The organism is Chthoniobacterales bacterium (assembly GCA_036569045.1).
Taxonomy (GTDB): Bacteria; Verrucomicrobiota; Verrucomicrobiia; order Chthoniobacterales; family JAATET01; genus JAATET01.
Genome location: DATCRI010000077.1, coordinates 1 through 55793, shown reverse-complemented (window position 1 = coordinate 55793; position 55793 = coordinate 1). Strand labels below are relative to the sequence as shown.

Annotated in this window: 56 protein-coding genes (1 of these 56 running past the window's edge); 21 read left to right on the top strand and 35 right to left on the bottom strand. The window is 65.1% G+C overall.

What is annotated here, in order from left to right; translation table 11 throughout:
- The 10 genes from VIM61_14010 to VIM61_13965 form a co-directional block, all read right to left on the bottom strand.
- Window positions 1–56, bottom strand: partial view of a Spx/MgsR family RNA polymerase-binding regulatory protein gene (locus VIM61_14010; protein HEY8901523.1) — the 5' portion only. It extends 298 nt beyond the left edge of the window; 56 of the gene's 354 nt are visible here — the first part of the coding sequence; it begins with the start codon at window positions 54–56; its stop codon lies beyond the left edge, outside the window.
- Window positions 57–58: 2 nt separating this feature from the next.
- Window positions 59–469 (bottom strand): peptidoglycan-binding domain-containing protein, encoded by a 411-nt coding sequence (locus tag VIM61_14005; GenBank protein HEY8901522.1) that lies wholly within the window; start codon window positions 467–469, stop codon window positions 59–61.
- A gap of 74 nt (window positions 470–543) precedes the next feature.
- Window positions 544–2628 (bottom strand): SpoIIE family protein phosphatase, encoded by a 2085-nt coding sequence (locus tag VIM61_14000; GenBank protein HEY8901521.1) that lies wholly within the window; start codon window positions 2626–2628, stop codon window positions 544–546.
- A gap of 60 nt (window positions 2629–2688) precedes the next feature.
- Entirely contained in the window at window positions 2689–3705 is a 1017-nt protein-coding gene (locus VIM61_13995) for a beta-ketoacyl-ACP synthase III (protein HEY8901520.1), read from the bottom strand.
- Window positions 3668–4699, bottom strand: a complete 1032-nt coding sequence (gene plsX, locus VIM61_13990; protein HEY8901519.1) for a phosphate acyltransferase PlsX — start codon at window positions 4697–4699, stop codon at window positions 3668–3670. Before plsX ends, VIM61_13995 begins: the two co-directional genes overlap by 38 nt.
- A gap of 26 nt (window positions 4700–4725) precedes the next feature.
- A complete protein-coding gene (gene rpmF, locus VIM61_13985; protein ID HEY8901518.1) occupies window positions 4726–4908 on the bottom strand; it encodes a 50S ribosomal protein L32 in 183 nt (60 codons plus the stop codon).
- Between the two features lie 18 nt (window positions 4909–4926).
- A complete protein-coding gene (locus VIM61_13980; GenBank protein ID HEY8901517.1) occupies window positions 4927–5385 on the bottom strand; it encodes a hypothetical protein in 459 nt (152 codons plus the stop codon).
- 120 nt (window positions 5386–5505) lie between these two features.
- Window positions 5506–6009 carry a pantetheine-phosphate adenylyltransferase gene (coaD, locus tag VIM61_13975; protein HEY8901516.1) on the bottom strand — a complete coding sequence of 168 codons (504 nt, stop codon included), beginning with the start codon at window positions 6007–6009 and terminating at the stop codon, window positions 5506–5508.
- Window positions 6010–6181: 172 nt separating this feature from the next.
- Window positions 6182–7759 (bottom strand): glutamine-hydrolyzing GMP synthase, encoded by a 1578-nt coding sequence (guaA, locus tag VIM61_13970; protein HEY8901515.1) that lies wholly within the window; start codon window positions 7757–7759, stop codon window positions 6182–6184.
- A gap of 27 nt (window positions 7760–7786) precedes the next feature.
- Window positions 7787–7963, bottom strand: a complete 177-nt coding sequence (locus tag VIM61_13965; GenBank protein HEY8901514.1) for a hypothetical protein — start codon at window positions 7961–7963, stop codon at window positions 7787–7789.
- A 27-nt stretch (window positions 7964–7990) separates the two neighbouring features.
- On the opposite strand from VIM61_13965, the gene aat reads away from it, so the two are divergent.
- Together aat and VIM61_13955 are read left to right on the top strand one after the other, a co-directional pair.
- Complete coding sequence (gene aat, locus VIM61_13960; GenBank protein HEY8901513.1) at window positions 7991–8578, top strand: leucyl/phenylalanyl-tRNA--protein transferase; 588 nt, start codon at window positions 7991–7993, stop codon at window positions 8576–8578.
- Window positions 8579–8639: 61 nt separating this feature from the next.
- A complete protein-coding gene (locus VIM61_13955; GenBank protein HEY8901512.1) occupies window positions 8640–8984 on the top strand; it encodes an Hpt domain-containing protein in 345 nt (114 codons plus the stop codon).
- Between the two features lie 10 nt (window positions 8985–8994).
- Here VIM61_13955 and VIM61_13950 read toward each other — a convergent pair whose 3' ends face one another.
- From VIM61_13950 to VIM61_13930, 5 genes are read right to left on the bottom strand one after another with little or no spacing between them, the layout of a single operon-like run.
- Window positions 8995–9702 carry an SDR family oxidoreductase gene (locus tag VIM61_13950; GenBank protein ID HEY8901511.1) on the bottom strand — a complete coding sequence of 236 codons (708 nt, stop codon included), beginning with the start codon at window positions 9700–9702 and terminating at the stop codon, window positions 8995–8997.
- Window positions 9699–10700 carry a hypothetical protein gene (locus tag VIM61_13945; GenBank protein HEY8901510.1) on the bottom strand — a complete coding sequence of 334 codons (1002 nt, stop codon included), beginning with the start codon at window positions 10698–10700 and terminating at the stop codon, window positions 9699–9701. Before VIM61_13945 ends, VIM61_13950 begins: the two co-directional genes overlap by 4 nt.
- Window positions 10701–10713: 13 nt before the next feature.
- The gene (locus VIM61_13940; GenBank protein ID HEY8901509.1) at window positions 10714–11730 is read right to left on the bottom strand and encodes a GTP-binding protein; all 1017 of its coding nucleotides are present in this window, start codon (window positions 11728–11730) and stop codon (window positions 10714–10716) included.
- Window positions 11730–12731, bottom strand: coding sequence for an ADP-glyceromanno-heptose 6-epimerase (rfaD, locus tag VIM61_13935; protein HEY8901508.1), 1002 nt, complete (start codon window positions 12729–12731; stop codon window positions 11730–11732). The genes VIM61_13940 and rfaD overlap by 1 nt, the downstream gene beginning before the upstream one ends.
- 8 nt (window positions 12732–12739) lie before the next feature.
- Window positions 12740–13453 carry a hypothetical protein gene (locus tag VIM61_13930; GenBank protein ID HEY8901507.1) on the bottom strand — a complete coding sequence of 238 codons (714 nt, stop codon included), beginning with the start codon at window positions 13451–13453 and terminating at the stop codon, window positions 12740–12742.
- 53 nt (window positions 13454–13506) lie between these two features.
- Between VIM61_13930 and VIM61_13925 the strand changes: the two genes are divergently transcribed.
- The 3 genes from VIM61_13925 to VIM61_13915 are packed head-to-tail and all read left to right on the top strand — an operon-like array spanning window position 13507 to window position 16827.
- Window positions 13507–15087, top strand: coding sequence for a 1,4-alpha-glucan branching protein domain-containing protein (locus VIM61_13925; GenBank protein ID HEY8901506.1), 1581 nt, complete (start codon window positions 13507–13509; stop codon window positions 15085–15087).
- A gap of 35 nt (window positions 15088–15122) precedes the next feature.
- Window positions 15123–16247: a hypothetical protein gene (locus tag VIM61_13920; protein HEY8901505.1), complete on the top strand. Its 1125-nt coding sequence runs from the start codon at window positions 15123–15125 to the stop codon at window positions 16245–16247.
- A 46-nt stretch (window positions 16248–16293) separates the two neighbouring features.
- Window positions 16294–16827 carry a hypothetical protein gene (locus tag VIM61_13915; protein ID HEY8901504.1) on the top strand — a complete coding sequence of 178 codons (534 nt, stop codon included), beginning with the start codon at window positions 16294–16296 and terminating at the stop codon, window positions 16825–16827.
- Between the two features lie 75 nt (window positions 16828–16902).
- On the opposite strand, the gene rho is transcribed toward VIM61_13915, so the two are convergent.
- From rho to metE, 3 genes are all read right to left on the bottom strand, one after another.
- Window positions 16903–18345, bottom strand: coding sequence for a transcription termination factor Rho (gene rho, locus VIM61_13910; GenBank protein ID HEY8901503.1), 1443 nt, complete (start codon window positions 18343–18345; stop codon window positions 16903–16905).
- Between the two features lie 51 nt (window positions 18346–18396).
- Entirely contained in the window at window positions 18397–19152 is a 756-nt protein-coding gene (locus VIM61_13905) for a YebC/PmpR family DNA-binding transcriptional regulator (GenBank protein HEY8901502.1), read from the bottom strand.
- 231 nt (window positions 19153–19383) lie between these two features.
- On the bottom strand, window positions 19384–21669 hold the full coding sequence (gene metE, locus VIM61_13900) for a 5-methyltetrahydropteroyltriglutamate--homocysteine S-methyltransferase (protein ID HEY8901501.1): 2286 nt from the start codon (window positions 21667–21669) through the stop codon (window positions 19384–19386).
- A 90-nt stretch (window positions 21670–21759) separates the two neighbouring features.
- Here metE and VIM61_13895 point away from each other — a divergent pair, with 90 nt between their 5' ends.
- A complete protein-coding gene (locus VIM61_13895; protein ID HEY8901500.1) occupies window positions 21760–22677 on the top strand; it encodes a LysR family transcriptional regulator in 918 nt (305 codons plus the stop codon).
- Here the strand turns inward: VIM61_13895 and VIM61_13890 are convergent.
- The 6 genes from VIM61_13890 to VIM61_13865 all read right to left on the bottom strand — a co-directional run bounded on the left by VIM61_13890 (window position 22674) and on the right by VIM61_13865 (window position 28659).
- The gene (locus VIM61_13890; GenBank protein ID HEY8901499.1) at window positions 22674–22970 is read right to left on the bottom strand and encodes a DUF1844 domain-containing protein; all 297 of its coding nucleotides are present in this window, start codon (window positions 22968–22970) and stop codon (window positions 22674–22676) included. The two genes, VIM61_13895 and VIM61_13890, sit on opposite strands and share 4 nt — an antisense overlap.
- Before the next feature lie 21 nt (window positions 22971–22991).
- Window positions 22992–25583, bottom strand: a complete 2592-nt coding sequence (locus VIM61_13885) for a pitrilysin family protein (protein HEY8901498.1) — start codon at window positions 25581–25583, stop codon at window positions 22992–22994.
- A 38-nt stretch (window positions 25584–25621) separates the two neighbouring features.
- Entirely contained in the window at window positions 25622–26053 is a 432-nt protein-coding gene (locus VIM61_13880) for a Minf_1886 family protein (GenBank protein HEY8901497.1), read from the bottom strand.
- A 179-nt stretch (window positions 26054–26232) separates the two neighbouring features.
- Window positions 26233–27534 carry a hypothetical protein gene (locus tag VIM61_13875; protein ID HEY8901496.1) on the bottom strand — a complete coding sequence of 434 codons (1302 nt, stop codon included), beginning with the start codon at window positions 27532–27534 and terminating at the stop codon, window positions 26233–26235.
- On the bottom strand, window positions 27531–28349 hold the full coding sequence (locus tag VIM61_13870; GenBank protein ID HEY8901495.1) for a zinc ribbon domain-containing protein: 819 nt from the start codon (window positions 28347–28349) through the stop codon (window positions 27531–27533). The genes VIM61_13875 and VIM61_13870 overlap by 4 nt, the downstream gene beginning before the upstream one ends.
- On the bottom strand, window positions 28342–28659 hold the full coding sequence (locus tag VIM61_13865; protein ID HEY8901494.1) for an FmdB family zinc ribbon protein: 318 nt from the start codon (window positions 28657–28659) through the stop codon (window positions 28342–28344). Before VIM61_13865 ends, VIM61_13870 begins: the two co-directional genes overlap by 8 nt.
- A gap of 125 nt (window positions 28660–28784) precedes the next feature.
- Here VIM61_13865 and VIM61_13860 point away from each other — a divergent pair, with 125 nt between their 5' ends.
- Together VIM61_13860 and VIM61_13855 are read left to right on the top strand one after the other, a co-directional pair.
- The gene (locus VIM61_13860; protein HEY8901493.1) at window positions 28785–29399 is read left to right on the top strand and encodes a L,D-transpeptidase family protein; all 615 of its coding nucleotides are present in this window, start codon (window positions 28785–28787) and stop codon (window positions 29397–29399) included.
- Complete coding sequence (locus VIM61_13855; GenBank protein ID HEY8901492.1) at window positions 29396–30046, top strand: L,D-transpeptidase family protein; 651 nt, start codon at window positions 29396–29398, stop codon at window positions 30044–30046. Before VIM61_13860 ends, VIM61_13855 begins: the two co-directional genes overlap by 4 nt.
- Here the strand turns inward: VIM61_13855 and VIM61_13850 are convergent.
- Entirely contained in the window at window positions 30043–32469 is a 2427-nt protein-coding gene (locus tag VIM61_13850; GenBank protein ID HEY8901491.1) for a DEAD/DEAH box helicase, read from the bottom strand. The two genes, VIM61_13855 and VIM61_13850, sit on opposite strands and share 4 nt — an antisense overlap.
- Window positions 32470–32553: 84 nt before the next feature.
- On the opposite strand from VIM61_13850, the gene VIM61_13845 reads away from it, so the two are divergent.
- Window positions 32554–33582: an aldo/keto reductase gene (locus VIM61_13845; GenBank protein ID HEY8901490.1), complete on the top strand. Its 1029-nt coding sequence runs from the start codon at window positions 32554–32556 to the stop codon at window positions 33580–33582.
- A 7-nt stretch (window positions 33583–33589) separates the two neighbouring features.
- Here the strand turns inward: VIM61_13845 and VIM61_13840 are convergent, their stop codons facing one another.
- The 3 genes from VIM61_13840 to VIM61_13830 form a co-directional block, all read right to left on the bottom strand.
- Window positions 33590–34423: a metallophosphoesterase gene (locus tag VIM61_13840; GenBank protein ID HEY8901489.1), complete on the bottom strand. Its 834-nt coding sequence runs from the start codon at window positions 34421–34423 to the stop codon at window positions 33590–33592.
- Window positions 34424–34638: 215 nt separating this feature from the next.
- A complete protein-coding gene (locus VIM61_13835; protein ID HEY8901488.1) occupies window positions 34639–35163 on the bottom strand; it encodes a hypothetical protein in 525 nt (174 codons plus the stop codon).
- 103 nt (window positions 35164–35266) lie between these two features.
- Window positions 35267–36487: an argininosuccinate synthase gene (locus VIM61_13830; protein HEY8901487.1), complete on the bottom strand. Its 1221-nt coding sequence runs from the start codon at window positions 36485–36487 to the stop codon at window positions 35267–35269.
- 86 nt (window positions 36488–36573) lie between these two features.
- Between VIM61_13830 and VIM61_13825 the strand changes: the two genes are divergently transcribed.
- Window positions 36574–37323 (top strand): sulfite exporter TauE/SafE family protein, encoded by a 750-nt coding sequence (locus tag VIM61_13825; GenBank protein HEY8901486.1) that lies wholly within the window; start codon window positions 36574–36576, stop codon window positions 37321–37323.
- Here the strand turns inward: VIM61_13825 and VIM61_13820 are convergent.
- Complete coding sequence (locus VIM61_13820; GenBank protein ID HEY8901485.1) at window positions 37320–38678, bottom strand: NfeD family protein; 1359 nt, start codon at window positions 38676–38678, stop codon at window positions 37320–37322. The two genes, VIM61_13825 and VIM61_13820, sit on opposite strands and share 4 nt — an antisense overlap.
- A 61-nt stretch (window positions 38679–38739) precedes the next feature.
- Here VIM61_13820 and dnaG point away from each other — a divergent pair, with 61 nt between their 5' ends.
- The 4 genes from dnaG (at window position 38740) to VIM61_13800 (ending at window position 43664) form a co-directional block, all read left to right on the top strand.
- On the top strand, window positions 38740–40506 hold the full coding sequence (gene dnaG, locus VIM61_13815; GenBank protein ID HEY8901484.1) for a DNA primase: 1767 nt from the start codon (window positions 38740–38742) through the stop codon (window positions 40504–40506).
- Between the two features lie 122 nt (window positions 40507–40628).
- Window positions 40629–42713: an RNA polymerase sigma factor RpoD gene (gene rpoD, locus VIM61_13810; protein ID HEY8901483.1), complete on the top strand. Its 2085-nt coding sequence runs from the start codon at window positions 40629–40631 to the stop codon at window positions 42711–42713.
- A 70-nt stretch (window positions 42714–42783) separates the two neighbouring features.
- Window positions 42784–43134 (top strand): hypothetical protein, encoded by a 351-nt coding sequence (locus VIM61_13805; GenBank protein HEY8901482.1) that lies wholly within the window; start codon window positions 42784–42786, stop codon window positions 43132–43134.
- A complete protein-coding gene (locus VIM61_13800) occupies window positions 43107–43664 on the top strand; it encodes a hypothetical protein (protein HEY8901481.1) in 558 nt (185 codons plus the stop codon). Before VIM61_13805 ends, VIM61_13800 begins: the two co-directional genes overlap by 28 nt.
- A gap of 33 nt (window positions 43665–43697) precedes the next feature.
- On the opposite strand, the gene VIM61_13795 is transcribed toward VIM61_13800, so the two are convergent.
- Window positions 43698–44327 (bottom strand): L,D-transpeptidase family protein, encoded by a 630-nt coding sequence (locus VIM61_13795; protein HEY8901480.1) that lies wholly within the window; start codon window positions 44325–44327, stop codon window positions 43698–43700.
- An 82-nt stretch (window positions 44328–44409) separates the two neighbouring features.
- On the opposite strand from VIM61_13795, the gene VIM61_13790 reads away from it, so the two are divergent.
- The 3 genes from VIM61_13790 (at window position 44410) to VIM61_13780 (ending at window position 47777) form a co-directional block, all read left to right on the top strand.
- Window positions 44410–46173, top strand: a complete 1764-nt coding sequence (locus tag VIM61_13790; GenBank protein ID HEY8901479.1) for a hypothetical protein — start codon at window positions 44410–44412, stop codon at window positions 46171–46173.
- A 100-nt stretch (window positions 46174–46273) separates the two neighbouring features.
- The gene (gnd, locus tag VIM61_13785) at window positions 46274–47284 is read left to right on the top strand and encodes a decarboxylating 6-phosphogluconate dehydrogenase (GenBank protein ID HEY8901478.1); all 1011 of its coding nucleotides are present in this window, start codon (window positions 46274–46276) and stop codon (window positions 47282–47284) included.
- Window position 47285: 1 nt separating this feature from the next.
- Entirely contained in the window at window positions 47286–47777 is a 492-nt protein-coding gene (locus VIM61_13780) for a hypothetical protein (GenBank protein ID HEY8901477.1), read from the top strand.
- Here the strand turns inward: VIM61_13780 and VIM61_13775 are convergent.
- A complete protein-coding gene (locus VIM61_13775; GenBank protein ID HEY8901476.1) occupies window positions 47749–48849 on the bottom strand; it encodes a lysylphosphatidylglycerol synthase transmembrane domain-containing protein in 1101 nt (366 codons plus the stop codon). The genes VIM61_13780 and VIM61_13775 overlap by 29 nt on opposite strands.
- 22 nt (window positions 48850–48871) lie before the next feature.
- On the opposite strand from VIM61_13775, the gene VIM61_13770 reads away from it, so the two are divergent.
- Complete coding sequence (locus VIM61_13770) at window positions 48872–49636, top strand: glycosyltransferase family 2 protein (GenBank protein HEY8901475.1); 765 nt, start codon at window positions 48872–48874, stop codon at window positions 49634–49636.
- Window positions 49633–50385, top strand: coding sequence for a nucleotidyltransferase family protein (locus VIM61_13765; GenBank protein ID HEY8901474.1), 753 nt, complete (start codon window positions 49633–49635; stop codon window positions 50383–50385). Before VIM61_13770 ends, VIM61_13765 begins: the two co-directional genes overlap by 4 nt.
- A gap of 3 nt (window positions 50386–50388) precedes the next feature.
- Here the strand turns inward: VIM61_13765 and VIM61_13760 are convergent, their stop codons facing one another.
- From VIM61_13760 to VIM61_13745, 4 genes are read right to left on the bottom strand one after another with little or no spacing between them, the layout of a single operon-like run.
- Window positions 50389–50766 carry an ApaG domain gene (locus VIM61_13760; GenBank protein HEY8901473.1) on the bottom strand — a complete coding sequence of 126 codons (378 nt, stop codon included), beginning with the start codon at window positions 50764–50766 and terminating at the stop codon, window positions 50389–50391.
- Between the two features lie 4 nt (window positions 50767–50770).
- On the bottom strand, window positions 50771–52555 hold the full coding sequence (aspS, locus tag VIM61_13755; protein HEY8901472.1) for an aspartate--tRNA ligase: 1785 nt from the start codon (window positions 52553–52555) through the stop codon (window positions 50771–50773).
- A gap of 12 nt (window positions 52556–52567) precedes the next feature.
- Window positions 52568–53815 carry a histidine--tRNA ligase gene (hisS, locus tag VIM61_13750; protein ID HEY8901471.1) on the bottom strand — a complete coding sequence of 416 codons (1248 nt, stop codon included), beginning with the start codon at window positions 53813–53815 and terminating at the stop codon, window positions 52568–52570.
- A gap of 50 nt (window positions 53816–53865) precedes the next feature.
- Window positions 53866–54204 (bottom strand): metalloregulator ArsR/SmtB family transcription factor, encoded by a 339-nt coding sequence (locus tag VIM61_13745; GenBank protein ID HEY8901470.1) that lies wholly within the window; start codon window positions 54202–54204, stop codon window positions 53866–53868.
- 50 nt (window positions 54205–54254) lie between these two features.
- On the opposite strand from VIM61_13745, the gene VIM61_13740 reads away from it, so the two are divergent.
- A complete protein-coding gene (locus VIM61_13740; GenBank protein HEY8901469.1) occupies window positions 54255–54779 on the top strand; it encodes a rhodanese-like domain-containing protein in 525 nt (174 codons plus the stop codon).
- Window positions 54776–55793: FAD-dependent oxidoreductase (locus tag VIM61_13735; protein HEY8901468.1), on the top strand; the 1018-nt coding region annotated here is incomplete at its 3' end. The genes VIM61_13740 and VIM61_13735, both read left to right, overlap by 4 nt.

Here is a 55793-nt window from a genome sequence, read left to right as displayed (position 1 = left end):
AACTTCAGCGCCTTTCGGCAGGTGTCGCACTTCGCGTAGGCGTAGAACTTGAGCATGTTCAGGCGCCCAGCGTGTCGAGCGTCGCGCGGTCGAGTCGACCGGTGATGGGGAGGCCGTAGTCGGCCTGATAGCGGCGCAGGGCGCTGCTCGTGAGCGGGCCGAAGGAGCCGTCGACCTCGCCGCGGTAATAGCCGAGGCGGGAAAGTTGCGCCTGGGCCCGGACGAGTGAGGCCTGACTGGCGACGTAGACGGGCGCGGCGTAGTAGTAGACCGGAGCGGGTCGGTAAACGACGACGGGCGCCGCAAAGGCGACGCCGAACGCCGGGCCGCAGTAGCCACCGCCCCAGCCCCAACCGCCGTAAAATCGAGGGCCGCCGCCCCAGCCGGGACCGCAGCGTCCGCCCGCCTGCGAGGCGGTGATGGAGACAAGAAGGAGCGCGGCAGCGAAGAGAAGCACCCGGGTTTTCATGGAGTGGTGATGTCCGTCACGTTATCCCGCCCTCTGTCCGCAGCAAATGCAAATCCTTGGGCGGAAGCGGCGAACTAGCGGGAATCCGGTGACGGGGTGCGCACCCGCACCGAGGCGACAGCCTCGGCGGCGAGCAGGCAAATGTCGTCGGTGGGGGGCTGGGTGTCGGTGAAGGCGAGCACGCGGTCGAGCAGGGACTTCGTGAGAGAGGGGAGGTCGGCGTCGAGATTCTCGCGCACGGCCGCTTCCAGTCGGGTAATTCCGAAATCTTCGTCGGAGGGGTTCATGGCCTCGATGACGCCGTCGGTGAAAAGCAGCAGGACGTCGCCGTCGCGCAGCGGCCGGGCGAAGACCTCGTATTGGCTGTCGGAATAGAGGCCGAGGGCGGGATTGTGGCGGAGGATTTCGAACAGCGCGGTGAGCTCACGGGTGCCGCGATTGGCGACGAGCGGACTCGGATGACCGGCGGAGGCGCAACGCACGGTCTGCGCCTGCGTGTCGAGGATGACGTAGCAGACGGAAACGAAGATGAGCTCGTCGGTTTCCTTGAGGATGTCGTGGAAGCGCTGGTTGAGCAGGCCGAGGAACTGGGCGGGATCTTCGGTGCGGGTCGCGAGGCCGTGAAGGATCGTGCGGAGGATGGCGGTGACAAGAGCGGAGCGGGTGCCGTGTCCCATGACGTCGGCGATGAGGACGCCGGCGCAATGGTCGTTGAGCTGAACCACATCGAGGAAGTCGCCGCCCACGGTGGAGGCTGCCTGGTAGATGTGGCAGAAGTTCAGCGAAAGAGCGCCCGGTGCACTGACGGCGGGCACGCGGGGATAGGCGTGCGGAAGGAAGGCCTGCTGGAAGTCGCGGGCAAGATCGAGATCGCGCTGAATTTCCGCCGTCTTCGTGCCGATCTCGCGCCGGAGATCACTTTGGTAATTGAGTAACCGCCCGGCCATGGTGGAGAAGTCCTGCGCGAGTTCCTGCATTTCGTCGCGGGTGCGGATGGTGGAAATGCGACGGAAGGAATCCTGAAGGATCGGCGTGGATTGCACGGCGGGGCGGCTGGCTGTGGTCGTGATCGCCGCAGCGGCGGTGCGAAGAATTTCAATGGGCGTGAGCAGGTTGCGCTGGATGAGCCAGACGCCCGTGAGCACGCAACCAATGATAAAGATGGAACCCACGCCGAGAGTGATGAGGGTGCGCTGCAGAACGGGTCTGAGCAGAGCGCGGGCGGGCTCTTCGATGACGAGATAGATGGCGGGTCCCTGGGCGGCGCCCTCGGCGTTGACGATGCCGGAGAGATGCACCGAGGCAAAGCCGACCATTTTGGTGACGTTATCGCGAAGGGGGCCAACGAACCAGCCGGAGGATGCGGACTGGAGCTGCTCCATGGCCTTTGGAAGAATCCGATCGCCGGAGGGTTGGGGAGCGTGCTCGGAAGCGCGCAGGAGAATGTCGCCGTCGGGGCGCACCACGGAGCTGGTGACGCCGGATTGCGGGGAAAACACCGGAATGCTCGCGAAAATGGGCGAGATATTCAGAACGGCCTTCATCACCCCGGACGGGCTGCCTGCGTTGGCGGAGGGAATCGGGATCGAGATATCGAGGGAGAAAACGCCCGCGCTTTCATCGTAATCGAGCCCCGTGAGAAGCGCCCGCCCGGCGCGGAGCGCCATGGCCTGCCGCCACCAGTCTTCGTCGGACTGGTCGTAGTCGCTCGCCTTTCCCGTCGCGGCGATCAGCCGGCCGTGCTCGTCGGTGACAAGGATCTCGGCGAAGGAGGGATTGGTGCTTTGAAACCGGCGCAGGGCCACCGAGAGATCGTTCTGAAGGACGGTGGAGATCTCGGGAGCGGACAGCGGCAGGTTCGCCCACGCCTTGTCGAGCCTGGCGACATCGACGCCGGCATTGGAGCCCGGGGCGATGCGGGAGAGGTCGCCGGCGATGTTGCCGAGGACGAGCAGTTCTTCGAGGCTGCTGATTTCCTGGTCGACGAGGAGGTGCAGCGTGTTGGCCACGTGGCCGGCCTCGCTTTGGAACCGGGAACCCTGCTCGACGACTCGCTGACGATAGCCGATCGACCAGATGACGACGACCGCGGCGAGCAGCGACAGCACGCCGGCGAGCGCGGCAAGGCTGAGAATCTTGGCTCGCAGGCTGAATCTCATGGCGGGGCCATGATCTTCGGACAACGCCGGCAAAATTGCAATGGCCCCGTCAGCCGGGGCCTACCACTGGATGACGCTGCTTGCGTAAGTGAGGCCGCCTCCGAAAACGACGAGAAGGATGTAGTCGCCTTCCACGAAGCGGCCTCCGCGATTGGCTTCATCGAGGGCGATGGCCACGGCGGCCGCGGAGGTGTTGCCGTAACGGTCGAGATTCACGTGGAATTTCTCGAGCGGAAGTTTCATCCGGTCGGCGAGCGCTTCGATGATGCGCATGTTCGCCTGGTGGGGAATGATGCAGGTGAGGTCGTCCGGCGTGAGGCCGGATTGTTCGAGCGCCTTCGTCGCCGCGGCGCCCATCGAGAGGACGGCCTGCTTGAATGTCTCGCGGCCGTTCATCTTGAGAGTGCTCAGCTTCTGGCTGGCGTTTTCCGGCGTGGTCGGGATGGCGCAGCCGCCGCCCGGAACATGCAGGATGTCGCCGTAGTTGCCGTCGCTGGCCATGTAGGTCGTGATGACGCCGTGCGACCCCGCTCGATAGCGAAGAACCGCGGCGCCGGCGCCGTCGCCAAAGAGCACGCAGGTGTTGCGATCCTGCCAGTCCATGATCGTGCTCAGCTTGTCGGCACCGATCACGAGAACGGTGTTGCAGGTGTGATTCGCGATGAACTGCTGGGCGATCTCCACGGCGTAGAGAAAGCCGGAGCAGGCGGCCGAGATGTCGAAACAGGCGGCGTTTTTCGCGCCAAGGATGCGCTGCACGTGGCAGGCGGTGGCGGGTGTAAAGGTGTCCGGCGTGATCGTGCCGATGATGATGAGATCGATCTCCTCGGCGGTGACGCCGGCCTGCTCCATCGCCCGCTCGGCGGCCTTTGCCGCCATGTGGCTGGTGTGCTCCTGCGCGGCGGCGATGCGACGCTCCTTGATGCCGGTCCGGCTGGTGATCCATTCATCGCTCGTTTCGACGAGCTTCTCGAGGTCGGCGTTGGTGACGACGCGCTCGGGCACGTAACTGCCCGTGCCGATGATGGAGACGGTGCGGTTAGGCTGCTGGGACCGCGTCCGCGGAGACTTTTTCATTAAACTGCTGGATGGCCTCGACGATGCGGGGGTTGATCTTTTTCTCGATGAGTTCGCAGGCGACGCGAATCGCGTTCTTCATCGCGAGCGGGCTGCTGGCGCCGTGGGCAATGATGGCGATGCCGTCGACGCCGACGAGCGGACTGCCGCCGTAGGTCTCGTAGTTCGTCTTGTTGCGAATCGCGCGAAACGCGTTCTGCGCCAGCATGGCGCCGGCCTTGCGCTTGGGATTTGCCATCAGCTCACGCTTGAGCCAGCTGAAAACCGCGCTGGCGGTCGCCTCGCAGGTCTTCAGCACGACGTTGCCGACGAACCCATCGCAGAGGACGACCTCGACGGGGCGCTCGAACAGATCGTGGCCTTCGACGTTGCCGCGAAAGTTCAGCTTGCTCGCCTTGAGCAGCTTGAAGATTTCCTTCGTGAATTCGTTGCCCTTCTGGTCCTCGCCGCCGATCGACATGAGGCCGACGGAGGGATTCTTCTGCCCGAGCACCAGTTCCGAAACGACGGTGCCCATGATCGCATACTGGAGCATGTGGATCGGGCGGGCGTCCACGTTCGCGCCGGCGTCGATGAGGACGCAGACGTTGTGCTCGGTGGGCAGGTAACTGGCAATACCGGGCCGCTCCACGCCCTTGAGGGTGCGGAGTTTGATCGTGCACGAGGCGACCATCGCCCCTGTGTGCCCGGCGCTCACGACGGCGTCAGCATCGCCCCTCTTGACGATGTCGACGGCGCGATTGACCGAAGAGTCCTTCTTTTTCCGGACGGCCTCGACGGCGTGATCGGTCATCTCCACGACCTGCGTCGTATGGACGATCTCAATGCGCCGGTCGTTGCACTTGTTCGCCTTCAGCTCACGAGTGAGCTGTGCTTCATCTCCGGTCAGATAAAGCTTTTTGAGGTCCTTGAGCTCGCGGAGCGCCATGGCCGCACCGGCAATGGCATTCTTGGGGGCGAAATCTCCCCCCATGGCGTCGAGGGCCACCCTCATAGACTTGGGAACAGCGGGAAAAAATGTTAGTGAGCCTCGATCGTGAGGACCTGACGGCCTTTGTAGTAGCCGCAGGACGGGCAGGCGATGTGGCTGAGCACAGCGGCGCTGCATTGCGGGCACTTGGCAAGCTTGGGAGCATGCCAGCGGTTCGCCGCCTTGCGGGTGCGCAGGCGCATTTTCGAGGTTTTACGTTTCGGAACTCCCATGACTGGAAAGCGTTTAGGTTATTTCTTCGGTTTGATTTGGTCCAGCGCACTCCAGGTGGAGGGTTCCACTTCTTCGGTCAAGGGCGCGGCGGGCGCGCTCCGGAACGTGGCGGGACATTTGGTCCTGCCGTCCGCATCGCATCGCGGATGGGTAGGCAAGACGAGGAGAATATCTTCGCGAATCTCCGGGGTCAAGTCCACGGATTCACGACCGTCGAGTTCCACCTGGGCTGCGAAATCGGGCACGACGAAGGTCGTATCGAACTCGTTCAGGCATTTCACGCACGTCAGCCGGATGCCGACGGTGATGCGGCCGGTGGCGAATAATCCGCCGCCGGATACGCCGACATCGAGGGCGCAATGCACCGGCGTGATCGCAGTGGCTTCCTCGGGATCGAGCTCGAGGAAGGCGGGATCGAGCTCGTCGGTGAGGTGGACGGTGGTGTCCTGCGGAATCTGGCGAAGATGAATTTTCATTGCGGCGGAAGGGCTGAGGCGAGAACGCAGCGGACTTCGGGAGTTTCCGCTACAAATTGGAATCTGGAAAACAGGAAATCCGGAAAATTCCGGGAGCTTTCGTTTTTTTGGCCGTCCGACTCAACCTTTCGCGAACTTCTCTTTCAGAGAACTGGCGACGTGCGCGGGCACGAAGGGCGTGACGTCGCCGCCGAGTCGGGCGACTTCCTTCACGATGCGCGAACTCAGGAAGGTGAACTCCTCCTGTGGCGTGAGGAAGACCGTTTCCAGCCGCGGCTCGAGCCGGCGGTTCATGAGCGCCATCTGAAACTCGAATTCGAAATCCGAAACGGCGCGCAGGCCGCGAATGACGACGAAGGTATCCTGCTGCTGCGCGAACTCGACGAGCAGCTGATCGAAGGTTTCCACGCGCACGCCGGAGTCGGCGGGCAGGGATTTCCGGATGAGGCGGGCGCGCTCTTCCGCGGAAAAGAGCGGGCCCTTGGGCTCGTTGCGGGCGACGGCGACGATGAGCTGCGGGAACATGGCTCGCGCTCGCTGAATGACGTCGAGGTGGCCGCGGGTGACTGGATCGAAGCTGCCCGGATAAATGGCCCTTCCACTATGCATGGTGGCGTCACGCATAGCGACTGCGCGCGGCGCCGACAAGGAATTGCCGGAGATCAGTTTCCTCCCGGGGCGGGGTCGCCCCGCATGTCGACCGCGACCGTTTCACCATTGGACGTCTCCACGGCACCGATGGTCTCGGCGCGGCCATGTTCCTTTCTCTCCGCGGAGAGGGATTGATCGCGAGAAACTATTCCCACTCGATCGTGGCGGGCGGTTTGCTCGAGACGTCGTAGACGACGCGGTTCACGCCCTTCACCTCGTTGATGATGCGGCTCGAGATCCGCGCGAGCAGCTCGTAGGGAACGCGCACCCAGTTCGCGGTCATGCCGTCCTGGCTCTCCACGATGCGCAGGGCAATCGTGAAGTCATAGGTGCGTTCGTCGCCCATCACGCCGACGCTGCGGCAGGGCAGGAGCACGGCGAAGGATTGCCAGACCTTGTAATACCAGTCCGCGGCCTTCATCTCCTCGATGACGATCACGTCGGCGTCGCGCACGATGCGGAGTTTCTCGGCGGTGAGGTCGCCGAGCACGCGCACGGCGAGACCGGGCCCGGGAAACGGCTGGCGGCCGACGACTTCGCGGGGCAGGCCGAGTTCAACGCCCACCTCGCGGACCTCGTCCTTGAAAAGCTGGCGCAGGGGCTCGACGAGTTGGAACTTCATGCGCTCGGGCAGGCCGCCGACGTTGTGGTGGCTCTTGATGAGCGCCGCGGGGTTGCCGCCGATGGCGACGGACTCGATGACGTCGGGATACAGCGTGCCCTGCGCGAGGAACTTGTAGCCGTGGCTGCCCTTGACGGAGGCCTTCAGCTCCCGGGCGGCCTGCTCGAAGACCTTGATGAACTCGTTGCCGATGATCTTGCGCTTCTTCTCGGGATCGGTGACGCCCTTGAGCTTCGTGAGGAAGCGCTTCGAGGCGTCGACGACCTGAAGCTTGATGTGGAAGTGGTCGCCGAAAAGCTTCTCGACCGCCTCGCGCTCGCCTTTGCGAATGAGGCCGTTGTCCACGAAGATGCACGTGAGCTGGTCGCCGATCGCCTTGTGCAGCAGCGCCGCCGCGACGGAGGAATCCACGCCGCCGCTCAGGCCGAGGATGACCCGGTCTTCGCCCACCTGGGCGCGAATCGCCTCGCAGGTTTGCTCGATGAAGGAGCCCATCGTCCAGTCGTCGCCGCAGCCGCAGATGCGGTGCACGAAGTTCGCGACGATTTCCTTGCCGCGAGGCGTGTGGACGACTTCGGGGTGGAATTGCATGCCGTAGATGCCGCGGGTCGGGTCGCCGATCACCGCGTGCGGCGAATTTTCGGTCGTGCCCATTGGCGTGAAGCCCGTGGGCAGCTTCGTGATCTTGTCGCCGTGGCTGTTCCAAACCTCGATTCTGGCCGGCATCTTCGCGAAGAGAGGGCAGCCTTTCGACGCCGTGAGCATGCCGGCGCCGTATTCGCGGTGCGTCGAGCGCTCGACCTTGCCGCCGAGATTGTGCGCGATGAGCTGCATGCCGTAGCAGATGCCGAGCACGGGAATGCCGAGCGCGAAAATCTTCCTGTCCACCTTCGGCGCGCCCTTGGCGTAAACGCTGGCCGGGCCGCCGGAGAGAATCACGCCATTCGCGCCGAGCTTTCTGATCTCCGCGGCGGTGGTGGTGTGTGGAAGGATTTCCGAATAGACGCGGCACTCGCGCACGCGGCGGGCGATGACCTGAGTGTATTGGGAGCCGAAGTCGAGAATGACGATCTTCGACGCGGGCGTGAGGGCGTCGGGCATGGGCAGGATGAGAGTGAGGACGGTGAGCTAGCGGTAGTCGGAGCCGAAGGAGTCGCTGGTCGCGTTGTTGGGCACGATCTGTCCCTGGCCCTGGATGCCGCGTTGAAATTGTGTGCCGACTTCACTGCCGTCGCTCTCCGCCACGGCACAGCCGGCGAGGAGGGCGCTTATGCAGATTCCGCAAAGAATGAAGGCGATTTTCACCGCGGCAGCATAGAAAATCGGCCTGTCATGGCAATCCTCATTCCGCCCGAACTCCTGCTGAGTGCGTATCGACAGGGCGCCTTCCCGATGGCGGTCGCGCCGGGGGACATCCAGTGGTTCAGTCCCCAGCGTCGCGGCGTGATCCCGCTCGAGAGCTTCCATGTTCCCCACGGCACGCGCCAGGCGATGCGCGACCCGGAATGGGAGGTTCGGGTGAACACGGAGTTCGAGGCGGTGATGCGCGCCTGCGCGGAGCGGGCGGAGACGTGGATCGACGACATCATCGTTGCGAGCTTCGTGCGCCTGCACCAGCTGGGCCACGCGCACTCCGTCGAGGTCTGGCGCGATGGCGAGCTGGCGGGCGGGCTTTATGGCGTGGCGATCGGCGGCGCGTTCTTCGGCGAGTCGATGTTCCACCGGCGCACGCATGCCTCGAAGGTCGCCCTGGTCTGGCTGTCGCGCATTCTCTTGGCCGGCGGCTTTTCGTTGCTCGACACGCAATGGACTACGCCGCACCTCGCGCAATTCGGCGCCATCGAGATTCCCCGGCTCCGCTACCTGCGTCTGCTGGCGGCAGCGATCGAGCAGCCTGCGGTGCTGCGCTGGCCGATTTGATCGTTCGACTCCGAGCATTCGGCGTTGCGAAATTTTCGGTCCGACGGCACACTCGCCGCCTATGACTTCCCCCGCCATAGATTGGGAGCAGCTCGACATGATTGCCGACGGCTTCACGCCGGACTTCGTCGAGATCTACCGGGAGTTCGAGATCGATCTGCCCCGGATTTTGAAGGAAGCCGCGAATGCGGCGGCGGCTGGCGATGCGGTGCAGCTCGCCCGGGCGGCCCACCAGGCCAAAGGCAGCGCGGCGAATTTTGGCTTCACCGGGTTTAGCGGCGTGATGGCCCGCATCGAGACGCAGGCAAAGGCTGGCAGCGTCGCGGCGCTGGCGTCGGAGGTGGAAACGGCGGGTGGAGTTTTTCGCGAATCCATCGCGCTGGTGAAGCGCGAGCGCGGGATATGACCCTCGCCATCTACCAGGTGTAATCGCTGCTCTGGCCGTCTCGGCCGAGGAAGCGGCCGGAATCTGCGAGCGTGAGCCGGCCGATCGTCGTGTAGAGGCTGCGGGCGGATTGCTCGGCCGTGAGGGGCGCATTCGGACCGCCCATTTCGGTTTTCACCCAGCCGGGGCTGAGCGCGGTGACGGCGATTCCGGACGGCCGAAATTCCGCGGCCATCGCGCGGGTGAGCATGTTCAGCGCGGCCTTCGAAACCGAATAGGGATAGTAGTTGAAGTCCTCCTTGTCGGCGATGGAGCCGGCGCCGGAGGAGATGTTGATGATTCGGGGGTGGATGCCCCGGCGGAGCCATGGCAGGAAAGCGCGGGTGACGCGGGCAACGCCGGTGACATTGGTCTCGATGGCTTCGGCGAACCATTCGAGATCGAGATCCTCGAGGCGCTCGTTGCCTTCGCCCGGAAACACGGCGGCGTTGTTGACGAGCACGTCGAGCGAGTCGGTCTCGCGAGCGAGCGCGGCGGCGGCTTCGCCGACCGAGATGTCGTCCGTGACATTGAGCGGAAAGGGGTGGAGGTTCGGAAATTCCTGGGATGCGTTCCAGAGCAGCGGCGTGCGGGGACGCCGGGCGCCCGCGAAGACCGTCCATTCGGCTTTTGCGAACGCGATGCTGAGGGCGAGGCCGATGCCGCGGCTGGCGCCGGTGATGAGAATGGATCCGGTCATTTGGTGGCAACGTGAACGAGCACGACATCACCATTTTCCGTGCCGGCCGCGAGAATGGGATCGGCCGGGTGCCAGGCGATGGTCGTTACGGCGGAATCGAGGGACAGGCTGGCCCGCGGCTGGCCAGAGCTCTCGGGCTCGAAAAGGATGAGGCGTCCATCCGTGCCACCCGAGGCGAGCCAGTCGCTGCCGCGGCGGTAGGCAAGGGCGATGCTGTCGCCGGTGTGGCCGGGAAGTTGCTTTGGCACGGCGCCCTCGGGGCCGTGCTTTCCCGTGCAGGGCCAGACGGTCACGAGCTGGCCGCCGCCGGTCGCAAGCTTGCGCGACGCGCTGTTGAAGGCGAGCGCCTTGACCTTGGTCTCGTAGCCCTGGATGTGCAGCGGGTAGTCCCGCGTGAAGTCGTAGACGTGGACGCTCGTGGTCTGGTCGCCCGTGGCGAGCCAGCGGCCGTCCGGGCTCCAGTCGGCCAGCAGGCTGGCGCCGCCCCAGTCGAAGCGGGCAAACGGCTCCTCCTCGCCGAGACGCCACATCGTCGCGCCGCCGTCGGCGACGCTCGCAATCTCGTGCGGCTCCCGGGGATTCCACGCGAAGTCGGCGACGGTGCTCTTGTGCGCGGCGAATTCCTGAGCCGGCGCTCCGGTCTGGTCGAGAATGACAAGGCGTTTGCCGTGGCCGGTGGCGAGATGGGCGCCGTCGGGGCTCCAGGCGAGGCGCTCGATCCAGCCCTTGCCGAGCGCAATTTCGCGGGGCGGGGCCGCGAAATCGTGCAGGCGAATGCGTCCGTCGGTGCCGGCCGTGGCGAGAAGGGCCTCGGAGGGATGAAAAACCGCCGCGCCGTTGCCGAGGCCGTGGTCGGGGAGTTCACGCACGTCGCTTTCGCGGCGCACCAGGATCGGCCCGCTTGCGGGCGTGACCGCGAGGCTTTCGCCGTCCGCGGCCCACGATAATCCGAGGATGTGATCGCCGGCGGAAAGTCGGGCGTGTTCAGCGAGCTTCATGGCGACGCGTCGGTTAAACGAGGCAGGCGCGGAAGCCCGCATTCAGCGCGGCCCGGTCGAGATTGCGACCGATGAAGACGAGCCTGTTCGTGCGCGGGCGCGCGCCCCACGGGCCGCCATTCGCGCCATCGATGAGCATGTGCACGCCCTGGAAAACGATGCGATCCGGATTTCCCGCGACGGCGAACACGCCCTTCATGCGGAAAATGTCCTGCCCCTGCACGCGCACGAGTTCGGAGAGCCAGCCGTTCAGCTTGCGTCCGTCGCAATCACCCGCCGCCTCGATGCCGACGCTGGTGACGTCATCATCGTGATGATGATGATGGTGGTGATGCTCGTGCTCGCAATCTTCGCCGCATTCGTGGTCGTGCTCGTCATGCGCGGGTGCCGCGTCCTCGAGGAAATGGGGATCGACCTCCATGGCGTGGTCGAGGGTGAAGGCGCCGATGCCCAGCACCTTCTCGATCGCGATGTCGCTGCTGACGGTGCGATGAATCGTCGCGAGAGCGTTGATGCCCCGCAGGCGACGATCGAGGGCGTCGAGATCGGCGGGAGTGACGAGATCGCCCTTGTTGAGAAGCAGCACGTCGGCGAAGGCCACCTGCTCGCGGGCCTCGGAGCTGTCGTCGAGATGGAGCAGGATGTGCTTCGCGTCGACCACGGTCACGATCGCGTCGACGACGAAGTGTTCCTTCATGTCGTCGTCCATGAAGAACGTCTGAACGACAGGGCCGGGATCCGCGAGGCCGGTGGTCTCGATGAGGACGCGGTCGAACTTGTCGCGCCGCTTCATTAGGCGGCCGAGGATGCGGATGAGGTCGCCGCGCACGGTGCAGCAGATGCAGCCGTTGTTCATCTCGAAAATCTCCTCGTCGCTCTGCACGACGAGCTCGTGGTCGATGCCGATCTCGCCAAATTCGTTTTCGATGACGGCGATGCGCTGGCCGTGATTCTCGGTGAGGATGCGATTCAGCAGCGTGGTTTTTCCCGCGCCGAGGAAGCCGGTGAGGATGGTGACGGGCGTGCGCATCAGGCTTCGTCGCCGAGGTGGCGGTTGGGGACGAGGTAATTCGTGACGTAGTCGTGCACCGCGTCCTCGAGCGAGGCCGTCTCGGCATCGTAACCGGTGTCGCGCACCTTCGAGACGTCGGCGCAGGTGTAATACTGGTATTGCTCGCGAATGCTCTCGGGCATTTCGATGAACTCGATATTCGGCTCGCGGCCGAGCGCGGTGAAGATGGCGCGACCGAGGTCCACCCACGTGCGGGCGACGCCGGAGCCGACGTTGTAGAGCCCGCCCGCCTTTTTCGACTCGGCGAGATGGAGGGTCATCGCAACGGCGTCCTTCACGTAGACGAAGTCGCGCATCTGCTCGCCGTCGCGGTATTCCGGTTTGTAGCTCTTGAAAAGACGGATCTTCCCGGTCTCGACGATCTGCTGGTAGGCCTTGCAGACGAGGCTGCGCATCTCGCCCTTGTGCCACTCGTTCGGCCCGTAGACGTTGAAATACTTGATGCCGACGATGTCGTCGAGATAGCCGCGACGTTGCGCGTGCAGGTCGAAGAGGTGCTTCGAGTAGCCGTAAAGATTGAGTGGACGCAGGCGCGAGAGCTGCGGATCGCGGTCGTCCATGCCCTGGGCGCCGTCGCCGTAGGTGGCGGCGGAGGAGGCGTAGACGAAGCGCGCGCCGTTCGCGAGAGCCCATTCCGCCAGGCGCTGGGTGTAGCGGTAGTTATTCTCGATGAGGTAATCGCCATCCTTCTCGGTGGTCGCGGAGCAGGCGCCGAGATGGAAGATCGTGTCGATCGGGCCGAGCGTTTCGAAAGTGACGGCCTCGAGCAATTCGTCGGACTGGAGGTAATCGTCGAAGCGGAGGGCGTTCAGGTTTCGCCATTTCTCGTCGGTCCCGAGGATGTCGGTGACGAGAATGTTTTCCTGGCCGCGCTGATTGAGGGCGTGGACGAGTGCGCTGCCGATGAACCCGGCGGCACCGGTCACGAGCACGCGTTTTTTCTTCTTCTTGGATGGCATGGAAATTTTTACGGGAGCAGGCCGGCGTCGCGCAGGCTGTCGCGATAGTTTTCGAGATCGTCGGAGTGGATGGCCTCGGCGGCGGAGATCAGCCGGCGCCCTTCTTTCCTGTTGCCGGACTGAATCTGGTCCACGGCGTGAGCGTAATACCAGGCTGCGCCGTCGGCGGGGTAGCGCATCGCGAGCAGGGCATCCTCCGCGAGGTCTTTCTGCCCCTGAAGCGCGTAGCAGAGGTAGATCTCGTATTTGAGGAGCGGGAGGTCGCCGAAACGGGATCTCAGCACGGCAAACTGCACCGCGGCGTCGGAGTATTTTTTTTGGGAAGTGAACATTTCGCCCTTGTTGAATTGCGGAGCGAAGGCGTTCGGGTCGAGTTCCGTCGCCACATCGAAGGCCTTCCCGGCTTCGGAAAAGCGCTTCAGTTCCAGGAGCGCGGCGCCCTTCGTATTGAGAATCGCCGGGTCGTTGGGGCGGATCGCCTCGGCGGCTTCGGACTTCTTCAAGGCCGCCTCGTAATGGCCGACCTTGATGTCCGCGGCGGCCTGGTCGATCAGCTTCGTCGCGAGGGCTTCGTTGCTCAGGCGCTCGAACGCGGCCTGCCGGTCCTTGTCGCCAGGAACATCCGCGGCGAGGGCCGAGGTGGCGAAAATCAGGCTGAAGAGGATGCGGCGGAGCATGACGACGGGATAGGGAACGTAACGGCGGCTTTTGCGGGCGGGCAACTCAATCTTGCTGGCGCCTGCGGAGTGGGCGGCCTATTTTTGGGACTCTCCTGATGTCGAAAGGTTCCCTGGCTCTCATTCTTCACGCTCACTTGCCGTTCGTCCGCCATCCGGAGCATGAAGACTTCCTGGAGGAAGACTGGCTCTACGAGGCGATCGCGGAAACCTACATCCCGTTGCTGCGGATGCTGCGGCAGCTCGTCGCCGAGCGTGTGCCGACGCGGCTGACGTTCACGATGACGCCGTCGCTCTGCGAAATGCTGCGGGATCCGCTGCTGCAAAGCCGCGCGGAGCGCTACCTCGCCCGCGGCGTTGCGCTTTCCGAGGCAGAGGTCGTGCGAACGGAGGCGGATGCGGCGCAGAACGACCTCGCGCGTTTTTACCTCCGGCGGTTTTCCGAGGCGCTGTCGTTCTACACGAAAGACCTCAATCGCGATATCGTCGGCGCGTTTGCCCAGCTGCAGAAGGACGGCGTCGTCGAGATCATCACCTGTGCGGCCACTCACGGTTTCCTTCCCCTCATGGAGGAATACCCCGAGGCGATGCGCGCGCAGGTTCTCATCGGGCGCGACTCCTACGTGGAGTGCTTCGGCCGCCAGCCGGCCGGCATCTGGCTGCCGGAATGCGCCTATGTGCCCGCCGTCGGCCGCATCCTCCAGGAGGCGAACATTCGGTGGTTCGTCGTGGACGCCCACGGCCTGATGTTTGGCCAGCCGAAGCCGCGTTTTGCGATCTACGCGCCGTATTTCACGCCCGCGGGGCCGGCGGTCTTTGGCCGCGATCGGGATTCCAGCCGGCAGGTCTGGAGTCAGCGCGAAGGCTACCCCGGCGATTCTGCCTATCGTGATTTTTACCGCGATATCGGACAGGATCTGCCGCTCGATTATCTCGGGAAATTCATGCCGACGGATCACCGTCGCTACACGGGTGTGAAATACCACCGCATCACCGGGCAGGGGAAAGAGAAGGAACTCTACAACCTCGGCTGGGCCGCCGCCGCGGCGGATTCTCACGCGGGGCATTTCCTCGACAGTCGCGTGAAGCAGATCGAGCACCTCAGCGGGGTGCTGCCCGTCGAGCCGATTGTGATGAGCCCGTTCGACGCGGAGCTCTTCGGCCATTGGTGGTTCGAGGGGCCGGAGTTTCTGAATCTTTTCCTGCGCAAGGCGGCTTTCGACCAGTCGACGTTCCAATTGGTCTCGCCGAGCGATTATCTGCGGCGTCACCCGACGCAGCAGATCGTGACCCCGTCCGCCTCGAGCTGGGGCAACAAGGGCTACTGGGAGGTCTGGCTCGATCAGTGCAACTCGTGGATCTATCCGCACCTGCACGCCGCCGCCCGCCGCATGTCGGAGTGCGCCCGGCTTTTTGCGGTGAATCCCGCGCCGATGGTCGAGCGCATCCTGCGACAGATGGCGCGCGAACTCCTGCTCGCGCAGTCGAGCGATTGGGCCTTCCTCATGAAGACCGGCACCGCCCGCGAATACGCCACCCAGCGCACGAAGGAGCACCTCCTGCGATTCACCCGGCTTTATGAAAAGCTCGTCGCCGGCGAGGGGGACGAGGAATTCGTTGAATTTTGCGAGTCCCGCGACAGTCTCTTTGCGGACATCCAATGGCGCTACTACGCATAGACACCCTTTCGCGGTTCGGTCTTTTTCTCGCTCTCGTGGCCGCGCCGCTCTGGGCGCAGGAGGAGGAAGTCGTCCCTGCGGAGAAGGTGGCCGCCCCGCCAATCGCGATCACGTTCACGCCGCCCGATCTCATGGGCTCGATCGTGCTCGGGATTTTCGATGCGCAGGGAAAACTCGTGCGCACGCTGCCCTACGAGTGGGGCGATCCCGATCTGCAGGTCGATACGAATGGCTACATCGCGAGCTGGGATGGCCTCGACGAGTCGGGGAAACCCTGCCCCGGCGGACGTTACGCCGCGCGTGGCTATGTCGTGGGGCAGCGAGTCGATGTCTCCGGCGAGGCGTTTCATTTCAACGACTGGGTCGCCCAGGACAAGATTCCCGCCACCGGCGTGAAACTCCGTCGTTGGCCGGATGCGCTGGGCGTCGAGCTGACGACGGCCGCCGGCGCCGTTTTCGGGAAGATTCGCCCCGACGGGGCCCTCGACCAGACGACCGAGCCGCCGGCGTTCGCGGACGAAAAGGCGCGCTGGGTGATTGTCGATGACGAAGGGCAGAAAGTCGTCGTTCAGCTCGGCAAGGAAGAGGAATCCGAGCGGGCGTTGCGTGTGCCGAAGGATGAGCCGCAGCCGGAGGCGGTGCTCGCCGCAGAGGGTGACAATCAGATCCTCCTGCTCGAGAGCGCGCCCGGTGGCGTCGAGCGGGTGCGGTTGCTCGTTCGCGGCGACAAGGCCGAGCAAAAGGATGGCAAGGTCGTTGCGGACTGGGAGGTCGCGTTCGAGCGCACGCTCCAGCCCTGCGCGAATTTCGGGGTCGTCGAGGGCAGGCTGGTTGCCGATGTTGGAACCGCGAAGCCGGAGAATACGTTCGCGGTCACGCTCGCGGAGAATTCGCTCGAGCCCGGCAAGAGAGTTCGGCTGGAGCTTTCCCCGGCCGCGACGCATCCCGGCACCGCCCTGGTGACGTCGACCGGCCTGAAACTTTTCGAGATTTCCAGCGACGGAAACTGGGACCGCTTCGCGCTGGGAACGGCGACCGATTCGAAAGTTGTGCTCTACCAGGGCGACGGGATCGTGGTGGAGGAGTTTGCGATCACGGGTCTCGACCAGATCGCGGCGTTCGATGCGGGGACGTTCCTGCTCGCGGCGCCGGCGCAATGAGCGCGTGCGCGCTCCGCTTTTTGTGCTATCGAATGCTGCTCTCCTGATGACGACCTTCCGCCGATTTCTGCTTCTCGCCGCGCTTGCCGGATTCTGCGCGCCGATGGGTTCCGTCCGGGCGGCCGAGGAGATCAAGGTGCCCTTCAACTTCCGCTGGGGTGACGGCGCTCAGCTCGTCGAGAATACGATCGAGCGGGCGCAGGCCCGAGTGGTCGATCGCAAGGTGTTGAACGGCCGCAAGGTGCTGATCGTCGAGGGGCATCCCGACCCGCGGCTCAAGCGCTCGCTATTCACCTTCGACAGCGATTCTCTCGTCGAGGTGGAACTCGAATACAGCGACAACTCCTGGGACGGCGAGAAATTCAATTCCATCTTCGAGCAGACGCGCCGGAATCTGGATCGCAAATACGGCTCCAGTCGCAACATTGCGCGGCAGACCTCGAAGGAGGGCGACGTCGTGCAGACGATCGTTGGCTACCAGTGGACGCAATCGTATACGTCGCTGCGGCTGATTCTTTACACTGCCGAGAAGGGCTCGGACACCTTCCGCATGCTCAGCTACCATTATCGCGGGTTCTGATCGCGGGCTCGAAAAGCAAAACGCGGAAACGGGCGAACCCATCTCCGCGTTCCGAATCTTCGATCTCCTCCGTGCCTAGCCCGGGATGCCCTTGAGCATTTCCGCGTTCGTCGGGTATTTCCGGATGAAGAAGAGCAGGCGCTCCATGGCTTCGATCGGCTTGTGGCCAGCGAGGCCTCGGCGGATGACGTTGATCTTGTGAAGGTCGTCGGGCGGCAGGAGCAGCTCCTCGCGGCGCGTGCCGGACTGGAAAATGTCCACCGCCGGATAGATGCGCTGCTCGGCGATCAGGCGGCCGAGAACGAGCTCCATGTTGCCCGTGCCCTTGAACTCCTGGAAGATGAGATCGTCCATGCGGCTGTTCGTCTCGATGAGCGCGGTCGCCACGATCGTGAGCGAGCCGGCCTCCTCGGTGTTGCGAGCCGCGGCGAAAAGTTTGCGCGGAATTTCCAGTGCGCGGGAATCGACGCCGCCGCTCATCGTGCGGCCGCCGCCGCCCTGGGCGTTGTTGAACGCGCGGCCCATGCGGGTGAGCGAGTCCATGAGAACGAAGACGTCCTTGCCCATTTCGACGAGGCGCTTGGCGCGCTCGATGGCGAGCTGGGAGATGCGGGTGTGCGTCTTCGTGTCGCTGTCGTTCGAGCTGGCCATGATCTCGGCCGTGGGAACGGTGCGCCGAATCTCGGTGACCTCCTCGGGCCGCTCGTCGACGAGCAGGATGATGAGCTTGATCTCTGGATAGTTCTTCACTACCGCGGCGGCGATGTGCTGAAGCAGCGTGGTCTTGCCCGTGCGGGGCGGCGCGACGATGAGGCCGCGGGTGCCGCGCCCGATGGGCGCGACGAGGTCGATCACGCGCGTCGTATAGAGCGTGGGCTCGGTCTCGAGCTGGATGCGCTTGTCGGGGCTGACCGTCGTAAGTTCCTCGAAGACGGGGAACGTGCTGAAGTTCGCGGGATCTTCGTGCTCGAGTTCCGTGCACTTGAAGAGCTGCGGGCCGCGCGGGCCGCGCCGGGTCTCACCCTTGATCCACATGCCGTCGCGGAGGTTGTGCTTCCGGATGACCTCGGGCGTGACGAAGACGTCGTTGTTCGACTGGGTGAAATTGCGCTTGGGCTCGCGAAGGAAGCCAAAGCCCTTGCCGGAGACTTCCACGATGCCTTCGGCGTAAACCGGCGGAGGCGGCGGTTGCGGGGCCTGGCGGGGCGGCTCGGGAGCAGGAGTCGGGGCCGGAGCGGCGGCCTGCGGCGCACCGTCGGCGAAAGGCTCCGTCACGGACTCGGGGGCTGTGTTCTGGGCGACCACGGCATTTTCCGTGGCGACGGGCTCGGGCGTGGGCGCGATCTCCGCGGAAACCAGTTCCGGCGCCTCGGCGGTCTCGTTGACCGGGGCTTTGGACTTGGCCTCCCGGGGTTGGCGGCGCGGCGGACGACCCCGGCGGGAGCGCTGTGGCTTGCGGGCGGGTTCATCCACGGTCTGCCCGGTGGCGGGGGACTGGGTTTCGGTTTCCTCGGTCATGATAAAATTGAAGTGGGTTCTGGGATGGACGTCGGGCGAACTCGGGCGGCGTCAGGCGGCCTGCAGTTTCGCGAGCGTGGTTTCGGGAATGTCAAAATTGGCGTGGACGTTCATCACGTCATCGAGATCGTCGAGCGCGTCGCACAGCTTGAGAACTTGTGCGGCAGTGTGCTCGTCCGTGACGGCGACAGTGGTCTGCGCAATGAAGGTGAGTTTCGGCGACGCGGGCTCGATGCCGGCGGTTTTGAGCGCCTCCGCGACGGAATACAACTGGTCCGGCGGCGTGGTGATCACAAACTGATCCTCCTCGCGTGTCAACTCCTCAGCGCCGGCATCGAGAATGACTTCGAGCAGGGCATCCTCATCGGTGGCCGCGGCGGGCACGACCATCTGTCCCTTTCGGTGAAACAGGAAGGAAACGCTGCCGGGGCCGCCAAGATTGCCGTTGTTTTTGGACATCGCGTTGCGGAGATCGGCGGCGGTGCGATTCTTGTTATCGGTCGCGGTTTCGATCACGAGAGCGACGCCGCCGGGGGCATAGCCTTCGTAAACGAGCTCTTCGACTGCCGTGGTCTCGAGCTCGCCGCTGCCTTTCTTGATGGCGCGGTCGATGTTGTCATTTGGCATCGATTCGGCTCTGGCGGCGGAGATGGCCGCTCGCAGCCGGGGATTAAAGGCGGGATTGCCTCCTCCGAGCCGCACGGCGACGGTGATTTCCTTGGAAAGTCGGGAGAATATCTTCCCTCGCTTTACATCCAGAGCACCCTTGGTGCGTTTGATCTTCGACCATTTATTGTGGCCGGCCATTAATAATAAATTCCTGATTCTGCGGTGGCGCGAGTGCTCGCAATCTGTGCGGGGACCGATGCGCCGTGAGAGTGTCGAACCTGACTTGCGCCCGCTGGGAATAATTCGACGGGCGCCGTCCGAGCGATGCCGGACTGGGGTGAAGTTCTACGCTGACGTAAAAGAGCGCGAGGGCGCTTCGTTGTCAAACGGGAATTTTCCGGGGGCAACGCCCCCGGTGGCGAGGGGAAGTCAGCTCTGGGCGCGAAGAGTCGCCGCCGCCTGCACCATGTGGCGGAGTGCCGCGAGCGTCTCGTCCCATCCGCGGGTTTTCAGTCCGCAGTCGGGATTCACCCACAGATTTTCCCGGGGGAGCACGGCAGACGCCTTGCGGAGAAGGTCGACCATCTCTCCGGTCGCGGGCACGCGGGGCGAGTGGATGTCGTAGACACCAGGCCCGATTTCGTTCGGGTATCTGAAGTCGGTGAATGCGCTGAGCAGTTCCATGTTCGACCGCGAAGTCTCGATGGAAATCACATCCGCATCGAGCGCCGCGATCGGGCCCATGATGTCGTTGAATTCGCAGTAGCACATGTGCGTGTGGATTTGCGTGTCGTTGCGCACGCCGGCGGCGCTCAGGCGGAAAGCCTCCACCGCCCAGGCAAGGTAGGCTGCGCGGTCCGCCCGGCGCAAAGGCAGGCCTTCGCGGAGTGCTGGTTCATCGATCTGGATCACGCTCAGGCCGGCCGCTTCGAGATCGAGCACCTCGTCGCGGAGCGCGAGCGCGATCTGCCGGGCGGTGGCGGAGCGGGGCTGGTCGTCGCGCACGAAGCTCCATTGCAGCATCGTGATCGGGCCGGTGAGCATCGCCTTCATCGGGCGATCGGTGAGGGACTGCGCGTAGCGGGACCAGCGCACCGTCATGGGATGCGGACGGGATACGTCGCCGAAGATGATCGGCGGTTTCACGCAGCGCGTGCCGTAGCTCTGCACCCAGCCGTTCTTCGTGAAGGCATAGCCCTCGAGCTGCTCTCCGAAATACTCGACCATGTCGTTGCGCTCGGATTCGCCGTGCACGAGCACATCGATGTCCAGTTCCTCCTGCGCCCGCACGGTGCGGGCAATCTCGCCCTCGAGGAATTTCTCGTAGTCCGCGGTCGACAGGCTGCCTTTTTTCCAGCGCGCCCGGGCGGCGCGGACTTCCTCCGTCTGAGGGAACGAGCCGATCGTCGTCGTGGGAAAGAGCGGGAGCTGCAATCTCGCGCGCTGCGCGGCCTGTCGCTCCGGAAAGGGCGCGCGGCGTTTCGTGGCGGCGGCGGTGACGGCCTCGCAGCGTGCCTTTACGGCCGGCCGGTGAATGCGCGTGCTGGCCCGGCGCGATTGAATGGCCACGCGGCTGCGATAGGCGAGGACGGGATCGCCTTCGCTCGTCGCGATGCGGGAGAGCGCGGCGACTTCGGCGAGCTTCTCCTCCGCAAAGGCGAGCCATCCGCGGAATTCCTCGTCGAGCGTCGTCTCGGCGCGAAGCGTCACCGGCACATGGAGCAGCGAGCAGGACGGCGCGAGGAGGATGTCGCGCCCTCTGGCGCGTGCGCGCTCGATGAGTTTGCGAGAGGCGTCGAGGTCGTTGCGCCAGATGTTGCGGCCATCCACCACGCCGAGCGAGAGCGCCATGGCGGGAGGCAACGCGGCGAGCGCGGCGTCGAGGTCGTTGCCGCGCGTGAGATCGATGTGCAGGGCGTCGATCGGCAGGGCGGCGGCGAGCGGGAGGTTGTCGCGCAGTTCGCCGAAATACGTCGCAACGAGAATTTTCAGGGATGGCGCTGCAGCGCGCAGGGAGCGGTAGGTGGCGGCGAAGGCGTCGCGCCAGGCGGGCTCGAGATCGAGTGTCAGGATGGGCTCGTCGATCTGCACCCATTCGGCGCCCTGCTCCGCGAGGCGGCGGAGAATCTCGGCGTAGACGCCGGTCAGGCTTTCCAGGAGGGAAAGTTTGTCGATGCCGGCGGCCTTGCCGAGATGCAGATAGGTGAGCGGGCCGACGAGGACGGGCTTCGTGCGGATGCCCAGGGCAAGCGCCTCGGCGAACTCCTCGAAGGGCTTCGCGCCGCTCAGCCGGAAGGTCGTCCGCGCGTCGAATTCCGGGACGATGTAGTGGTAGTTCGTGTCGAACCACTTCGTCATCTCGCTCGCGGCGGCCGGGCAGCAGGCATCGTCATTCGCGCGCGCGCCGCGGGCGATCCGGAAATAGAGATTCAGGCCGATCGGGCCGCCATCCCAGTGGAAGCGGGCGGGAATGTTTCCCAGCAAGCAGCTCAGATCGAGAATCTGGTCGTAGAAGCTGAAGTCGTTAGACGGGATGAGATCGATGCTGGCGTCGCGTTGCGCCAGCCAGTTTGCGCGACGCAGTTCCCGGCCGACCTGGAGCAGTTCGCTCGCCCCGCGCCGACCCGCCCAGAAGGCCTCGGTCGTTTTCTTCAGTTCGCGGTCGGCGCCGATGCGGGGATAACCAAGGGAGTGAGCGAGAGGACGGGATTCCATGGAGGCGATTATTCCTCCGTGGGGTTCATTCGCCTAACGCGTTGTTTTTTGGATGATCATTCGCTGCATTTATGATGGGTTCGGCGCGGCATGCTGGAATTTCGTCATTTCAAAACGCTCATCGCCCTCGCGGAGACGGGCAATCTCTCGAAGGCCGCGCGGCGCGTGCATCTCTCGCAGCCGGCGGTGTCGCACCAGGTGCGCGCGATCGAGGCGGCGCACGACGTGGAGCTCTTCGAGCGCAAGAGCGCCCCTCTGCGCCTGACGGCGGCGGGGCAGTTGCTCGTCGAGCTGGCCTACGATGTCGTGCGGCGCGTGCAGAACGGTGAGCGGGATCTCGCGCGCATCGCGCAGGGGCAGGCGGGGCAGCTTCGCATCGCGGTCGAGTGCCACTCGTGCTTCGACTGGCTGATGCCGTCGATGGATTCGTTCCGGGAGCACTGGCCGCAGGTGGAGCAGGATCTGGTCTCGGGATTTCACGCCGATCCGATCGGGCTGCTTGCCGAGAATCGGGCGGATCTCGTGATCGTCTCGCACGCGCAGAAGCGGGCCGGGGTGACTTTCCATCCGCTCTTTGCCTACGAGGTGCACGGATTGCTCTCGCGCCATCATCCGCTCACGCGGAAGGCGTATCTGACGGCGCGGGACTTTGCGGCGGAGACCCTCGTGACCTACCCGATTCCCGACGAGCGGCTCGATCTGGTGCGTGATGTGTTGCGACCGGCGAAGGTGAATCCGGCTCGCCGCACCACCGAACTCACGGTCGCCATTCTGCAGCTTGTCGCGAGCGGTCGGGGCGTGGCGGCATTGCCTGGCTGGACGGTGCAGCCGTTCCTCGATCGGGACTACGTGGTGGCGAAACCGATCGGGAAGGCGGGGCTGCGCAGTCGCCTGTATGCGGCCACAACGACCTCGGCCGCGACGCTCGCCTACATGGGCGAGTTCATTCGCACGATGCGTTCGGTGAGCGAGACAACGCTCGAAGGGATCGAGCCGTTGGGCGGCTAGGCGCCGGGGGCCTTCTGCGTGGCCTGCACGTATTGCACCTGCAGGTCGGAGAGGATGGTGCCGAGGATTTCGCTTTCCTCGTGGTTGAGGTTGCCGCGGGTTTTCTCCCGGATCATTTCGAGCTGATCGATGAGCATGCGGGCGACCTCGAGATTGACCTCGGGCTTGCCGGTCTGCGGATTTGGCAGACGGCCGAGAAAAAGGGCCGTCTGCTGCGATTGCATCATGATGAAGGCGATGAACCGCTGGGTGGTTTCGCCGCTCGTCTGGGTATTGCGCTGGACTTCAGCCATGGAGGTGGAAGCGGTGGGAGGTTATTGTGTGGGCGGAGTGACGATAACTTCGACGCTGCCGGGCTGGCTGAAATACTTGTTTGCGACGCGCCTGGTGTCCTCCAGCGTGACGGCTTCGATCTCGGCCTTTCGCTTCGAGGTGTGATCGGCGCCGAGGCCGAAAAGTTCGTCGAGCGCGGTGGCGAGGGCCATCGAGGAATCGCTTTCGTTGCGCATGGCTTCCGCGCCGAGGAGCTTCTTCTTGCCGCGGGCGAGCTCCTCGGGGCTGAGGCCGGCGGAGGCGAGTTTGGCAATCTCGTCGCGGAACTCGGTATCGACCTTCTCGACCTTTGCGGGATCGGTGCCGAGGTAGAAAACGAAGGCGCCGGGCGTGGGGCCAAGCAGTTGAGTGGTGCCGGTGAAATAGGCGAGGCCGAGCTGCTCGCGGATGCGATCGAAGAAGCGAGATCCAAGGTCGCTGCAGACGGTGTCGATGACCTCGAGCGCGGGCCGATCGGGGCTGAGCAAGTCGGCGCCGGGGTAGCCGACCATGACGATCGCCTGGTTCTTGGGGCGGTTCTCGGTGAAGGACTCGGCTTTCGCCAGTTTCTCCGCGGCGGGAGGGTTCGGGAGCGGGGCGTCGCCGGCGGGGAGGTCGCCGAAGGCCTTTTTGGCGAGTTCGTAGACCTTCTTTGCGTTCACGTCGCCGAAGACGGCAAGCACGCCGTTCTTCGCAACGGCGAGGCGATCGTGGAGTTTCTCGAGGTCCGCGGGGGTGAGCTTCGCAACGCTGTCGGGAGAGCCGCTCCCACGCAGGGCGTAGGGGTGGGTGCCGAAAAGTTTCTGCCGCAGGACGGTGCGGGCAGTGTTCACCGGGTCGTCGTCCTCGGCCTTGATGCCGGCGAGCTGGGAAGCCTGCTCGGTCTTCACCTCGCGCTCGGGGAAGGTCGGGTGTCCGAGAACGTCGGCGAGAACGTCGAGACCGAGCTCGAGGTCGGGCTTCATGACGCTCGCGGTGAGGTAGAAGCTGTTGTTGCCGGAGTCCGCGGCGATGCTGCCGCCGGCAGACTCGACCTGTTCGGCGATTTCGCGGGCGCTTCGGCTCGTGGTGCCCTTCAGCATCGAGCGGGCCATCAGGCGGGTGGCGCCGTTGTTTGCGGGTGTCTCGGCGAGGAGGCCGCCCTTGAAAACGGCGACCATCGAAACGAGCGGAACCTTGTGGTTCTCGCGAACGAGCAGGCGCAGGCCGTTCGGCAGCGTGAACTTCTGGATCTCGGCTTCGTGGGCGGCGGACTCGGCCGCGGCGATCTTTGCGAGCGAGCCGGTGGGATTGAGCGAGGTGACGTTGAGGTGCTCGTCGATGAGATAACGATTCACCACGCGCTTGAGGTCGTCGGAGGTGACGCGGTTGATGGCGTCGAGGTAGTCGCGGCTGAAATCCAGGTTCCGGGTGGCCATCCAGTTCGAGCCGAGGTCGGCGGCGCGGCCCCGCACGGTGGTAAGGGCACCGAGCTGGGTGGAGAGGAGCGACTTGCGGGCCTTGTCGAGCTCGGCGGCGGTGACGCCTTCCCGGCGGACGCGGTCGAGGATCGCGAGGGATGCCTTTTCCACGGCGACGCGGTTTTCCGGCGCGCAGACGGCCTGGATGGCGAAGACGCCGCCGTTGGCCAGCGCGTAGGAGCCGGCGTCGATGCTGTAGGCCAGGTGTTTTTCCTCGCGAATTTCCTGATTGAGCGGGCTGCTGGAGCCGCCGCCGAGCACCGTGCCGAGCACGTCGATGGCGGGAGTGTCGGCATCCGTCACGGACGGGACGGGCCATGCCAGTGAGAGGCGGGTGAGCTCGGTGGGGAACTCTTCGTGCGCGTCGCGGCGACCGGCCTGGGGCGGTTCCTGGGCGACGAAAACGGGCTGGAGGGCCTGACGCGGGTATTTCTCGAAGTATTCCTCGAGCTGGGCCCTGATCTTCTGGCCGTCCACGTCGCCGACGATGACGAAGAACATGTTGTTCGGGACGTAGCGGCGCTTGTAGTAAGCGAAGACGTCGTCGCGGGTGAGCTTGTTGTAGATGTCGAGGTAGCCGATGACGGGGTGGCGAAGCGGGCTCTGCGAGAAGACGGTGCGGAACATCAGCCGCGAGCTGACGCGGTCGGGATCGTCGAAGCCCATGGCGAACTCCCGCCGGATGACCTCCTGCTCCTTCGTATATTCCTGGGGGGGCAGCGAGGCGTTCATCATGGCGTCGGCCAGGATGTCCACGGCCTCGGAGGCGCCTTCGGCCGGAGTGTCGATGTAGTAAACGGTGCGGTCGAAGGACGTGTAGGCGTTGATGTAGCCGCCGCGATCCTGCACCTGGCGGGAAATGACGCCGGGCGCGCGCGTGGCCGTGCCCTTGAAGAGCATGTGCTCGAGAATGTGTGAAAGGCCGGCGCCCATCCATTTGTCCTCGTCGATGCTGCCCGTCTCGCACCAAGCCTGGACGCTTGCCACCGGGGCGTGGTGATCTTCGTCGATGATGACGGTGAGGCCGTTCGGCAGGGTGAAGGCCTGCGCGGTGGTGGCGGGGATGGAGATGGGAGCGGCGGCCGGGGGAGGCGTCTGGGTTTCGGAATATGCGGTGGTTACGAGCAGCGGCATGTGGGCTAAGAGCAGGCAGGGCAGAAACGACGACGACCTCATGAGCCGCGTTCGACAGCGCGAGAGGGGGAAGCGCTCAAATTTTTTCTCTGGGGACGGAAGGGAACCAGAAAGGCCTCCTCGAAATCGAAGCCAGCGCGGAATTCGTCGAGGGTGTCGCGGTCGGTTTTACTGAAGACGTTGGCCTGAACGAGGTTGAAGACGAGATTTCCGATGTCTTCGCAGGAGCGCACGCCCCAGTATTCGAGGACGAGGTGCGCCATGGGGCCGCATTCCTTGAGGGCGTAGAGGCGGAAGCCGTCGAGGAGCTCGGAGGCGGGCACGTCGGACGGGGCGTCCTTGCTGGCCTTGCGACGCTTCTTGAGGGTGAACTCGAGGGCGTCGCGCAGGAAGACGTAGGCCTCCCGATCATAGCGGGAGTCGCGCTCGACGATGCCGTCGAGTGCTTCGGAAAAACTAACGCTTTGCATCCCTGGTGTCCTTTTTGGTGGTTGGGCCGATCGAGTCCCCCTGGCGGTAATGTTGAACGGCGAGACCGGTGAGGAAAGCGAGCAGGACGCCCGCGATCAACACCCGCTCCCGCCGCGTGAGGTGAAACATGGCTTTGAAAGGATAGGCGGCCGGGCGCGGGGCGCAATGGGGAAAGCCGCTACTGCCCGCGCTCGGAGAGGGTATCGAGGTAGTTCGAGATGGCGTCGTTGCGCGCCGGGGGCTCCTCGATCTCGTCGATGTCCTGAATGGTGGTGTTCAACTCGGGGCTCTCGGTCTTGATCTTGGTGGTCTCGACCCAGTCGAGGTAATCGCGGGATTCCGACGTGCGGCGGGCGAGGCCGGCGCGCATCTCCTCGGCGGTGGCGATGCGTTTTTCCAGCCTGCGCTTGGGCTTCGCGATGAGGTCGCGGGTGATGCTGAGGTATTCGTCGACGAGGGATTTGTAGAGCGGGTGGGCGCGCAGGGAGAGCTGGAGCAGGGAGCTCTCGGTCTGCGAGAGGATGAAGCGGCCATTCTGACTGCGGGCGATGGTCGGAATGGCGTAGGGGCCCGACATGGAGGCGACCTCCGGATGCCTGGGGTCGGGAAGAGCCTTCACGAGAAGAATGTCGTCGAGCTGCTTTGCGGTGTCGCGTTCGCCGAGCAGGTTCACGCGATTTGCGGCGGAGGCGCGGGCGATGGCGAGCACCCATTTGCGGCCGAGGGCCTCGGCATTCCCGCCAAGGCTGGGGAGGGCGGCGACGAGCTCGGAAAGTTGCGACGGCGTGCGGTGGGGCACGGAGAGGTAGTCGCACAGTCCCTTGCGGCCGTCGGGCAGGGCGAAGACGGCTTCCACGAGCGCGCTGGCCTGGGCCCGGTAGATTGCCTTGGAGGTGGAGTCGAGCCGATCGAACGGCGTGTCGAGGAAATCGGCGAGCCGGGGCGGCTCGCCGGTCGCAAGCAGGCTGGCGTAGAGACTGGTTTTCGAGCCTTCCTGGAGGGAGCGAATGCGCTCGGCGAGGCCCTGCTGCAGCCAGGCGGGCGGGCGCTCGAAGGAGCGGCCGGCCTTGAGGGCGGTGCTGCGATAGGCGCATTCGATGAGGATGGCGCCGAGGATCTGGGTGTCGAACTCGGGTTCCTTGAGGACGCCGGTGTCGAAGACGTCGATCTGGATCTTGCTCTGGCCGTTGTCGCCCTCGTAAACGCCGAGCAGGGTGCGCGGCGGACGCTTCATCGTGGGCGGCGGGACGCCGATGTTCAGAATGATGGGGGTTTTCCAGACGTCCTTGGCGTGAAGCGCCTCGAGGAAGGCGGTCTTGAGATCCTCGGCCCGGATGGCGACCTCCGAACGGATGTTCGGGTCGTTCGTGTAAACGATGAACTGCCCGGAGGAGCTGGTGGAACGCCTGGCCAGCTCGATCGCGGCCTCCGCGCGAATGCCCGCGAGGAGCAGCAGGGCAATCAAAACCCGCGCGATCATGGGCGGGGCCGGCCGAAATCGATGGCGACGGCGTCGGGGGAGAGGCGCACCATGCGGGCGCTTTTCAGGAAGCTCGTTTCGAGCGCAAGGGCGCCAGTGAGGTCGCCGCCGATTCGCTGGACGATCGGAGCGGCTTCAGCCGGGAGGGGCAGGCGTCCCAGCGCGGCGCCGGTGGCCTGCAGATCGAGATGACCGGCGCGCACGACGAGCTTGTAGATCACCGTCGAGTAGATCGGCACGCCGAGCACGCGCTTCTCGGTGGTAAGGGCAAAGCCGCCGGGCTTCGGCATCAAGACGGCCCGCACGAATTTCGTGGCGCCTGCGCTGGTGGGAACGAGCACCGTGGCGAGATAGGCATTCACGCGCGACCACGGGGCGCTGGCGGTGCTGCCGTTCTGGGAGACTTTTTCCAGGCCGGAGCGGATCTCGCCAACGGTGGTGGCATCCATCGGCGCCTCGGCCGGAGGCAGGTTCGCCGGGGCGCGGATGATGAGAACCGTCAGTGCGATGAGCGCGGCGTAAATGGCCAGGCGGAGCAGGGAAAAGGCGAAGGCAAAATTCGGCCGCTCCCGGTTCATGCTCAGGATGCGAGGCGGCTTCGTCTTCGGGGGGGACGTTTTCGACGAGGAAAGGGGGGCGGCTTCCGCCGTGGTCGCTGGCGTGGGCACGGGAGGCGGAGGCTGCAGGTAGCTGGGAGGGGCGATCGTCAGCTTCGCCCCGCAATCCTGGCAATACAGGACGGCCGGCGGATTCTCGAATCCGCAGACGGGGCACCGCGAGAGGGATGGCGTGGGGGGAACGGGCGTGTCAGCCATCGGCTTTCTTCTTCGATTTCGCGGCGGGCTTTTCGGCGGCCGGTTTCGACTCTGTCTTCGGAGTCGAGGTAGTGGAGTCCTTCTTCGCGGCGACCTTGTAACCCTCGCTGCGGTAGTCGGTGATGTAAAACCCGGATCCCTTGAAAATCAGGCCCGCGCCGGTGCCCAGCAGGCGCTTGACCGGCCCCTTGCCCCACGCCTTCATGCGGCACTGTTCCTTCGGGCAGGTCTTGAGTGCGTCGTCCTTCATCGACTGGAACAATTCGAAGGTCTTGCGGCACTTGGAGCACTCGTATTCGTAGGTCGGCATGGTAAGTCGCGCGGAACGTAGCAAATCCTTCCTGCCGTCCGCAACCGGTCCTTGCTGAAGATGGCGAACGTAGGCGGACTTGACGCGGCGGCCGAATCCTCTATTACGTGCCGGTTCCGCAAGGCATGAAAAAATCCCTGTTCCTTCTCGCGTTGGCGGCCGCCGTAGTGCTGGGGAGCACCGGTTGCGCCAACTACGACACTCGCCTGACCAGCACGAAGACCATGTATCTGGGGGCCGGTCAGGACAGCATCAGTCGCGGGAAGGCATCGACGCTGGCGGAGGCGAATTCCTACTGGGATGGCGACGGCGTGCCCGGCGCGCCGGCAGTCGTCATCAGCCTGAGCCAGCAGACTGCGTCATTCTACAAGGGCGGCAAGCTCGTCGGCGTTTCGGCGATCTCCAGCGGCCGCGAGGGGCATGATTCCCCGGTGGGGAACTTCAAGATCATCGACAAGGACCTCGATCACGCCTCGAATCTCTACGGTGACTATGTCGATGCGCAGGGCAAGGTCGTGCAGGCGAACGTGGACGTGAAGAAAGATCCGGTCCCCCCGGGCGCTCATTTCGAAGGCGCGAAGATGCCTTATTTCATGCATTTCGCTCCCGCGGTGGGCATGCACCAGGGCTTCCTTCCGGGCGTGCCGGACTCCCACGGCTGCATCCGCATGCCTGAGCACATGGCCAAGATTTATTTCGAGAACGTTCAGAAAGGGACTCCCGTCACCGTCGTGCGATGAACGCGCTGTCGGCCCCCCGGTTCGCAGCGCTCGCGGCGCTTGGCGTCTTGCTGGCAGCCTGCGCGACGACGGGCTCCACCGGTTCGCGGCGCACCGCCATGCGGACCTACAGCGAGGATACGCAGTTTCTCGGGGCCAACGGCGAGATCGTCTCGGTTGCTTCCGCCCGGCCCAAGGCCCGCGCAGCCGAGGCGGCAGCCTACTGGCACGGCGATGGAGTCAGCGGATCGCCCTCCATCACGGTCGATCTCGGCCAGCAGAAGGCCTTTTTCTACAAGGGCGGCAAGCTCGTCGGCGAGACACCGATTTCCAGCGGCAACGCGCAGCACCCCACGCCGCGAGGCAGCTTCTCCGTGACGCAGAAGGACAAGGACCACCGTTCGAATCTCTACGGGGCCTTCGTCGACGATGCCGGCATCATCGTCGTGCAGAATGTGGACGTCACGTCGGACCGCGCCCCGGCCGGCACGCACTTCAAGGGCGCGCCGATGCCGTATTTTATGCGCTTCTCGGGTGGCTCGGGTCTTCACGCCGGCTATCTGCCGGGCTTTCCGGATTCTCACGGCTGCGTGCGCCTGCCGGACGAAATGGCGCGCATTTTCTTCGAGAACGCGTCGCATGGCACGCCCGTGCGCGTCGTGAATTAATCCGCCAGCGCGGCGAGCCGGATCGGCTGCTCGACGGCGCGCCGGTTGAGGCCGGCGGGAAGCTCCGGCTCGAAATCCGGCGGCGGTGCGGTGTCGTGCGCCGCCAGACAGGCCTGGGCGGCGGCCTGGAGTTCCGTCCAGCGCGGCGCCTCGGGATCGGGTGCGTGGATGATGTGGCGGAGCAGACTTTTCCATTCCAGCACGGCGCGCTCGACATCTCCGCGGCGTAGTCCGCCCTCGGCGGCGTCGATCGGCTTCCCGGCAAGATGCCGCTCGATGATTTCCCAGGCGCCTTCTCCGTAGCCTTCACAGAGACCGGTGCGCAAATATCCCGCGTAGTCCTCGTGGCCGTAGGCGGCGCGCGAGGTCATGGCCAGGCGCTCGCTCGCGCCGGCACGATCCTCGCGGCCGAATCGATAACCGCCCCGCAGGTTCGCGAGATGGCGGACAATTTCGGCCGGATCGTAGCTCGAGTCCTCCAGAGCGGCGGCGATCATGAGGCCCTCGCCGGCCTGGAAGCGGCTGAACACGCGGCCGCGCGCGGTCGGGCTCCCTTCGGAATCGACGAGGCCGAGTTTGCGCCAGGCGTGGGCGGGAGTGCCAGGCCGCGGGCGGAAATTGCCATAGAGCGTCTCCGGGGCAAGGGCGACGCGGCGACGGGGAGGATCGATCAACGCCCGTTGCTGCGCATCGAAGGTGGCGGGGACGCTGATGGCGTCGAGCTCGAGGCGGAGCGCCGCCATCGGGCCGCGGCTGACGATCTCCAGCGGGCGCGCTCCGCCGAGATCGAGCAGGGGCGCGACGACCGCAAGAAATTCCGGATCGGTGAAGCGGTCCTCCTCCCGAAGATGAAGGGTTTTCCGAATTCCTTCCTGCGGGCGAATGCGGCCGTCGGCGTCGCGTCTGCCGACGATGAGTTCCTTGCCATAGGCGAATCCTCGCTCGCGCGGGAGTTTGCAGAGGCGGCCGGGACCGAACTTCTCGGCGAGGGCCGCGACGCGAAGGGCGGGGAGCCAGCGCTCGTCGCGGCGAGCGAGGCAGTTGCCAAGCGCGGCGGGGCGTTCGGGGGCGTCGCGCGCCGGCTGCCAGGTGTTCGTGGAGTCGAGAAATTCTTCTCGGGTCGGGCCGAAGCGCCCGGGCGCGTCCGGAGCGTCGCCGGCGTGGTCGAACCCGAGGCTGACCTTCTGTCGACTGAAAAGGCGCTCGCCCACCGCGGCGGCGGCCGCGAGCGGAGGTTCGTGGTGTGCGACGGCCTCCTCCATCACGCGGAGCAGGGTCGGCCAGTCGAGTTCGTTGACGCGACGAAGCTGGCGCGGCGCGGCGTTGCCGAGGCGAGGACTGTCCCGCGCAACGAGGACGACGCCTTTCGGATCGAGGCCGCGGCGTCCGGCCCGGCCGAACATTTGCAGCAGCTCGTCGGGCCGCAGCTCCCGTTGGAAAGGGCCGTCATGATACGTCGTGTCGGCGACAAGCACCGATCGCACGGAGAAATTGATGCCCGCGGCGAGGCCCGTCGTGGCGACGACCACGCGCAGATGGCCATTCTTTGCGAGGGTCTCGACCCAGCCGGCGCGCGCCGCGTAGGACAGGCCGCTGTGGTGGAAGGCGACGCGCTTCGGGATCAACCGGGAGAGATCGCGACCGAGCGTGCGCTCGTCCTCGGGACGGAGCGAGATCGGGTTGTCGAGCGGCAGGGCGTCCGCGATCTTGCGAGCGATCTTTTCCGCTTCCGCGCGACGCGGCGCAAAGATGAGGAGCGGGGTGAGACCGGCCAGCCAGGCGCCGGCGGCGAGGCGGGGCCAGAACCCGGTGATGCCGTCGGGCACGCGGGGGAGATTCTCGACAGGCAGCTCCTCGAGCGGGACGGGCCGCACCCGCTCGCGAATGAGGTGGACGGCGCGCCCGAGGCGCTGCAGCCAGGCGGCGATGTCGTCGGGATTGCGCACGCTGCCGCTCAGGAGCAGGAGCTGCGTGGTCGGCGGGCAGAGCGCGAGGGCGAGTTCGTAGTTCAGGCCGCGCCGGGGATCGGCGAGCATCTGGTATTCGTCGATCACGAGAAACGCGGGCGCGCGTCGGGCAAGGATGCGCTCGCGCTGGGTCTCAAGCGTGGCGACGAGCACGGGGGCGTGGATGTTCACGGCGAGGTCGCCGGTGGCGATGCCGACGTTCCAGCCGCGGCGGCGCCACTCGCGCCATTTGTCGTTCGCAAGGGCGCGGGTCGGCACGGTGTAGACGGCCTGCCCCCGGCGCGCGGCCTCGCCCGATTCGACGAAGATCTCGAAGACGCGCGTCTTTCCCGCGCCGGTGGGCGCGTCGACAAGGACATCCTCGCCGGCCTTGAGAGCGCGGACGGCCTCCTGCTGCCAGAGGTCGGGAACATCGAGGGCGATCTGGAGCATCTGCGCGGACGTTACGCGCTGCACGCTGCACGCGAAAGGCCGCCCGCGCAATTCCGCACTTGCAAGAACGAGCGCTCGGTGGCTTTGTGCGAGGAACCCGAGATTCTCATGGATAATCGAGCCACCCCCTTTGAACGCCGCGAGTTTTTGAAGCGCCTCGGCCTGGTCGGAGCCGGCCTGATGCTGGGCGGACCGCTCTCGCGATCCTTCGCGGCGGAAATCACCAAATCGGACGGACGCGTGCCGCAGCGCAAATTTGGGCGACATGATTTCACGGTGCCGATGCTCGCGCTCGGCGGGCACGCGTTGCGGATCGCGAGTGATGACGAGGCCGCGAAGATGATCGAGGCTGCGATCGAGGTCGGCGCCACGTTCCTCGACAATTCGTGGGACTACCACCGGGGCACGGCCGAGGAGCTGATGGGGCGCGTGATCATTGGAAAGCGCGACCAGTTTTTCCTGATGTCGAAGGTCTGCACGCACGACAAGGCGGGCGACTATGCGCTGGCAATGCGAATGCTCGACGAGTCGCTCAAGCGCCTGAAGACCGATCACCTCGACCTGTGGCAATGGCACGCCGTCGCGACGCCGGAGCAGGTGAAGCTCGGGTTCTCGGAGAATGGCGTGGTGAAGGCGCTGACCGATGCGAAGAAGCAGGGCAAGGTGCGCTTCGTCGGCTTCACCGGCCACACCGATCCCGATGTGCACCTCGCGGTGCTCGCGCACGAGTATCCTTTCGACACCTGCCAGTTTCCGGTCTCCGCGATCGAGGCGAACTCGAATGCCTTCGTGCGGCGCGTGCTGCCGGAGGTCGTGCGCCAGGGCATTGCGCCGCTGGCGATGAAGACGCTCGGCGGAAACGCCGCGCCGGTGCGCGACAAGGTCGTGACCGTGGCCGAGGGGCTGAATTACGCATGGTCGCAGCCGATCACGACGATCGTGAGCGGGGTGACCTCGGCCGCGCAGTTGCGGGAGAATGCGAAGCTCGCCGCGGCCTTCCACGCGATGTCGCCGGAGCAGCTCGCCGCGCTCGAGGAGAGGGTGAAGCCGGCCACCGAGGCGAAGAAATACCAGCCTTACCGGCACTGGATGAGCTACCGCGACGGCGATTCGCTGCGCGTTGCCGGCCTCGTCTGAGGGCGCATCAGGTCAGCTCGAGGATCGTGATTTCCGGGCTGCAGTTTACGCGGCAGGGAATGTTCACCGTGCCGATGCCGCGGCTGACGTAGAGATGCCGCCCGCCCCGGGAAAAGAGGCCGGCATCGTATTTGCGGCCCCATGTGGGCAGGCGGAGGGCCCCGTAGAAGGGGGCTCGCACCTGTCCGCCATGCGTGTGACCGGAGACCTGCAGACGAATGCGAGGATCGACGAGCACGTCCCAGGCGTCCGGCTCGTGCACGAGGCTGATGAATTGCGTGTCGGCTGGCGCGTGGGTCAGGAGTTTGCGATTCGGATGGCCGGCCCAGAAGCTCTCGAAGCCGGCGAGAGCCCAGCCGGGATTGTGCGGCAGCGGCACGACGGCGTTCCGAAGAAGCTGGATGCCGTTGGCCGCGAAGACCGATCGAATTTTTTCGGAGCCCTCACCGCGCCGGCTCCAGCGATCGGTCCAATGGTCGTGGTTTCCGAGGGAGGCGCAGGCGCCGAGCGGGGCCCGATAACTTCCGACAATGCGGCCGAATTCCTCGAAGCGGGCGGTGGTTTTCGTGACGTAGTCGCCGGCGTAAAGAATCAGGTCCGGCCGGGCGTCGGCGACGAGCGCGAAGACATGGCGCAGCCACCCGGTTTCGTAGAGGGGATCGAAATGAATGTCGGTGAGCAGGGCCGCGCGAAGCGGGGTGGAGAGGCCGAGGCGAAGGGGCTGGCGGACGACCTGCACGCCGTGGCGCTCGTAACCGCCGGCGTAGGCGACCGAGCCGACGCCGAAGAAGGCGCCGGCGGCGAAGGTGCGTTTGAGAAAGGCTCGGCGCGTGATCGACACGGGGACGAGTGTCCGCGCGATCGGCGAAAGGACAAATGAAGTGCCGGTGAAATCCGCGTGAAGCCGCGCGGAATCAGGCGAGAGCTTTGGTGCTCGGCATCAGCGCGGCGGAGGCCAGGCCGGCGCCGATCACGCCGAGAAAATGACGTCAAGGATCTGAACGAGGTGCCTCAGGCAGCCCTGAAGGCACCGTGTCCGGGCGTGGGAAGGGCGTTTTACCTGGTGCCTTTGAAGGCGTATTTGCCGCTGCCGGAACCGAAGATGCTGCTGGCGGTGCCGGTGCTGGAGATCGTCATCTTCTTGCCGGCGACCTTGATGGTGCCTTTGGCTTCGATGGAGCCGACCGGGGTGCTGGCCGAGAAGGTGAACTTGATTTTGTTTCCGGCGAGCTTCCAGGTGCCGGTGCCGGCGAGGTCCACGAGGCCCGGAACGATGGCCGTCGTTGTGGCGGTGCCGTCCGACTTGAAGGTGAGAGTCGCGCTGTAGGTTGCGCCGCCGTTCTTGGTATCCACGCCGTTGAGGGTGAGCTTGCCGGCTTTGTTGCCGGAAGTGGCCTTGAACTTCGCGGTCGTGGTGCCGGCGGAATCGCCGGAGTAGGGAGGAATGCTGCCGGCGGCGGTGTAGTCGCCCTCGAACGTGCCGGCGAGCTTCGCCGTGCTGCCGGCGAAAGCCTGGCCGGTGAAGGCGAGGGCGACGACTAATCCCAGAATGCGAACGGAGGAGAGAACGGTGGTTTTCATGGCAATGAGGATTTACCCAAAATCATGAGAATGTCCCTGATGTTCAGCGAGCGAAATCTTTGGGGTGTTTCGCCCTATTTCGGGTGAGGAGACGCCAGGGTGCCTAGCTGCTGGCGACCTGGGCCTCGACCTTGAGTCGCAGGGCGTTCAGGCGGATGAAGCCGGTGGCGTCGCCCTGATCGTAGGCCTGCGTCGGGTCGGCCTCCATCGTCGCGATGTGCGGATTGTAGAGGCTGACCGGGCTGCGACGGCCGGCGGCGATGATGTTGCCCTTGTAGAGCTTCACGCGCACGTCGCCGGTGACCGTCTTCTGCGACTCGGTGACAAGCGCCTGCAGCGCCTCGCGCTCGGGGGCGAACCAGAAGCCGTTGTAGACGAGCGTGGCGTATTTCGGGATGAGCGAGTCGCGCAGGTGCATGACCTCGCGGTCCATCGTGAGGGATTCCATCTGCCGGTGCGCGAAGTGCAGGATGGCGCCGCCGGGCGTCTCGTAAACGCCGCGCGACTTCATGCCGACGAAGCGGTTTTCCACCATGTCGACGCGGCCGACGCCGTGTTTGCCGCCGAGGGCATTGAGCTTTTTCATGACCGCGAGCGGGTCGAGGGCTTCGCCATTGATCGCGACGCAGTTGCCGGCGAGGAAGCCGAGTTCGACGTATTCCGCCTCGTCGGGGGCGTCCGCGGGATCGACCGAGAGCTTGAACATGCCCTTGTTCTCGGGCGAGCTGGCGTCGAACCAGGGGTCCTCCAGAATGCCGCTCTCATACGAGATGTGCAGGAGGTTGCGGTCCATCGAATAGGGCTTGCTGGCGCTGGCCTGGATGTTGATGCCGTGCTCGGCGCAGTAGGCGATCATCTCGGCGCGGCCGGGGAATTGCGCGCGGAAGCGCTCCTGCCGCCACGGGGCGATGACCTGCAACGATGGCGCGAGGGCTGCGGCGGTGAGCTCGAAGCGGATCTGGTCGTTGCCCTTGCCGGTGGCGCCGTGGGCAATGGCGTCGGCGCCTTCGGCCTGGGCAATCTCGACCATGCGCTTCGCGATGAGCGGGCGGGCGATCGAGGTTCCGAGAAAATACTGGCCCTCGTAGATCGCGCCGGCGGCCATCATCGGGTAGATGAAATCGCTCGCGAACTCGGCCTGGAGATTGTCGACGTAGCATTTGCTGGCGCCAGTCTTGAGTGCCTTTTCCTCGAGGCCGTCGAGTTCCTCTTCCTGTCCGATGTCCGCGCAGAACGCGACGACTTCGGCCGAATAGGTGTCCTTGAGCCAGGTGAGGAGCACGGACGTATCCAGCCCGCCCGAGTATGCGACAACGATCTTCATGGGGATGGATTAACCACAGCGATCGCGGAGGGCACAGAGGAAAAGTTGGGAAAATTCCGTCACAAGGCCGATGCTGCGCCCGCCCGATGGATCTTGCTCACTTCACTCTCACCCAATGGCTGCTTTGCGCGGCGGTTGCGCTGAGTGCGGGCATGGCGAAGACGGGATTCAGCGGCATGGGCACGGTGGGGCTGGTGCTGATGGCGCTCGTGATGCCGGCGCGCGAGTCGACCGGGGCGTTGCTGACGATCCTGATCGTCGCAGACGTGGTTGCGGTGCTGGCCTTCAGCCGGCACGCGAACTGGCGGGTGATCCTGCGCCTGCTGCCGACAGCGCTTCTCGGAATCGTCGTCGGCTGGCTGATCATGCCCCTCGTGCCGGAGACGCGGTTTCGCCCGCTGCTGGGCGGGATCACGCTCGCCCTGATCGCGCTCCTCCTCGTGCAGCGGGCGCGCCCCGCGCTCGCCACGGCGGCGAGCGGGCATCCGACAATGGCGTGGCTGGCGGGATTTACCGGCGGCGTGACCACGATGGTGGCGAATGCCGCCGGGCCGATCATGGCGATCTACCTGCTCGCGTGCCGACTTCCCAAGATGGAACTCGTTGGCACGAGCGCGTGGTTCTTCTGCGTGATCAATCTCTCGAAGGTGCCCTTCAGTGTGGCGCTTGGGCTGATCAACGGCCCGTCGCTGCTGCTCACGCTTGCGCTCGCTCCGCTCGTCGCCGCCGGGGCCTTCTTCGGGAAGTGGCTGCTTGCGCGGATCAATCAGCAGCTCTTCGAGGCATTGCTGATCGCGTTCACCATGCTCGCGGCCGTGCGGTTGCTCTTCGGCTAGGCCCTGCCGACCATCACGCGGCCACCCTCGACCGCGAGCACCCGCAGCGGCGAGCCGGCCTCGAGGAATTCGCCCTCGGTCACGACATCCACGAGCGCGCCGGCGATTTCCGCCTTGCCGGCCGGCCGGAGGATCGACCGGGCGACGCCGAGGTCGCCCACCGTGGCGACGGCTGGGGCCGCGATCGAGGGGCCGGTGGCCACGGCGGCGGGCAGGATCACGCGGCGGAACCCGGGCATGCTGGGGAAAAAACGCGCGAGCATGGCGATAACGAAGGTCGAGACGACGAGCGCGATGGTGAGATTGAGCGCCGGCCGGAGCAGGAGTTCGGGGCTGGGAATCACGGGGTCGCCGGGGAAGTAGTCGATCATTGCGAACAGGGCCGAGCCGAGCATCAGGGCCACGCCGAGCGCTGCGACGATCGTCACGCCGGGGAAAAACAGCAGTTCGACGAGCACGAGCCCAACGCCGAGGGCAAACACGACGATCACCTCCAGCCCGGTGAGGCCGGCGATGTAGTGCCCGAGGAAAAAGATCGCGAAGCAGGCGAGGGAAAGGAAGCCGGCCACGCCGAAGCCCGGCGCCTTGAACTCCATGTAGGCCGCGGCGATGCCGGCGATGAGAAAGAGCGGCGCAAGCACGGTGATCCATTGGGCGATTCGCTCGAAGCCGCTCGGCTCCAGCTTGGAGGTCGGCCCGGTGAGCTTCGCTTCCGACTTGAGCTGATCGATGGAGCCCGCGATGCCGTCGGCGAGGAGCGGCTTGCCATCGAATTTCCGCGTCGCCTCCTGCGCGCTGAGCGTGAGCAGGGAGCCTTTCGTCTTCAGCACGTCGTTGCCGATCTTGAACTCCTTGTCCTTGTCGATGAACGCCTCGGCGAGGCCGGGATTTCGTCCCTTCGCTTCGGCGGCGCTGCGAAAGTAGCCGGAAAAATACGAGACGATCTTCAGGTTCAGCGTCTCGGGAATGTCCGCCCCTTCGCCGGAAACCGGGGCCGCCGCGCCAATGGCGCTCACCGGCGCCATGTAGATATGGTCCGTGCCGAGCGCGATGAGCGCGCCCGCGCTGCCGGCATTCGAGTTCACCCACGTGTAGGTCGGGATGCGGGCCTTGAGGAGGAGTTGAAGGATGTCCACCGCGGCCTGGAGTTCGCCGCCGGGGGTGTTCATCTCGATCACGTAGGCGGAGGCACCGTCGGTCTCGGCCTGCTTGAGCGTGCGGCGGATGAAGGCGGTCTGCGCGGAGGAGATGGCGCCTTCCATTGGCACGACGACGACTTCGCCGGTGGCGGCGTGGGACGGGACGATGCCGCCCGCGAGAAGCGCAAAGGCAAACAGGATGGAGAGGAATTTCATAAGTCTTCGCGTCGTTTGCCTCCTGCTGTAAATAGTCCTTCCGCTCCCGCAATTCAACGTCATGCCCCGCATTTCCGAAGACACCATCCAGCGCGTCGCCGCGGCGAGCGACGTGGTGGACGTGATCGGAAGCTACCTGCAGCTCAAGCGAGCCGGAGCGAACTGGAAAGGGCTGTGCCCCTTCCACAACGAAAAGACGCCGTCCCTGCACGTAAACCCCGCCCGGCAGACATTCAAATGCTTCGGTTGCGGCGAAGGCGGCAGCGTCTTTCGGTTCATCACGCAATACGAGAACGTCGACTTCCCGACCGCCGTTCGCCGGCTTGCCGCGCGCGCGGGCATCCCGATTGCCGAGGAATCCGAGGGGGATCAGGCCCGCCGAGGCGAGAAGGATCGCCTGCTCGCGCTGCACCGGGACGCGGCGGCCTGGTTCCACGGGAATCTCATGCGGCAGAAATTTGCGGCGCCGGCGCGAGAGTATCTGAAGGGACGCGGCTTCAGCTCCGAAGTCGCCGGTCGCTGGCGGCTCGGCTACGCGCCCGAGTCGTGGGACGCGCTGATCGGTCTGCTGCGATCGAAGAAGTATTCCAACGAGGAGATCGTGCGCAGCGGTCTCGTGAGCGTAAAGGACGAGGCGGGCGCGCGTCCCTACGATCGCTTTCGCAACCGCGTGATGTTTCCGATCTGCAACGATTTCGGGGAGGTCATCGGCTTCAGCGGACGCACGCTCGGCGACGATCCCGCCAAATACGTGAACTCGCCGGAGACGCCGATCTTCACGAAAGGTCGCGTGCTGTTCGGCCTCGAAAAGAGCAAGCGTGCGATCATCAACGCGAACGAGGCGGTGGTTTGCGAGGGGCAGCTCGACATGATTGCGGCCTTCGAGGCGGGGGTGCAAAACGTCACCGCGCCGCAGGGCACGGCCTTCACGCCCCAGCAGGCGCGATTGCTCCGGCGTTTCGCGGAATCCGTCGTGCTGTGCTTCGACTCGGATGCCGCCGGCCGCAAGGCGGTGGAGCGCTCGCTGCCGGCGTTGCTCTCGGTGGGGCTGTCGGTGCGCGTCGCCCGGGTGCCGGCCGGCGAGGATCCCGACTCGCTCGTGCGCAAACATGGCGCGGACGCCCTGCGCGCCGTGATCGCCGAGGCGCGGGATTATTTCGAAGACGCGATGGCGGAGGAACTCGTGCCGGGAGCGACTCCCCGCCAGCGCGCCAATCTCGCCCGCAAACTGGCGGGATTCGTGCGGCTCATCGACGATCTCGCGCTTCGAGAGGCGGTCACCGCCCGGGTCCGGGCGCGTCTTTCGCTCACCGATGCCGCCTTCGCCGAACTCGTGAAGTCCGCGCCGACGCCGACTCTCGAAGTGGAGCCGGAATTCGTGCGCGGAGGGGCGGACGAACCCGACGAGGTCCTCGAGCTGTCGGAGTCGGCGCGCCTGCTCTGCCGGCTGGCCATTCTCTCACCGGAAGCCCGGGAATGGATGCGGAGTCGACCCGACCCGGTCGCCAGCTTTGGCGGGGAGTTTGCAATGGTCGATCGGCTGATCCAGGCCGATGTCCCGCTCGAGGACGCGGCCGCTTTCAGTTCCTTCGTCGCCACACTGCCACCTTCGATGGAGCGGGTTCTCGCCGGATTGCATCTCGGAAAACTGCCGGGCAGTCCCGTCCAGGTGGCGACCGATGCCTGGAGCGGACTCCTTCGGCATCAGCTCGCGAAAGAAATGGCTGCCCTTCAGGCGCGAATGCGGCATCCTGACACTCCCCTCGAGGAGGTGGGATTGATTCATAAACAAATCCTTGACCTCCAAAAAAGGCTGGGTCAGGTTTGAAGGCCTTTTTTCTTGCCGAAGCTGCCGCCCAACCCTTCTTGAAATCCACAAACAAAGTCTCCAAGAGCAAGCCCGCGCCTGCCCGTCGTCCTTCGTCCCCCCCCAAAGCCAAAGCCGCTCCAGTGCGGCCCGTGGCCAAGGCGAAGTCTGTCGCGAAAGCGAAGCCTGCCGTGGTGGCCAAGGCCAAGCGCCCCGCGCCCGCCTCGAAGCGGGTGGCTGCAAAGGCCGTTGTTTCCAAACGCCCGGTCGCGAAGACCGCGCGTCCCGTGGTGAAGGCGGCTCCGCTTGCGGCCCGGGCCAAAAAGCCGGCCCGCGCTGCGACTGGCCCGAAATCCAAGACGGCTGCGCCCGCGCGCAAGCCCGCCACCAGCGCGAAGTCTCCCGCGAAAAAGGCCGCGGCCACCGCAAAGACTCCGGCCCCGAAGGCCGCCGCGCCGGCGAAATCCGCAAAGAAAGAGGGAACCACCCCGGGTGTGAACGCAGCTGCCCCCAAGGCCGCCGCGCCCAAAACCAAAGAAACCTCTTCCGTGAACGGCACTCATTTGAACGGCGAACCCGCCAAAACTCCCTCCGACGTCCAGAAGGCGATCCAGGAAAAAGTCCGCGAGCTCATCAAACTCGCCAAGGAACAGGGCTACGTCACCTTTGACGACCTCGAGGAAGCTCTGCCCGAGGGCGTGAGCGATCCCGAGACGCTCGACGCGGTCATGGCCCAGTTGAAGAGCGTCGAGATCGAGATCATCGACGCCTCCGACGTGGACCGCGTCAGCTCCAAGAAGTCCGACGAAGACGAGGAGAAGGACGAAAAAGCCGACTCGAAGCTCGACATCCTCGACGACCCCGTCCGCATGTATCTGCGCCAGATGGGCCAGGTGCCGCTCCTCACCCGTGAGCAGGAGGTCGAGATCTCCAAGCGCATCGAGGACGCCGAAATCAAGGTGCAGGAGACGCTTTACGGCTTCGGCTTCGTCGCCCGGGCCCACCTCGACCTTGCTCAGAAGCTCGTCGACATGCGCGAGCGCTTCGATCGCGTCATTCAGGACAAGAAGATCGAGAGCCGCGAGCGCTACATGAAGGTGCTCCCGCGCCTTTGCCAGCAGGTCAAGAAGCAGACCGAGCTTGTCACCGCGGCCTACCGCGAGATCGCCGAGTCGAAGGATGGCAAGGGCTCCGAAGCGAGCCGCAAGACGTTCGAGAAGAACATCGTCCTCCTCCGCAAGCTCTACCCCAAATTTTTCTTCAAGCAGAAGGTCATCGAGGATTTTGTCGCGCTCGCCGATGACAACCTTCGTCTGATTCAGAACCTTCAGCACGAGTCCGACCGCGCGAAAAAGAGCGGCAAGACTGCCGACGCCACGAAGGCCAAGCGCAACGTCGAGTCCCAGCTCCGCGAAATGCAGGTGCGCCTTTGGCTCACCCCTTCCGATTACGCGAAGGGCCATCGCGATCTGAAGGACTGGCACCGCAAGGCGCTCCGCGCGAAGACCGAGATGGTCGAGGCGAACCTGCGCCTCGTGATCTCGATCGCCAAGAAATACACGAACCGCGGTCTCTCCTTCCTCGACCTCATTCAGGAAGGCAACATGGGCCTGATGAAGGCGGTCGAGAAATTCGAATACCGCCGCGGCTACAAGTTCTCGACCTACGCGACGTGGTGGATCCGCCAGGCGATCACCCGCTCGATCGCCGACCAGGCGCGCACGATCCGCATCCCGGTCCACATGATCGAGACGATCAACAAGCTGATTCGCGTGCAGAAGCAGCTCGTCCAGGAATACGGCCGCGAGCCGAATCCGGAGGAAGTTGCCGAGGAAATCCAGCTGCCCGTCGAGCGCGTGCGCGCCGTCCTCAAGATGGCCCAGCAGCCGATCTCGCTGCAGGCGCCCGTCGGCGACAGCGACGACACGAGCTTTGGGGATTTCATCGAGGACAAGAGCGCCGAGAATCCCGCCGACCAGGCGGCCATCGTGCTGCTCAAGGACAAGATCAAGGACGTGCTCGACACGCTCACCGAGCGCGAGCGCCAGGTGCTCGAGCAGCGTTTTGGCCTCGTGGACGGCTACAGCCGCACGCTCGAAGAGGTCGGTCGCCAGTTCAAGGTCACGCGCGAACGCATCCGACAGATCGAGGCCAAGGCCCTCCGCAAGATGCGTCACCCGACCCGTATCCGGCAGCTCGAGGGCTTCCTCGAACCGCAGGACCTGTAGCGGCTTCCGCCCAGGTGCGGCGAAATTTCTCTGGAACTTCGTCGCGGAATCGGGGTTTCTCTGTCTGACCATGAGTGCTTTCGATCCCGACGACTCCGATTTGCGAGACGACGCGTTGTGGCGCTTGCTCGGGCAGGTCCGCGATGTCGAGCCGTCGCCGTTTTTCGCGCGCAAGGTCTTGAGGGCCATCGAGGCCGAGGAATCTGCTCCGCCGTTCTGGTGGGAAGGTTTTGTTCGGCTGTTTGCTCCGCTGGGCGTGTGCGCGGCGCTTGGGATCATTGCGATGGTGGGCGCACAACGGGGAGATCAGCCGTCGACCGTGGCGAGTTCCGAGATCGAATTCGAAACGATCCAGAATCTCGATCTGCTGGTCTCGAATTACGAATCTTCGTTATGGCTCGATTCCTCCTCCTCGTATTAATGGCGGCCCTGCCGCTGGGGACGGCGAAGTCCGAACCCTCGGCCACTCCGGCTGCGACGCCTTCCGATTCGCCTCGCCGAGATGATGCGTGTCCCCAATGGGACGGGCCTAAAAAGGGCGACGAATCGTGCAAGGGGGATGACGACGACAGCCCGATGAAGCGCTTCCGCAAGAGACTCGAGCAGATGGATCCGAAGGAGCGGGAACATTTTCGAGAGAATCTGGAGCGCTGGAAAGCCATGGGCGACAAGGAGCGCATGGATTGGAAACGCCGGGCGGCGGCGGAGCAGGATCGCCTGCGCAAATCCGTCGATGACGCCATCGAAAAGACCGGCCTGACCCTGACGCCGGATCAACGAGAGGTGTTTACCCTTCGTTACCGGCAGGAACGTCGCAAGATCGAGGAGCAGCTCTGCAAGGAGATAGACGTCAAGCGGAAGGCGAAGGTCGCGGAAATGCTCACGCAGCTGAAGGCGGAGTTCACGAAGCCGGCTCCGGTGGCGACTCCATCGCCATCGCCCACGCCCTGAGGTTGCGCTCGCGGGCTATTTCGCCACGTTGCCTTAGTCGCCGATGACGGCGGGCGTTCCGATCTTCACCCGCTCGTAGAAGAGGGGCGCGATATCTTCGGGCATGCGCACGCAGCCGTGCGACGCGGGATATCCGGGAAGAATGCCGACGTGCATGCCGACGCCTTCCCAGGTGAGGCGCATGAACCATTTCATCGGTGCGCCGACGTAGCGGGTGCCGCTCGGAGCGGAATCGATGCGGGTGCTCACGCCGGCGCGAACCACCTGCCCGCGACTGTTGACGAAGGATCCGTAGACGCTCGAGCGATGGTCCTTGTCCTTTTCGAGCACGGTGAAGCTGCCCTTGGGCGTCATTCCCGCGCGTTTGCCGGAGGAAATCGGGGTGTCGATGGCGACCTCGTCGCCGACGAGCAGGTAGGCGCGCTGTTTACCAAGCGAAACATAGATCCGGGTATTCGAGGGATTCGCCGTCTCGAGAACGCGAGGCACGACCTTTGGTTTCGCCTGCTTGGAAATGAGTTCGCTGGCCGGCTTTTGCTTGGTTTTCGGCGGAGCCGGCTGCGGCACCGTCTGGGGCGCCGCAAAAACGGGGGAGCAAAGTCCGAGGGACAGCGCTGCGATGGCCGGGAGGCTGGCGGGAAGGTGGCCGGAAAAAAATCGCATCGCTCTTCTTGTGTCGGGTCGGTCGGGCGTTCCACTATTCGCATAGTTGCTGCCTTCCGACATTTCAACGACATTCCCCGCCTTGAGTTCACTTCCTTCCTCGATCGTGCGCCGGCTGGCTTTTGTCGGCATTCTCCTGGGCGGCTTCGTCGGGGGCGCCGCCCGAGCCGATATCGATCTGCCAACGGTGCCGCCACCTCAGCCCGAAGCAGTGGCCGTGAAGGTGTTCCTGGGGGAGTCGATCCAGATCCCGCTGCGAGGCGTGAGCCGGGGTGGGCAGCCGCTGACGTTCCTGATTCGTCGCGCTCCGCAGGCGGGACGGCTTTCGCCGATTACCTCGGTCGGCCGTAACGAGGCGGTGGTGACCTACACGCACGATCGCTCGGCGGGGGCGGTGGTGGATCGCTTCCGCTACGCGGTGCAGGCGCCGAATACGGGCGTGTCGACGCCGGCCGAGGTGATCGTGAATGTCGTGGAGCGGCCGTCCGTGTTCACCGCGCCGGCGACGGTGGAATTTCCGGATACGGCGATTGGAGATTCTTCCCGCCAGTCGTTCGAGGTTCGCAACGATGGCGGCGGGCGGCTGACCGGCGAGTTCACCGTGCCGGAACCGTGGAAACTGGTGGAGGGCGAGGGATCGTATTCGCTTGGCGAGGGCGAGAGCGTGAGCTTCACCGTGACTTTCACGCCGACGGATAATCGGCGATTCATCGGCGAAGGGACGTTTTCACACGGAGAAGGATTCCAGATCGCGCTGACCGGGCGCGGCTATGCGCCGATCGAGGTGGTGCCGCGCGAGGTGCGGGTGGAGGGAGATGGCCACAGCGAGGTGAGGACCGGTGGATTTCTCCTGCGCAATGTCTCGAACGAGGATCGCGAGCTCACGATCCAGGCTCCCAAGGAAGTCATCGTGCAGGACACGGTGACCGTGCCGGCGAGGAGCGAGACGCAGGTCGCCGTGCATACCCGAGCGGGTTTTCTCGGTGCGCTTTCGGGGACGCTTGCCATCACCGGCAGCAAGGTGAAACTCGACGTTCCGCTGCGCGTGGAGGCCTCGCCGGCGCGAATGATTGTCCATCCCGAGGCGATCGATTTCGGCACCCTGGCCGCGGGTCGCTACGGCCGGGTGAAAATGACGTTGAAAAACATCGGCGGTTCGCCGGCACAGTTCACCGCCGCCTATCCCGAGGGCACGATGCTTGATCCCGATCCTTCGTATGAAGCCCTTGCGCCCGGGGCGGTGCGGGAGTTTTCCGTTTCGTTTGCCCGGCCCGGCGCGGCGACGCTGGATGGCGCCCTCGCGTTCGACATGGGCGGAGTCAGGCTCTCCGTTCCGATGAAGGCGAAGGTCACCGAGCACCATGAAAAAGGGGACGAGTCGCCGGTGGCTCCGAGCGGCCCGCCGCCCGTCAAGACGAATGATCTCCCGCCGGTCGAGCAGATGGGCTTTGCGCAGACGAAGACCCGGCTCGATCTCACCTGGAAACGCACCTCGCCGGAGATCGTGCGCTACGGACTGATCCTGCGGGAAATCGGCTTCGATGCGAAGGGCGAGGCGGTCTTCAAATACAAGCCGCTGCCGCGCGTGAAGCCCCGGTTCGTGCGCGACGAGGTGCGCGCGACACTCGAGGGGCTTCGCCCCGGCGAACACATCACGCTGCTCATCGTCGGTTACGATGCCAGCGGGACGCCGACGGTGCCTTCGCCGCCTTTCGTGGTCTTCACGAAGCCGACGGTGCCGCTGCGGATTCCGTGGTTCTGGATCGGCGTGCTGGCGATCATCGTCTGCGCCGGAGTGATCGTTCGTGAGCGCCGCAGGGCTCGCAAGTTTGCCGGCGTGGGCTGAGCGGAACGCACGGCATTATCACAAACGCGGGGGCGATTGTGCTTGTTCGTTCCCGTGGACGAACGACAGTTTCAGTTCAAACTCCAACCTGAAAAATACCATGCAACTCGGAATGATCGGTCTCGGAAGAATGGGCGCAAACATGGTTCGTCGGCTTCTCCGACAAGGCCACACCTGTGTGGTCTACGACACGAATCCCGAAACGGTCGCGCAGCTCGCCTCCGAGGGCGCGGTGGGGGCAAGCTCCCTCGAGGATCTCGTGGCGAAGCTCGATCGGCCGCGCAACGCGTGGATCATGATTCCGGCTGCGATTACCGACAAGATTGTCGATCAGCTCGCCGGCCTGCTCGAACCGGACGACACGATCATCGACGGCGGCAATTCGTATTTCCGTGACGACCGTCGTCGCTCCGCCGCTCTCAAGGAGAAGGGGCTGCATTACCTCGACGTCGGCACAAGCGGTGGCACGCACGGCCTCGAGCGTGGCTATTGCATGATGATCGGCGGCGACACGTCGGCCGTGGAGCGGATGGACCCGATCTTTAAGACGCTCGCTCCCGGCGTGGGCGATATTCCGCGCACGCCCGGTCGCGAGAAACTCGGTGGCACCGCCGAGGAAGGCTACCTCCATTGCGGTCCGTCGGGTGCCGGACATTTCGTGAAGATGGTCCACAACGGCATCGAATACGGGATGATGGCCGCCTACGGCGAAGGCCTCGACATTCTCTTCAATGCGAACGTGGCGAACCAGCATCACGAGGCGGATGCCGAGACGGCGCCGTTGATGAACCACGATCTCGTCTACGATCTCAATCTTGCGGACGTGACGGAGGTCTGGCGTCGCGGGAGCGTGGTCTCTTCCTGGCTGCTCGACCTCGCGGCGGCATCGTTTGCGGAGGATCCGAAGCTCGACAACTATTCCGGGCGCGTTTCCGACTCCGGCGAAGGCCGCTGGACAATCATGGCGGCGATCGACGAGGCCGTGGATTGCGAGGTGCTCACCGCCGCGCTTTACGCCCGCTTCCGCTCCCGCAAGGAGCACACGATGGCGGAGAAGGTCTGCTCGGCGATGCGCTTCCAGTTCGGCGGCCATCTCGAGAAGAAGGCCTGAGGTGAAGCTGCGCGGCGTGGCGAGCCTTCTCGCGGGAGTCTGTCTCGCGAGTTGCGCCACGCCTCCGCCGGCATTCGCTCCCGCGTCTTCGAGGACCGGCGTCGTGGAATGGCGACGGGAGGGCGTCGACCTCCACACGCGCGTCGTTTTTCAAAGCGCCAGCCCGGATGATCGTCGGCTGGTGGTGGGCGCGGAACGCCCGCTGCTCACGCTCACTCGTCGGGGCGGAGAATGGTTTGCGGCCGGCGCAATCGCCGGACGCGCCTGGCGTGGCCCCGAGAATACGGCTCCCGCGGTGCTGGCGGGCTGGATCAGCCTCGTCGAGGCCTTCGACGGCGCCTCCTCGGTGCCGTCGGGTGAGAGCGACGTGCGAACGGGGCGGTTCAGCGTTCGCTACGAAAAGGCCGGCGAGGAACTGCGGGCGATCGAGCTCGTCACCGTGGCGACGGGCGATCGCTTCCGTGTCACGTTTCCCCCCGGGCCCGCGCGCTGACCGAGTCGCCGGTGCTGCGAGCTTCGCGAACGATGCCCTTGTAGAACGGCAGGATGGCGGCGCCGACGAGTCCCCAGGAGGTGTTAAGCAAATAGCCGACCAGTGAGATCGAGATCGCCACGGCGGGAGGAATTGCGGCCAGTGGCCCGAGCAGGCCGATGAAGACCCATTCGCGCACGCCCATGCCGCCGATGCTGATCGGCAGCGAGCTGATCACGTCTGCAATCGGCATGATCGTGGCCAGGTGCAAAAACGAAATGTTTCCGCCGAGGGCCTTGGCTGCGCTGAAGAAGACGCCGAAGTAGGCAAGGATCATGGCGAGGGAGAGCGCGAGCGCCCGCAGCGAGGCGCTCCATTCGTGCGCGAGCTTCGCGTAGCCCCCGGCCAGCCGCAGAAGAAATTCACGGCACGGCATCCAGCCCGGCAGGCGATTTGCGAGGTCGCGAGCGGAAATAACGAGCGCGCCCAGCACCGCCACCGCGCACACCGCCTCGTAGGCGAGCACGCCGTGAAAGAGCAGCGCGGCGCGCGGGTTCGAGGTCAGCCACTCGTAGTTCCAGGCGCCGAGGATGACCGTGTAGAAAATGAGGGCGGCGAGGCCGCAGGCGCGGTCCATCAGCACGGAGAGCAGGGCGTCGGTCTTGCTCGCGCCGCGGCGCACGAGATACGCGGCGCGCACAAGATCGCCGCCGGCCGCGCCGAGCAGGAACGTATTGCAGAACAGCGCGACGAGGCAGACCTGCACGCTTTTCCAGAACGGCACGTCGATGGCGAGCATCCGTAGAAAAATGCGCCAGCGGATGGCGCCGAGAAAATTCTCGATGCCGGCGAACGCGATGCCGAGAGCGAGCCAGCGGGCGTCCGCGCGGCCGAGGGCCGTGAGCGCGTCGGCGCGAAACTTCGGATCGTGAAAGAAGAACGCGAGCAACCCGGCGGTGACCGCGGTTTGGAGAAGAATGAGGAGCCAGCGCTGGTGCATGGGAACGACGAAGCCGCGGTTGCGGCCCAGACCGGGCCAAATCCCGCCCTCACCGGCAAGCAGAAAATCCCGGCTCGATTCCCCGGCGCGCATCCGCCACCGTGCACGACTCGCCATGTCCGCCCCTTCCGCCACTCATCTCGTGTTGCTTCCCAGCTACAACAGCGGGGAAATGCTCGCCCGGGTGGCGGGGCAGGTCGCGGAGCTGGGATTGCCGGTCTGGATCGTGATCGATGCCAGCACCGATGGCAGCGCCGCGGCACTCGATCCTCTGCTCGAGCGCTACCCCGCCATGCGACGCATCGTGCTGGGGCAGAATTCCGGCAAGGGGGGCGCCGTGCTTGTGGGCCTGCGAGCCGCGCTGGCCGAGGGCTTTACGCACGCGCTCGTGATGGATGCCGACGGCCAGCACAGCGTCGACGCGATCCTGCCGTTCCTCGAGCGCTCCCGCCGCGAACCGGGCGCGATGATCCTCGGCGTGCCGATCTTCGGGGAAGACGCGCCGGCCGAGCGCGTGAAGGGCCGACGGGTGGGAAACTGGTGGGCAAATCTGGCGACGCTTTGGGGTGGCATCGATGACTCGCTGTTTGGCTTTCGCGTGTATCCGATTCGCGAGTCGGTGGAGATTCTCGAGTCGATTCGCACGGCCCGGAGGTTCGATTTCGATACGGAACTCGCCGTGCGCCTGTATTGGCGCGGCGTGCGGCCGATCAATATTCCCGTGCCGGTTTGCTACCCGCCGCGCGAGGCAGGCGGCGTCACCCATTTCCGCTATTTGCGCGATAATCTCCTCCTCGTGGCGACCCACACGCGCCTGTTCTTTGGCATGCTGGCGCGCTTGCCGCGGTTGCTTCGGATGCGTCATACTCGCGAGGCATGAACGCCCTCATCCTCGCTGCCGGTTACGCGACCCGGCTTTATCCCCTCACGCTCACCAAGGCCAAGCCCCTCCTCGAAGTCGCCGGAAAACCGATGATCGAATGGGTCATCGACAGCATCGCGCCGATCCCCGATCTCGAGACCGTCTACATCGTGACGAACAACAAGTTTGCCGCCGATTTCCGCAACTGGGCTGATGATTACTCGAGCCGCAATCCGAAGGTCGTCTTCAAGATCATCAACGACGGCTCGACGAGCGACGATGACAAGAAGGGCGCCATCGGCGACATTCATCTCTCGATCCAGCGCGAGCACCTCTACAGCAAAGATCTCATGGTCGTCGCCGGCGACAATCTCTTTAGCGAATCCGTCGAAGGTTTTGCCGTGGCTGGCAAGGACGCCGCTGCGACCGTCGCCGTGTATGACGTTGGTGATCTCGAGCTCGTCAAAAAATACAACTCGATCACGCTCGACGCGTCCGGTCGCGTGACGAAATTCGTCGAAAAATCGCCCGAGCCCGTGGACACGTTCTCCGCGATCGCGCTTTATTACTACCGCAAGGACACGCTGCCCTTCATCGATCAATACATCGCCGAGGGCAACAATCCCGATCAGCCTGGCCGCCTCATCGAATGGCTCTACAAGCGCACCGAGGTGAAGACCTGGCCGGTGCCCGGTCTGTGGTTCGACATCGGCGGCAAGGAGTCGCTCGTCGAGGCTGGCGAAGTCTTTGCGCAGTTCGCGAAGTAGGCCTCAGCCTTTCGGCACGCGCATCCGGAAAGCCGGGATGCGCGTGAAGACGGCCTCGCCGGAGTCGGTGAGGCCGAGGTAGGCGCCCTCCGCCACCGCATCCGCGGCAATCCCGTGCGAGCTGTTGTAATGAAACTGCTCGCCGGGCTCGAGCCGGGGAAATTCGCCCACCACGCCATCGCCTTCGACCGCCAGCGTCTCCCCGTTCGCCTCGCGCACGACCCATTTGCGGCCTTTGATCGTGACGGTCACGTCGGACTCGTTCGTGATCGTGATGAAATACACGAACACGTGCGGTTTGCGCGCGGGGCCGGTGAGGTCCGGCGCGTGAACCACCTGGTTGACCGTTACGATCAGGCCCGGCAGTTCACGCAGCAGCATGGCCTCAGGGCTTTTTCGTCACCGTGGACTGGATCGCCAGTTCGCGGAGGAGCTTCGTCTCGACCGTGACGGGTGAGTGGGTGAGGAGGTCCTGGCCGCGATTGTTCTTCGGGAATGCGATGACGTCGCGGATGGATTCCGTCCCCGCGATCAGCATGACGAGGCGGTCGAGGCCGAGGGCGACGCCGCCGTGCGGCGGGGCGCCGAAGGAAAATGCGCGGAGCAGGTGGCCGAATTTTTCCTGCTGCTCCTCGGGGCCGATTCCAAGCGCGGCAAACATCTTCGTCTGCAGGTCGCGCTCATGGATTCGGATCGAGCCGCCGCCGAGTTCCACGCCGTTCAGCACGACATCGTAGGCGACGGCGCGGACGTGGGCGTAATCGCCGGATTCGAGATGCGCGAGGTCCTCGGCCTTCGGGCGGGTGAAGGGGTGGTGGACGGCGGTCCAGGCGTTCTCCTCGGGAATGAACGCGAGCAGCGGGAAGTCGACGACCCACAGGAAGTTCAGCTCTTCGCTGCCTTTCGTGAGTTCGAGCAGTTCCGCGCAACGCAGGCGCACGCGACCGAGCGTCTCGCTGGCGGCGGCCCATTGGTCCGCCCCGAAGAACAGGACGTCGCCGGCTTCGAAGCCAAGGCGTTCCTTGATGGCGGCCTTCTCGGATTCGGAGAAGAATTTGACGATCGGGCTTTCCCATTCGCCGGTCGGCGAGGCTTTGATGTAGGCGAGGCCCTTGGCACCGAGTTCGGTCTTCGCCCACTCCTCCCATTTCTTGAGCTGCTCCTTGGAGAATTTCTCGGCGGCGCCCCTGGCGTTGAGCGCGCGGATCACGCCGCCGCTGGAAAGGACGGACTGGAAGACCTTGAACTGCGAGTCGCGAAAGACGTCGCTCAGCTCGACGATCTCGAGGCCGAAGCGCAGGTCGGGCTTGTCGGAGCCAAAGCGATCCATCGCCTCGCGGTAGGCCATGCGCGGGAACGGCGTGGGAATCTCCACGCCCTTAGTCTCGCGGAAAATGCGGGCAAGCAGGCCCTCGATGAGGGTCTGGATCTCGAGTTCGTTTGTGAACGAGGCCTCGACGTCGATCTGCGTGAACTCGAGCTGGCGCTCGGCGCGGAGATCCTCGTCGCGGAAGCAGCGGGCGATCTGGAAATATTTTTCGACGCCGGCGACCTGGAGCAGCTGCTTGTATTGCTGCGGGGCCTGCGGCAGCGCGTAGAAGGCGCCGGGCGTGAGGCGGGCGGGCACGAGGAAGTCGCGGGCGCCCTCGGGCGTGGGGTTCGAGAGGATCGGCGTCTCGATTTCGAGGAAGCCCTGGTCGTCGAAGTAGTCGCGCGTCGCCTTCGTGATGCGGTGGCGCAGGCGCAGGTTCGTGCGCATGTCGGCGCGGCGCAGGTCGAGGTAGCGGTATTCGAGGCGCAGGTCTTCGTTCGAGACCTTGCCCTCGATCGGGAAGGGGAGAACGTCGGACTTGTTGAGCACCGTGAGCGCCGTAGCGACGACTTCGATGCCGCCGGTGGCGAGCTTGGCATTCTCGGTGCCGGCAAGACGTGGCGTGACGAGGCCGGTGACGGTGATGCAGTCCTCGCTGCGCAGGCCGTGGGATTGCTCCGCGACGGCGGGATGTTCCTCGGGCCGGAAGACGACCTGGGTGACGCCTTCGCGGTCGCGCAGGTCGACAAAAATGACGCCGCCGTGGTCGCGGCGGGAATCGACCCACCCGCTGAGGGTCACAACAGAGCTGACATCGGACGGCCGCAGGGCGGCGCAGTGGTGGGTGCGGTAGGACATTTTCGGGAACCGTTAAGGGTGCGGGTTTTTCAGCCAGTCGGCAAGCGCGTCGTGCGGGACGGCGGCCTCGGCGCGGGTGGCGAGTGTCTTCACCTTCACGAGCGGCCATTCCTGCCCGACGACGACGGCAAATCGCGCGCCGAGGGCCTCGGCGGCCTGGAACTGCTTGCCGACCTTGGTGACGTCGAGCGGGAAATCCGTCCGCCAGCCGGCGTCGCGCAGCGCCTGCACGAGGCCGAGCGCCTCGCGGCGGCGCGCCTCGTCGGCGACGACGACATACACTTCCGCAGCCGGGGCGGCGGCGAGGGCGGCATCCCGCTTCGCGCGCGTGTGCGGGGTTTCTTCGATGAGGTCGCCGAGAACGACGTCGCCCATGCCGAAGCCGATCGCGGGAAGGTTGACCGCTCCGTCGCTGAGGTCGGCAAGGAGGCTGTCATAGCGGCCGCCGCCGGCGAGGGCTCGCATGGACTTGCCCTTGTCGAACGCCTCGAAGACCAGGCCGGTGTAGTAGGCGAGGCCGCGCACGATGGAGAGATCGACTTCGACGAAGTCGCGCAGGCCGCGCGCGGCGAATTGCTCCATGAGCGGGGCGAAATATTCCGGACTGCCGGCGGTGATGAAGGCCTGTAGTTCCGCGACGGTGAGGTTGTGCGGCGCGAGCTTGGCGTTGAGCGATTCCTCCGGCTCGCGTTCGATCTTGTCGATGATCGCAAGCACGGCCTTCGTATCCGCGACGCCGCGCGATTCCAGGAACGCGATCCACGCCTTGCGGTCGCTCAGGCGAATGACGAAGTCATCCTTCGTAAAACCGAACTCGCGAAGGAGATCGATGACGAGGCAGATGGCCTCGGCATCCGCGGCCGTCGAGCCGTCGCCAATGAGGTCCGCGTTGAACTGGATGAACTCGCGCAGACGGCCCTTTTGCTGGCGCTCGTAGCGGAAAAAATTTGCGGTGCTGAACCACTTGAGCGGCTTGCGGTAGGCGCGCTCCTTCGCGACGACCATGCGCGCGAGGGTGGGGGTCATCTCCGGCCGCAACGCGACGTCGCGCTGGCCGCGGTCCGTGAAATTGTAGAGCTGGCCGAGGATCTCGGCGCCGCTCTCGTTTTTCTTGGCGTAGAGATCCATCGACTCGAGCACGGGGCCGTCCATTTCGAGGAAGCCATAGCGGCGCGAGACGCGGCGCCAGCCGTCGAGCACGTAGCCGCGGCGGGCGCAGTCCTCGGGATAAAAGTCACGGAATCCGGGAAGCGGGCGCATGAGAAAGGGGTGACATCAAACCGCCCCGCGGGCGGGTCCGTCGAGCGCTTTCACCGTCCGCTCATTGCGCCGAGATGCTCCCGGGCGTCGCGTTCGAGCTTTGCGCACACGAGGCGGCAGAGGTCGTGCACGAGCGGATCGCGGATGCGGTAGCGCGCGAAATTGCCATCCCGTTCGCGGCTGAGGAATCTCGCCTGGGCCAGCGCGGCGAGCTGCTTCGAGACGTTGCCCTGCTTCAGCCCGGTCTCCTCGACGAGCTCGCCGACCGTGCGCGGGCCCGACATCAGCGTCTTCAACAGACGCAGCCGCGACGGCTCCGATAGCGTGGCGAACAGCCGCGCGGCTTCTTCGATCTGCGCATCCGACAGCGAAATTTCCTCTGTTGACATATTCCTGTAAGGCGATATAGATTTATAGCGAATCAAAGATACACAAAGCCATGAATCTGACAATGCAGGATGCGAAAGAAGTGGAGCGGATGCGCGGGACGGCGCTGCTGCTGGATGTGCGGACGCCGGGGGAATACGCCGCGGAACACATCGCGGGGGCGGCGCTCATGCCGCTGGATCGGCTCGATGCCGCGGCTGTGACGGCGCAGGCGGCGGGCCGGCCCTGCGTGGTTGTCTGCCAGGGCGGGAAGCGCGCCTCGATGGCCGCGGAGCGCCTCAGGACGGCGGGTGTCGGAAATCTTTCTGTCCTCACGGGCGGCGTGAATGCCTGGAAGGACGCCGGGCTGCCGCTGGAACGGGGGCGCGGCGTGATCTCGATCGAGCGGCAGGTGCGGATCGGCGCGGGATCGCTCGTGCTGATTGGCGTGGCGCTCGGTTTCGCGGTGAATCCCTGGTTCTTCGGGCTGTCGGCCTTCGTTGGCGCCGGTCTGGTTTTTGCGGGAGTGACGGATTTTTGCGGAATGGCCCTCGTGCTCGCGAAGATGCCGTGGAATCAGGGCGGGACCGCGAGATGAAGACCGTGATCATTGGGGGCGTTGCCGGCGGGGCGTCGTGCGCGGCGCGCCTGCGGCGGCTCGACGAGTCGGCGGAGATCGTGATGCTCGAGCGCGGGCCGCACGTGTCCTTCGCAAATTGCGGCCTGCCTTATCACGTCGGCGGGGTGATTCCGGAGACCCGGGATCTGCTCATTGCGGATGCGGAGCTTTTCCGGTCGCGTTTCGCGATCGACGCCCGCACGCGGCACGAGGCGCTGGCCATCGATCGCGAGCGTCGCGTGGTGACGGTGCGCGATCTGGAGGCGGGCCGCGATTACGAGGAGAGCTATGATTCCCTCGTGCTTGCGACCGGCGCGGCCCCGATTCGTCCTCCGCTGCCGGGCATCGACCTGCCGGGCGTTTTCACCGTGCGTTCCGTGCCGGACGCCGTGGCGATGCGCGCCTGGATCGACGGGCGCAACGCGCGCCAGGCGGTGGTGGTCGGCGGGGGATTCATTGGTCTCGAGATGGCGGAGAACCTCGTGCATCGCGGCCTTGCGGTGACGATCGTCGAACGGCTGCCGCAGCTCATGCCGCCGCTCGACGCGGAGATGGCGAGGTTGCTCGAGTCCCCGCTGCGCGCAAAGGGCGTGACGCTTGCGCTTGGCGACGGCGTGGCGGGTTTCGAGGCGATCGACGGCGGCTTGCGCGTGCGCACCGACTCCGGCGTCGGGCACGAGGCCGATCTTGTGATTCTGGCGATCGGGGTGCGTCCGGAAACGCGACTGGCGAGGGATGCCGGGCTGGAGATCGGCGCGCGGGGCGGGGTCCGGGTGGACGCGCGCATGCAAACCAGCGACCCGCACATCCGGGCGGTGGGCGATGCCGTCGAGGTGCGGGATTTCGTCACCGGCGACGAGACGCTCATTCCGCTGGCGGGTCCGGCGAACCGGCAGGGACGCATCGCCGCGGACAACATCGCCGGCCGCGTGAGCGAGTTTCGCGGCGTGCAGGGCACGGCGATCTGCGGGCTCTTCGACACGGTCGTGGCGA

Coding starts and splice junctions, on each gene's coding strand:
- VIM61_14005 (HEY8901522.1), bottom strand. CDS start 469: ATGAAAACCCGGGTGCTTCTCTTCGCTGCCGCGCTCCTTCTTGTCTCC.
- VIM61_14000 (HEY8901521.1), bottom strand. CDS start 2,628: ATGAGATTCAGCCTGCGAGCCAAGATTCTCAGCCTTGCCGCGCTCGCC.
- VIM61_13995 (HEY8901520.1), bottom strand. CDS start 3,705: ATGAAAAAGTCTCCGCGGACGCGGTCCCAGCAGCCTAACCGCACCGTC.
- plsX (HEY8901519.1), bottom strand. CDS start 4,699: ATGAGGGTGGCCCTCGACGCCATGGGGGGAGATTTCGCCCCCAAGAAT.
- rpmF (HEY8901518.1), bottom strand. CDS start 4,908: ATGGGAGTTCCGAAACGTAAAACCTCGAAAATGCGCCTGCGCACCCGC.
- VIM61_13980 (HEY8901517.1), bottom strand. CDS start 5,385: ATGAAAATTCATCTTCGCCAGATTCCGCAGGACACCACCGTCCACCTC.
- coaD (HEY8901516.1), bottom strand. CDS start 6,009: ATGCGTGACGCCACCATGCATAGTGGAAGGGCCATTTATCCGGGCAGC.
- guaA (HEY8901515.1), bottom strand. CDS start 7,759: ATGCCCGACGCCCTCACGCCCGCGTCGAAGATCGTCATTCTCGACTTC.
- aat (HEY8901513.1), top strand. CDS start 7,991: ATGGCAATCCTCATTCCGCCCGAACTCCTGCTGAGTGCGTATCGACAG.
- VIM61_13955 (HEY8901512.1), top strand. CDS start 8,640: ATGACTTCCCCCGCCATAGATTGGGAGCAGCTCGACATGATTGCCGAC.
- VIM61_13950 (HEY8901511.1), bottom strand. CDS start 9,702: ATGACCGGATCCATTCTCATCACCGGCGCCAGCCGCGGCATCGGCCTC.
- VIM61_13945 (HEY8901510.1), bottom strand. CDS start 10,700: ATGAAGCTCGCTGAACACGCCCGACTTTCCGCCGGCGATCACATCCTC.
- VIM61_13940 (HEY8901509.1), bottom strand. CDS start 11,730: ATGCGCACGCCCGTCACCATCCTCACCGGCTTCCTCGGCGCGGGAAAA.
- rfaD (HEY8901508.1), bottom strand. CDS start 12,731: ATGCCATCCAAGAAGAAGAAAAAACGCGTGCTCGTGACCGGTGCCGCC.
- VIM61_13925 (HEY8901506.1), top strand. CDS start 13,507: ATGTCGAAAGGTTCCCTGGCTCTCATTCTTCACGCTCACTTGCCGTTC.
- VIM61_13915 (HEY8901504.1), top strand. CDS start 16,294: ATGACGACCTTCCGCCGATTTCTGCTTCTCGCCGCGCTTGCCGGATTC.
- rho (HEY8901503.1), bottom strand. CDS start 18,345: ATGACCGAGGAAACCGAAACCCAGTCCCCCGCCACCGGGCAGACCGTG.
- VIM61_13905 (HEY8901502.1), bottom strand. CDS start 19,152: ATGGCCGGCCACAATAAATGGTCGAAGATCAAACGCACCAAGGGTGCT.
- metE (HEY8901501.1), bottom strand. CDS start 21,669: ATGGAATCCCGTCCTCTCGCTCACTCCCTTGGTTATCCCCGCATCGGC.
- VIM61_13895 (HEY8901500.1), top strand. CDS start 21,760: ATGCTGGAATTTCGTCATTTCAAAACGCTCATCGCCCTCGCGGAGACG.
- VIM61_13890 (HEY8901499.1), bottom strand. CDS start 22,970: ATGGCTGAAGTCCAGCGCAATACCCAGACGAGCGGCGAAACCACCCAG.
- VIM61_13885 (HEY8901498.1), bottom strand. CDS start 25,583: ATGCCGCTGCTCGTAACCACCGCATATTCCGAAACCCAGACGCCTCCC.
- VIM61_13880 (HEY8901497.1), bottom strand. CDS start 26,053: ATGCAAAGCGTTAGTTTTTCCGAAGCACTCGACGGCATCGTCGAGCGC.
- VIM61_13875 (HEY8901496.1), bottom strand. CDS start 27,534: ATGATCGCGCGGGTTTTGATTGCCCTGCTGCTCCTCGCGGGCATTCGC.
- VIM61_13870 (HEY8901495.1), bottom strand. CDS start 28,349: ATGGCTGACACGCCCGTTCCCCCCACGCCATCCCTCTCGCGGTGCCCC.
- VIM61_13865 (HEY8901494.1), bottom strand. CDS start 28,659: ATGCCGACCTACGAATACGAGTGCTCCAAGTGCCGCAAGACCTTCGAA.
- VIM61_13860 (HEY8901493.1), top strand. CDS start 28,785: ATGAAAAAATCCCTGTTCCTTCTCGCGTTGGCGGCCGCCGTAGTGCTG.
- VIM61_13855 (HEY8901492.1), top strand. CDS start 29,396: ATGAACGCGCTGTCGGCCCCCCGGTTCGCAGCGCTCGCGGCGCTTGGC.
- VIM61_13845 (HEY8901490.1), top strand. CDS start 32,554: ATGGATAATCGAGCCACCCCCTTTGAACGCCGCGAGTTTTTGAAGCGC.
- VIM61_13835 (HEY8901488.1), bottom strand. CDS start 35,163: ATGAAAACCACCGTTCTCTCCTCCGTTCGCATTCTGGGATTAGTCGTC.
- VIM61_13830 (HEY8901487.1), bottom strand. CDS start 36,487: ATGAAGATCGTTGTCGCATACTCGGGCGGGCTGGATACGTCCGTGCTC.
- VIM61_13825 (HEY8901486.1), top strand. CDS start 36,574: ATGGATCTTGCTCACTTCACTCTCACCCAATGGCTGCTTTGCGCGGCG.
- VIM61_13820 (HEY8901485.1), bottom strand. CDS start 38,678: ATGAAATTCCTCTCCATCCTGTTTGCCTTTGCGCTTCTCGCGGGCGGC.
- dnaG (HEY8901484.1), top strand. CDS start 38,740: ATGCCCCGCATTTCCGAAGACACCATCCAGCGCGTCGCCGCGGCGAGC.
- VIM61_13805 (HEY8901482.1), top strand. CDS start 42,784: ATGAGTGCTTTCGATCCCGACGACTCCGATTTGCGAGACGACGCGTTG.
- VIM61_13800 (HEY8901481.1), top strand. CDS start 43,107: ATGGCTCGATTCCTCCTCCTCGTATTAATGGCGGCCCTGCCGCTGGGG.
- VIM61_13795 (HEY8901480.1), bottom strand. CDS start 44,327: ATGCGATTTTTTTCCGGCCACCTTCCCGCCAGCCTCCCGGCCATCGCA.
- gnd (HEY8901478.1), top strand. CDS start 46,274: ATGCAACTCGGAATGATCGGTCTCGGAAGAATGGGCGCAAACATGGTT.
- VIM61_13775 (HEY8901476.1), bottom strand. CDS start 48,849: ATGCGCGCCGGGGAATCGAGCCGGGATTTTCTGCTTGCCGGTGAGGGC.
- VIM61_13770 (HEY8901475.1), top strand. CDS start 48,872: ATGTCCGCCCCTTCCGCCACTCATCTCGTGTTGCTTCCCAGCTACAAC.
- VIM61_13765 (HEY8901474.1), top strand. CDS start 49,633: ATGAACGCCCTCATCCTCGCTGCCGGTTACGCGACCCGGCTTTATCCC.
- VIM61_13760 (HEY8901473.1), bottom strand. CDS start 50,766: ATGCTGCTGCGTGAACTGCCGGGCCTGATCGTAACGGTCAACCAGGTG.
- aspS (HEY8901472.1), bottom strand. CDS start 52,555: ATGTCCTACCGCACCCACCACTGCGCCGCCCTGCGGCCGTCCGATGTC.
- hisS (HEY8901471.1), bottom strand. CDS start 53,815: ATGCGCCCGCTTCCCGGATTCCGTGACTTTTATCCCGAGGACTGCGCC.
- VIM61_13745 (HEY8901470.1), bottom strand. CDS start 54,204: ATGTCAACAGAGGAAATTTCGCTGTCGGATGCGCAGATCGAAGAAGCC.
- VIM61_13740 (HEY8901469.1), top strand. CDS start 54,255: ATGAATCTGACAATGCAGGATGCGAAAGAAGTGGAGCGGATGCGCGGG.